Origin of the sequence: Blautia sp. HCP3S3_C12, assembly GCF_052064155.1 — a bacterium.
Lineage (GTDB): Bacteria > Bacillota > Clostridia > Lachnospirales > Lachnospiraceae > Blautia_A.
The window spans coordinates 346,030-403,700 of the sequence record NZ_JBQHWC010000002.1 but is presented as its reverse complement, the minus strand read 5'-3'; the positions used below and the strand labels follow the sequence as shown (position 1 = coordinate 403,700).

Here is a 57,671-nt window from a genome sequence, read left to right as displayed (position 1 = left end):
GCAACGCCCACGAGGAAATCCGGCGTCGCAGAGCAAAGGAAGTGTCGTTTTCCGACCTTGCCTTGCATGAGGAACGACAGCTTTATACGCTTGATAAGTATTTTCAAGACGAAGAAGCCGAGCCGAGCTATCAGCAGGCAGGAAAGAAAATCACGCCGAAGCTGCTGCTTGAAGCAATCCGCACTTTGCCGGAAGAAAAAAGGAAAGCTATCATGCTGTACTATTTCGAGGGCATGACCGACGTGGAGATTGGAAAGTTATTCAATACGTCGCGCAGCACGATACAGTACAGACGGACAAGCTCTTTTGAAATCTTGAAGAAATATTTGGAGGAACACGCTGATGAATGGGACGAATGGTAAACAATCTGACTTCCCGGACGTTGCCCTTGTTCCCTATCCTGTCATTGTGGCAGCGACAAAGGGCGACCCGGACGCTATGAAAATTGTCTTGCAGCATTTTAGTGGTTACATAGCGAGCCTTTCCATGCGGAAGCTCTGCGACGAGCGCGGAAACGTCTATTTTGGCGTTGACGAGGATATTCGCCAACGGCTGCAAGCAAGACTAATGAGGGCAATCCTCACATTTAGGGTTGAATAACTGCACCGATACCGAAACGTCTTAACCCCTTTTCCGTTTCGTATCAATCCGCAGCAGCCCCGTATGTTCCTTGACAAAGAAAGCGACGCAAGATAACGGCGACGCAGTATAGGGCAAACCGGGTACGTCCTTTTTGCGCCGAGCCATACGGAGGGTGCGCCATGACGCTATTCCTCTATCGGGAAAAGCCGAGCGAGAAACACCGCGACGGGAAGCAAGTTAGCAGCTTGCGGGCGACAACACGCATTGAGGGGAGATAAGCCTTTACAGCCACAGTCCGAGCGTTCAGAGCGTCGCAGGCAATGGGTAAAGCTGCCTTAAATGAGCAGGGGTGCAATTCCCGCGAGGTTGTGCTAACAGCCGCCCGGTTAAAGCCCACTTTTTGTAACTTGACTTTTTAGCCATTTATGAAAGGGGGTATTTTCCTATGGCAAAAAAGGAAACAGCAAGCCCCGCTATCCCTGTATTCCCTATGTTAAAGACCGTTGAGCAAATGAGCAAGATTAGCGGTATCGGGGAAAATAAACTGCGCGAGCTTATGGATAGTGGCGAGCTTGAATATATACAAAATGGAAACCGTCGTTTGATAGCTGACGCTGCAATCTGGGACTGGTACCACAGGGCAAAGACGACAGCGAAGCCCCCGGCACGACAGGGAGGTTAAGCTATGGCTATATCAACAAGGCAGGTTAAGAATAAACGCGACAGCAACGGCGTACTGACCGGGCGGCCGGGTACAGTTTACGACGTGAATATAAAGTACACCGCCCCGAATGGGGAAAAGAAAACCTATTCAAAAAAGGGCTTTCCAACAAAAAAGGAAGCAACGCAGCATGAAGCAGAGATGAAAGCAAAGCTCCATAATCCGGGACAGATTGCGTCTATCGCTTCACAGCGGAAACAGACCGTTGCAAGCTATCTGAATGAATGGGTAGAAAGCTATGCAAGAGTGAACTTGCGCCCCTCTACTTACGACGGGTACAAAAGAACGATTGCAAACTACATCACGCCATATATCGGCGGCGTTGCCCTTAATCAGCTTACCCCCGCTATGGTAGACAAAATGTTTCAGCAGATTATTGACAAAGGCTTGAAACCGTCCACCGCAGCCGGGGCAAAGCGTGTTTTGAGCGTGGCGTTGAGCCATGCCCGGAAATACCGCTATATCGAAACAAACGCAGCAAAGGACACGCTTACGAAGTTTGGAAAGAGCGACAAGACCCCCGACCCGTACACGCCGGAACAGGTAAAAGCCCTTATGCAGCGCGTCGAGGGTACCGTTTGGGAAATGCCCGTTATCTTAGGCGGGCTTTACGGTATGCGCCGTTCTGAAATCCTGGGCTTGCGTTGGCGCAATGTGGATTTGGAAAACAACACCTTTGACGTTTCCGAGCAGCTACCCTTTAAGGTACCGCCAAAAACAAAAGTCATTGAGGAAATGGCACCGCCGAAATCCAACGGGCGAAAGCTGCCTATCACAGAGCTTGCCCGCCCGTTCTTTCTCAAACAGTTTGCTATGCAGGAAGCGCAGCGCGAACAGGCAGAAAAGGACGGAAAGCCTTACTATGACAATGACCTTGTTGTAGCGAAGCCGGACGGTTCCCCTATCTCCGCGTCGTGGGTATCTTCCCAGTTTGGAAAGCTGCTTGAAGATTTGGATATGCCGCATATCCGCTTTCACGATTTGCGCCATACAGCAGCTACAAATATGCACCAACTGACAGGCGACTTCTACACCGTAGGCGAAGTGTTAGGACATACACTTGCGGGTATCGGCGTATCGCTTGGGCTGTCTATGAACTTTGAAGCTGTTACCGCCCGTTATGTGGACGTGCGGCTTGAACGCAAAAAAGAAGTCTTAGACGCTTATCATGGGGCGGTCAAACAGGCAGACCCGGCAAAGGCAGAGAAAGCCGAGCCGAAGAAAGCAAAGAGCGCGGCAAAGAAAAAGAGCAGCGATTTAGAGCTTTAACCGCTGTATCTCTTTACCGCTTCTTATACCGTTTTATAGCCCCTCGTGGGATTTGGGCACCATTTGGGCACCATTTACCGAAAAAGCACCACTAACACAGGCGATAAAAGAAACGCCGAGAACGCGCAAAAACATAGAGTTTATGCGGGTTTCCGGCGTTTTCTAATCCCTCAACCGACCTAAAATCATCTTGCGGCAGAGAGAAAAATTCTACTATTTTTTATTTCACAATAAAGGATTTCCTCTTACTAACAACATCAAAGATAACTGCTGCCAGCAGAACCAGACCTTTAACAACCTTCTGCAGGTTCTGGTCAATACCCATAATACTCATACCTAAGTTCAGAACACCCATCAGTAACGCACCAATGATAACCCCCGGAACTGTACCGGTTCCGCCATAAGCAGAAGCACCACCAATGAAACAAGCACCGATCGCATCCATCTCAAAGTTTGTACCAGCCTGAGGATTGGAAGAATTCAGACGAGCCATAGTAACCATACCTGCAATAGCAGCCAGAAGACCCATATTTAAATAAGCAAGGAAATAAACCTTATTTGTATTAATACCGGAAAGCTTTGTAGCCTTCTCATTACCACCAACTGCATAGAAATAACGTCCTGTAGTTGTCTTAGAAGCAATATATGTATAAATTGCAATGATCACAGCTACCCAGATCAGAGAATTAGGAATACCCTTATACTGAGCCAGACGGAACATAAAAGCAAGAATAACTACACAAATCAGGATCATCTTAATTGCAACACCGCCAAAAGGATCTACACTGTATCCTTTCTTCACACGGTCCGCACGGTTCTTCAGAACAAGTAACACATATGCAACACAGACAATAATACCAACTACAAAACAGATAAGATTAAATCCCTCTTTCCCAAATGGATCCGGAATATAATTGTTAAACAGTGCCAGGTAAGAATCCGGCATTGGTGCCAGTGTCTGTCCCTGTAAAACTACGTTTGAAAGGCCACGGAATGCAAGCATACCAGCCAGAGTTACAATAAACGGAGGAATTCTCACATATGCAATCCAGAATCCCTGCCATGCACCGATGGCAATACCTGTAATTAACATAACCAGCATTGTAAGATATGGGTTCATGCTGTTAAGAACCATCATCTTACCACCAACAGCTGCCACAAAGCATACAACAGAACCAACAGAAAGGTCGATGTTACCACCTGTCAGAATACAGAACAGCATACCTGTTGCAAGGATAAATACATATGCATTCTGAGCCACAAGGTTATTCACATTCTGCGGAAGAAGCATAACACCCTTTGTGTTTACTGCAAACATGATGACTACCAGAACAAGAACGATCACCATGGTATATTTCTTTAATATCTCTGAAAAACTAATCTTTTTTTCCATCTTCTTTACGCTCCTTTTCCTGATTTTACGATTTTGGACATAATCAGCTCAGAGGTAGCCTCTTCTTTGCTGACTTCGCCTACGAACCTGCCCTCATTCATAATATAGATTCTGTCTGACATTCCAAGTACTTCCGGAAGTTCAGAAGAAATCATGATAACAGATTTTCCTGCTGCCACCAGATCGTTAATAATACAGTAAATTTCGTATTTCGCACCTACGTCAATACCTCGGGTAGGCTCATCCAGGATCAGAATATCCGGTTCTGCAAACATCCATTTTGCAAGAAGGACCTTCTGCTGGTTACCACCACTTAAGTTGCCTACATTCTGCTCCACAGACGGACATTTCGTTTTCAGTTTCTTTCTGTATTCCTCTGCTACCGCATACTCTTTATCTGCGTCAATAACCTTTCCGTTAGTGATTCCCCTCATATTTGCAAGGGAAGTATTCATCTTAATAGATTTGGAAAGGATCAGACCATTTCCTTTTCTGTCTTCTGTAACATAAGCAAGTTTATTATCAATTGCTTCCTGTACAGTATTCAGCTTCACTTCTTTTCCGTTCATGAATACCTGACCGGAAATCTTTGTTCCATAGCTCTTTCCGAAAATACTCATGGCAAGCTCTGTACGTCCTGCACCCATAAGTCCGGAAATACCTACAACCTCTCCCTTATGCACCTTAAAGGATACATTATCCACTACTTTACGTTCTGAATACAGAGGATGATAAACATTCCAGTTTTTCACTTCCATGGAAACATCTCCGATCTTTACATCCGGACGTTTCGGGAAACGATCAGTCATCTCACGGCCAACCATACCCTGAATAATACGCTGCTCGGAAAAATCATCCTTTTTCTTATCCAGAGTCTCAATGGTAGAACCATCACGGATAACAGTAATCTTATCCGCAACATAAGAAATTTCATTTAATTTATGGGAAATGATAATAGAAGTCATTCCCTGGGCTTTAAACTTCAGCAGCAGATCCAGCAGTGCCTTGGAATCATCCTCATTTAAGGATGCAGTGGGCTCATCCAGGATCAGAAGCTTTGCATTCTTTGCCAGTGCTTTTGCAATCTCTACCAGCTGCTGTTTACCTACACCAATATCCTTGATCAAAGTTCTGGAGGATTCCTCCAGTCCTACTATTTTCAAATACTTGTCTGCTTCTCCATAAGTTTCATTCCAGTTAATGGAGAAGGATTTTCCTCTTTCATTACCCAGGTACATATTTTCACCGATCGTCATATATGGAATCAGCGCCAGTTCCTGGTGGATAATTACAATTCCTTTTTCTTCACTGTCTTTAATTGTATTAAATTTACAGATTTCACCGTTATAAATAATGTTGCCTTCATAAGTTCCATACGGATAAATACCACTTAATACATTCATCAGAGTAGATTTACCTGCTCCGTTCTCGCCTACCAGAGCGTGGATCTCGCCTTCTTCTACCTGAAGATTGACGTTGTCCAATGCCTTTACACCTGGGAAAGTTTTGGTGATATTTTTCATTTCCAGAAGTATCTTAGCCAATTCTGTTTCCCTCCCTTTTCATGAAAGAATCCTGATAACAGGATTCCAAGATTGATACAGGCGGGAATTCCCCGCCTGTATCTGAAACGGATAATTTCATCCGTTTTACTGCATAATTTGTATTATTTGATCTGATCTTCTGTATAGTATCCGGAGTCGATCAGCATTTCTTTGTAGTTGTCAACAGTTACAACAACCGGGTCACAAAGATATGTTGGGATGATTCCTGTGCCGTTGTCATAGGATTCTGTATCGTTCACTTCCGGTTCTTCACCCTTCATGATAGAATCAACCATTTTAACAACTGCAGATGCAAGAGCACGTGTATCCTTGAATACGGACATAGCCTGTTTTCCTGCTACAAGGTTCTTAACGTTTGGTGTGTCACAGTCCTGACCTGTAATAATCGGATATTCTCCTGTGTAGGAAGCTGCAAGAGCATTTTCTACACCAAGTGCTGTAGAGTCATTGGAGCAGAGAACTGCGTCAAGGTTTGTTCCGTCAGAGTAGTTACCGGCAATAATAGTATCCATTCTGTCCTGAGCTTTTGCGCTGTCCCAGTTAGCAGTTGCAACCTGCTCGAATTCTGTCTGTCCGGATTTTACTACCAGTTTACCTTCGTCGATGTATTTCTGAAGTACATCCATTGCTCCGCCAAAGAAGAAGTTACAGTTATTATCACCAGGATCACCTGTGAACAGCTCAATATTAAACGGTCCGTCCTGATTGTCAAGATCAAGTGCATCTACTAAGTATTCGCCCTGTTTCTGGCCTACTTTGTAGTTATCGAATGTTGCATAGTATGTAACTGCATCTGAGTTCATAAGCAGACGGTCATAAGAGATAACCGGGATTCCTGCTTCTTTTGCCTGTTTCAGTGGCTCGCCAAGGCTGCTTCCGTCGATAGATGCTACAACCAGAAGGTCACATCCGTTAGCTACCTGGTTCTCAAGCTGTGAAACCTGTGTGCTTACGTCATTAGATGCATACTGAAGGTCTACTTCGTAGCCTGCTGCTTCCAGCTCTTTCTTCATGTTCTCGCCGTCCTGATTCCATCTCTGAAGGTCTTTGGTAGGCATTGTAACACCGATCAGCTTCTTGTCATCCGCTTTAACAGCCACACCCGGGATGACTACCATTCCAGCTACCATTGATGCGCAAAGGATTGCAGATACCAGTTTCTTTTTCATTGTAAAAACCTCCGTTTCTTTTTATACGTTTGATACGTTTTCTTTGATGATGTTACTATAACACAGAGACATCTGGACATGGTTGGCAAACAACAAGACATTTTTTTGAAAATAAAAAATGTCCTGTATCATACAAGACATTTTTGTCACTAAAATGTGCTATATCGTTTTCGAAATACCAGTCTAATTATAATCTGCATTCAGATATACTTCATCCCTTCTGTGGAAACCTCCGTCAATAATCACTTCATCAATATTGTCCCTGGTCACTGCTATAGGAGTCAGGATCACTGCCGGCACATTATAGGTTCCGTCATTGATGGTATCCGTCACGTCGGGCATACTGGATACCTCCGTTCCTTTTCCCATTTCAACTGCATATTGAGCAGCTTCCCTGGCCAGATCCTCAATGGATTTAAACGCAGTCATATACTGGGTTCCCTCTACAATCCGCTGGCAGGCAGCCAGGTCACAGTCCTGTCCTGCCACAACCACTTTTCCGGCCAGCTGATTCTCTGCCAGCACCTGTACCACCTGGCTGGCAATATCATCATTTCCACACATAATTCCCTGAACATGAGGATACTTTTCCAGTGCCTCCTCCACATAGCCCACAGCAAGCTCCGCTGTCCAGGCATCACAATTCGCTTCATAAACCACTTTCAGATTACTGTTTTTCAGAACCTTGTCAAAGCCCTTCCTGACCATAGTAACATTATTATCTGCAGCTGAGCCCTGGATCATAAAAATATCTCCCCCCTGAGGAATAGCATCTATCAGGGACTGGGCCATAATCTCCCCTACCTTTCCATTATCAAAGGAAATATACAGATCCGCGTCTGCATTGTGGATCAGTCTGTCATAGGAAATCACCTTAATTCCCGCATTATGCGCTTTCTGGATCACCTCACTGAGTGCTCCGCAGTCTCTGGCGATCACTACGATCACATCCATCTGTTTACTGATAAAATATTCAATCTGGCTGATCTGTTCTTTGGAATCAGCCCCTGCATCCTGCACATTTACCTCAGCTCCCAGTTCTCTGGCTGTAGCTACAAAAGCATCCCTGTCCCGGATCCATCTCTCGATCACAAAAGAGTCCACAGTCAGTCCGATCTGGACTTTATCGTTTTTCTCAGTCTGCACTTCCTCTCCGGAATCTGCTTTCTTCTGATCTGCTTCTGTTTTTCCGGAAGTACCGCAGCCTGTGAGAAGTAAAATTCCCAGGCATAACACGATCCATAAGATCCCAGTCACAAATTTTCTTTTTTTCCTGCTGTTTTCGACCTGCCATTTCATCTTTTTTCTTACCTTATCCTCTTCCTGAACAATTCTCCGCTGTCTGTTTTCTGCCTGATCTTCCCACCATCGCAGCCATCTATCTCCGATGTTCTCTGAATTCACTGGGTGTCACACCTTCATACTTTTTGAATATCCTGCTGAAATAATTAGGATCACTGTAACCGGACTGCGCACAGATCTCCTTGATGGAATACTGTGAATTCTGTAAAAGCTCTCTGGCACTGCGAAGACGGATCTCCGTAAGATATTCAATAAAATTCTTACCTGTCTCCTGTTTGAACAGCTTACTGAAATAATAGGGACTGATATCCACTTCCCTGGAAACATCATCCAGGGAAATGTCCCTGCGGAAGTTCTCATTAATATAACTTCGTGCCTTCTCAATAATACTCAGTTCTTCTTTCTCCCTGGAGTCCTCCATTCTGGCACAGATATCCCTGGTCTTATCCAGAAACCAGTTTTTCAGTCCATTCATGTCAGCACAGGACTGCAGTTCACGGATGTAGCTTCTCCTGTAGTTTACATTATATTTCATAGTACCTGCCAAAAAGGCACGGCGTTCTGCATCCATCACAAGTTCCAGGATCTTGATTTCCACATCTTCTCTGGAAACAGATGGCTGTCCCATCATCCAGGTAAAAAATCCCTCTACGCAATTCAGGGCACCAGCAGCATCCTTGTCAAGGATCCTCCGCACATACCTGGATTCCAGATCTCTAGGATATTCACCGTCATACTTCTGGGCTACCGGTACATCCTCAATGTGCACCACATGGCTGACACTCTCCCTGAGAGCTACCACAGCCTCCTGAAAGGATTCCTTCACACTTCCAAGCTCCTTCACCCTTCCAATACCACAGCGGAACATACTGTCAATACGGTTTTCCAGCTTGTGTACCATGTTTCTGGCTCTGGTAACGATTGCCACACGTTCTTCATAATCCTCTGTATTCTCCTCATAGGGCACCAGCAGCACAATTCTGTTTCCCATAATAGGCCCCACCAGACATTCAAAGAAATCCTGGGCAATCTCCCGGAAAGTAGAATAAAAACGGTTCGCTCTCACACCGGCTCCCACAGCATTACTCAAAACTCCATTTTCCATGGAATCTCCAAACTCTACCACTACCATATATCCATATTTCTGATGAATATTCAGAAGCTCTGTATAATTATCCTGGTAGGTAACAAAATCATCCTGAAGCAGGATATTATTGATATATCCACTCTCGATCATAGGTACCACGGTTTCCAGTTTTTCCCTGATTTTCAAATCATCACTGCGTTTCTGCCTGGTCTGGTCTACCTTTTCCATAGCCTTCATACAGGCTTCCAGAATCACCTTTTTATTGACCGGTTTGGTGAGAAATTCCATTACCCCCAGATTTACTGCTTCCTTGGCATAATTAAATTTATCATAAGCAGTAATAATCACAAAAACCACTGAGCTGTTAAACTTCTGGATTTCCCTGATAGCCTGGATTCCACTGATCCCCGGCATCTGAATATCCATAAAACAGATATCCGGCGGATAAGCCTGCGCCTGTTCCACCACCACTCTGCCTGATTTGGCAGTGTGGATCTCACATTCATTTCCAAAATTAGATTCTATGATTTTCTTTAATGATTCCAGCATGATACCTTCATCATCTGCAAGCAAAATTCTGTACATGTCACTCTTACCTTATGAGAGGTATGTGAATCACTACCTCTGTTCCCTTTCCTGCACCTTCACTGTAAATTTCCAGCAGATCCGGCTGCTCATAATAAAGCTCCAGACGGCTGATCACGTTATTCATGCCGATTCCAGTAGAATCTCCCTCCTGGGTACTGTGTTCCTTATTTCCGGAAAGCACATTTTGAATCTCTTCTTCACTCATACCCTTGCCATTATCACAGATACTGATACAGATTCCCCTTGGATCCCTGGTCACCGTAAGATGAATCTGACCTTCCCAGTCAATATCCCTGATTCCATGGTTCACTGCATTCTCCACTACCGGTTGAAGGATCATACTTGGCACACGGACATTCTCCACAGATTCATCCACGTCACTGCTAAAATGAATATCCCCTGCAAACCGCACATTCAAAATATAAATATAGTTGTCTACTGCCTCCAGCTCCTCTCCCAGAGTAGCATCCTCCTGTCCCTTCTTTACATTATACCGGAAAAAGTCTGCCATCTTTTCCACAAAGATTCCGGTTTTCTCCGCATCCTCCATCATGGCCAGCTGCGCGCCTGCATTCAGGGAATTAAAAAGGAAATGAGGATTGATCTGAGACTGAAGATATTTTAGCTGAGCCTCCTTCAGATGATTCTCCATCAGGAGTTCTCTTTCCATCATCTGCTGCTCCTTCTCCATACTTTCCTTTGTCTTCGCCATATAGACATCCAGATTCTCCACCATAGTGTTAAAAGCCCTGGTTACCTCCCCCAGCTCATCCTGAGAATCAGTATCCGGCATTTTCATATGGAAATTTCCCTGTCCCACCAGCTGGGCAGTCTCTGCCATACTGGTCAGCGAACGGAACATTCCTCTGGTTGCCATGATCAGCAGGAGCATTCCCACTGCCACGATCACAAGCATAAAAATTATATTACTGGTCTCCAGATACCGCATCATCTGACGTAATACAGAATAGCTGCTGGTATTCTCCTTAAAAAGCTGATTATTTAATTCATCAATGGCTGTCTGAATATAACTGTAGAGTCTGATGGAATCCTCATATTTCCGCTTATATTTTTCTACATTCCTGCCTCTCTTGGCTGCGACTGTCTCAGCAGTACAGTCCAGATAGGTCTCAGACATTTTCCGGATATTACGCTCCAGAAGCTTTACCGAATCATTGATATTTTTGTCATTGAGCTTCTCCAGTTCATTTCTGTACCTGGCTTCATTCTGGTAATAATCCATCAGGGACTGAGAACTTTTTACTTTCAGATATTCATACATATTGTCCTGTACCTGCTCAAATACCTGAGACAAATCTGTCAGCTGGGCATTGCTGGCATATACATTATCCATTTTCTGCATGGAAATATTGATCCGCACATAGAATAACAGGTTCATCGTAAAAAGCAGTCCTGCGATCAGTCCCACCTCTATGACAATTTTACTTACAAGGGAAAAATCTTTCCAGCGGATTCGCTTCATTCCGACAATCCCTCCCTTCGTAATGACCTGGCTGCATCCTTATCCAGGAAATTAATATCTACATTATAATAGGAATTGGATCTGCCATCTTTCTGAAATTCTGTCAGTGCCTCTATACTGTATTTTCCCATCTGTTCTGTATCCACATCACAGGTCAGGGCAAGTACTCCTTTTTCCACAGCTGTAAGGATATCCGGAGAGGTATAATAGCCGATGATGATTACTTTTCCCGCCAGATTAAAGTCCAGCACTGCCTGGCGGGCACACTCTGTAGTGTCTGCATCCATACATACCAGAATATCCGGCACTTTATTTCTCTGCTGAAAGATATCCGTAACCGCTTCCTCTGTCCCAAAGGTACCGGAAGAAAGGAGATTTTTCACACTTACAGTTACCGGCTGTCCGGCTCCTGTTTTTGCCTGGGCAGCATTGCTGATCTGCGTGTATATCTGACTCTGATTCATATCATCAATGTTTCTTTTCAATAAAATCAGAATATTCTTCGTATCCCGGGTAACATAATCTGCCACCTTTTCGCCATAGGCACTTCCAAGCTGATAATCACTTACCCCTACAAAGGTCTGGCGCTTGCTGTGAACAGCATCATTCATCAAAGTCACCACCGGGATTCCATCTGCAACAGCCTCATCAATCTTATCTTCCAGGCCATCCTCCCCACTGTACTGAAGGATAATTCCATCTGCCCTGGATGCAATACTTACATTCATATAATCCAATTTGGTATATTGAGACTCCTCATCTGTTCCCTTAAGCTCCAGAAGACTGTCGTTCTCCCTGGCCCACTTTTCTGCACTTGCATACACAGCCTGCCAAAAAGACGACTCCGGATTATCCACGATCATATCATATTTATACATATATTCCTTTGTATCTGCCTGCATCTGCCGGTTTGAACCTGCCAGACCATTTAAATAAGACTCTCCTGTCATATACAGCAAAATCAGAATCCCCGCTCCTGACAGGAGCAGCCCGAGAGTCATCCCTTTCTTTTTCATAATTGTCATTCCTTTTGTTTGATAAATTTCATTATACAATAAATCTGCATCATTTGCTTTCTTTTTTTATATATATAATTAAATAATAATTTGCCAGGTTACTGGACACAGCGTAAACAGTAGCTTTGCCGCGGAAAATAGAATATGAAAATTCACAGATTCCTGTTTTGGATCATTCCGGTTTTTCTCTGTATTTTTCTGTTGTTCTGCCATTTTTATACAACCACTGAAAATTCTCTCAACCAAACTGCCGGCAGAACATCTGTTACAAAAGTAGAAGCTCCACGGGTTGCCCTGACCTTTGACGATGGCCCCAATGCCAAATACACTCCACTTCTGCTGGAGGGCTTACGCAAAAGAAACATACATGCCACCTTTTTTCTCCTGGGCGAAAATATCCTGAAAAATAAAGAGCTGCTTCTCCGGATGCAGAAGGACGGTCACCTAATCGGCTGCCACACCTGGAGTCATGTACAGCTGGACAAAATTTCTCCTTCCAGAGCCAGCAGGGAAATTCTAAAGACAAACAGCCTGATCTACCATATTACCGGAACCTACCCTACCTGTCTCAGACCACCTTACGGAGCCTGGAAAAAGGATCTGGAGCTTCCTGTCACCATGCTTCCCGTATTCTGGGATGTGGATACTCTGGACTGGCAAAGTCAGAATCCCGAAAGTATTCTGGATATTGTGCGCAAAAATGTGCAGGATGGTTCCATCATCCTCATGCATGACAGCTATGACAGCTCTGTCAGGGCAGCACTTGCCATCGCTGATGAGCTTACAGAAAAAGGCTATGATTTTGTCACTGCTGACCAGCTTCTTGATCCATAAAAAAATTTGCTTTTTCCAGTGTGATTGGTTATACTTATAGGTAAACCCAATACAAACTTATTATACGAGGAGTTATTAAAATGGATAAACTTTTTAATATGGACAACAAATTTTTCAGCTTTATGGGAAGGGCTGCAGATCTGTTTATGCTGAATGTGGTTTTTGTCATCTGCTGTCTCCCGGTTGTTACTATCGGAGCTTCCCTGACAGCCCTTCACTATGTCACCCTGAAAATGGCACGAAATGAGGAATCCTACATTATCAGAAGCTTTTTCAAGTCCTTTAAGCAGAACTTCAAGCAGTCAACCATTATCAATCTTATCATGCTCCTTATAGCCGGAGTATTATATTTTGATACGAATATCGTCATACAGATGGGCGGTTCCATGTCCAAAGTATTATATATCATCTTTATCGCCTTAGGTATTATTTATCTGGCAGTATTCCTGTACATTTATCCGGTACTGGCAAAGTTTTACAACTCTGTAAAAAATACTTTCCGGAATGCTTTTTTGATGTCCATCATGCATCTGCCCTATACCATCCTTATGGCTCTGATCACCATTGCACCTGCCTCCATTTTCTTTATTCCGGACTTCCGGGTACAGTCCGTGGCCATTCTGCTTTTTATATTGGTGGGCTTTGCCCTGCTTGCTTTTATCAACGGGCATTTCCTGGTAAAGATTTTCGATAATTATATCATTCCCGAAAAGGACGAAATCTCAGAAGAAGGTTCTGAGGAAACTCCTGATGATACTTCACGGAATACACCGGCTGTATGATGAAATGGGGAGAAAAGCCTTACCACTCTCTGGACTATATGCTCAGGGAACGGTTCGGAGAAAAAGTTTATAAAGTAACACTAAACGGTGGGATGTCCTGTCCCAACCGGGACGGAAAGCTTGGAACCAGAGGCTGCATTTTCTGCAGTGCAGGAGGAAGCGGAGATTTCGCCGCAGACAGCAGTCTGTCCATCACCGAACAGATTGACAGACAGATTTCCATCCTTTCGGCCAAAAGACCCATACATAAATATATCGCTTATTTCCAGGCATTTACCAATACTTATGCACCTGTGGAATATCTGGAAAAAATATTTACAGAAGCCCTGTCACATCCGGGTATTGCAGCATTATCCATAGGCACCAGACCTGACTGTCTGGGGAAGGATGTGGTAACACTTCTCTCCAGGCTGAACCGGCAGAAGCCTGTGTGGGTAGAACTGGGACTGCAGACCATTCACGAAAAAACTGCGGCCTACATACGCAGGGGCTATCCCCTGTCTTGCTTTGAAGATGCAGTCAGGCGCTTACGCAGTGAAGACATAGAAGTAATCGTTCACACCATTCTCGGTCTTCCCGGAGAAAGTACCCAGGATATCCTGAACACTATGGAGTATCTGAATCACCAGGACATCCAGGGGATCAAGCTACAGCTGCTCCATGTACTCCGGGGAACTGATCTGGCCTCTGATTATGAAAAGGGCCTGTTTTGCACTTATGAACGGGACGAATATATTTCTCTGGTAATCAGCTGTCTGGAACACCTCAGACCGGATATGGTGATCCACCGAATCACCGGTGACGGTCCCAAGGATCTCCTCATAGCCCCATTGTGGGCCAGCAGGAAGCGGGAGGTACTGAATCTTTTACACCATCAGATGAAAGAAAGCCATAATTATCAGGGCAGACAAACAAATTGGCAGATCAATTGAAAGGGAGGGATTCCAATTGGCAACACCTTATACTATTTATAAACTCATCGTATTATACATGCTTCAGAACGCAGATGATACACTGACTAATTCCCAGATTTCCGAATTTATCCTTGATCGGGGATACACCAATTATTTTCATCTCCAGCAGGCTCTTTCAGAGCTTGTAGAAGCAGAGCTTGTAAATAAGGATACCCGCTCTAACACCTCACATTACCGGATTACAGAAGATGGGTGCAAAACCCTCTCCTTTTTCCAGCAGGATTTGTCTTCCGAAATCAAGCAGGAAGTAAAGGAATATCTGAACTCTGCAGGATTTAAGGCAGAGGACAGAATTGTCACCTCTGCTGATTACTATATTACCAAACAGGGAGATTATTCTGTGCGATGTCAGCTTATAGAGAAAGGGAATTCTCTCATTGACCTGAACATCGCTGCCCCCAATCTGGAAGCTGCCAAATCCATGTGCCAGAAATGGCCTGCCCACAGCCAGGAAATATACGGTAAAATAATGGAGGAGCTTTTATAGCTCACACATTTTCTTTATTATATTATTATGGAGAAATACTATGGATTTATTTGAATATGCAAAATCAAAAACCCTTGACCGTGAATCCCCATTAGCATCCAGGCTGCGCCCTGCTACTCTGGACGAAGTGGTAGGCCAGCAGCATATCATTGGAAAGGATACCTTATTATACAGAGCTATCAAAGCAGACAAACTGACCTCTGTTATCTTCTACGGTCCTCCAGGAACAGGAAAAACCACTCTGGCAAAGGTTATTGCCAACACCACAAGCGCAGAATTTACTCAGATCAATGCCACTGTAGCAGGAAAAAAAGATATGGAAGCCGTAGTAAAAGAAGCACAGCAGAATCTGGGCATGTACGGAAAGAAAACCATCCTCTTCATTGATGAGATCCACCGCTTCAATAAAGGCCAGCAGGACTATCTCCTTCCTTTCGTGGAAGATGGAACTATTATTCTCATCGGCGCTACAACCGAAAATCCTTATTTTGAAGTCAATGCCGCTTTGATCTCCCGTTCTATCATCTTTGAGCTGAAATCCCTTGAAATTTCCGAAGTCAAAGAACTCATCCTTCGTGCAATCAATGATAAGACAAAAGGAATGGGAAACTACAAAGCTCAAATAGATACTGATGCTCTGGACTTCCTTGCAGACATGGCCGGGGGAGATGCCAGAAATGCCCTCAACGCCATTGAGCTTGGCATCCTTACCACTCCCAGAAGCGAAGACGGATTCATCCATATCACTCTTGATGTGGCATCCCAATGCATCCAGAAACGGGTCGTACGCTACGACAAAAACGGAGATAACCACTACGACATCATCTCCGCCTTTATCAAAAGTATGCGAGGCTCTGATCCCGATGCAGCCGTATACTACCTGGCCAAAATGCTCTACGCCGGAGAAGACGTTAAATTCATCGCCCGCAGGATTATGATCCTGGCCTCCGAGGATATCGGGAATGCAGACCCTCAGGCCCTCTGCGTAGCCGTCGCAGCAGCCCAGGCAGTAGAGAGGGTAGGAATGCCCGAATCCCAGATCATCCTCTCCCAGGCAGTCACCTACATGGCCTGCGCTCCCAAAAGCAACTCCGCAGTCAACGCCATCTTCGCAGCCATGGACTCCGTCAAACGAACCCAAACAACAGTCCCACCCCACCTCCAGGACGCCCACTACGGCGGCCACGAAAAACTCGGCCACGGCATCGGCTACAAATACGCCCACGACTACCCCAACCACTACGTAGACCAGCAATACCTCCCCAATGAGATTGCAAACGATCACTTCTACGAACTAAGCGACATAGGCTACGAAAAAACCCTAAAAGACTACCAGAAAAAAATCAAGTCCCCCTCATGATTTACCTTGTACCTTCCGTATAAAGTAATAAAACAGCCGAGCAATCATATTTGATTTTCAGTGCATTTGCAGGCGTCTTAGTAAATCTTAGTATAAAAAAAGCTGCGTTGTTCATAAAAAATCCAACTGTCTGAGCCGTAAGGCGAGTTTTGGATTTTTTATGAACGCATTTAGCAGCTTTTTTTATACCTAGATTTACTTAGACACCGAAACCGCACAGAAAAAATCAAATATGATTGCTCGGCGTCCCTCTTTACTTTATCTTACTTCCCTATTCCCATCACTTCCATCTGTGCCAGAATAGCCTCCACACACTTCTCAAATCCCAGTTTCCCGGCATTCAGACACAGATCATAATTCGTGGCATCACTCCAGTCCCCGCCTGCGAATCTCCTGTAATATTCCTGTTTCCGCTTATCATCCTTACGCAGAAACTTCTCAATTTCCTCATCACCGCCGCTGATCTTTCCTCTGGATTTCTCTACACGGAAATCCCAGGGAGCATGAACAAACACACGAAGAGTATTCGGCCGGTCCTTAAACACATAATTTACACACCGTCCAACGATTACGCATGACTCCTTATCAGCCAAATCTGTTACAACCTTTGCCTGATAATTAAACAGATTTTCATCTGAAATAAATCCCTTATCTGTAGGTGGAATCAAATCCCCCTTATACAGACCACTCTTATTAAACAGAGAAGGCTTCACACTCATACCTCCCTCTACCTGTCCAAAGAGCTTTACATCAATGCCACTCTCATCAGATGCCATCTGAATAATCTGCTTGTCATAAAAAGGCACTGCCAGCTTCTCTGCCAGCATTTTTCCAACAGTACGTCCGCCACTTCCATACTGCCTTGCAATGGTAATTGCAAAATTTTCCATAAAAACCCCTCCTGTTCCATTCTATTATTATGTGGTATCACTCACCCAGATAAGCCTTCTGCACAGACTCATTGTTCAGCAGGTCACTGGCTTTTCCCTCCAGGGTGATACTGCCTGTTTCCAGTACATAAGCTCTGTCAGCGATGGACAATGCCTTCTTTGCATTCTGTTCCACCAACAGAACTGTAGTTCCACTGTCACTTACCTCTTTAATGATATTAAAGATTTCATTTACAAAAATGGGGGAAAGTCCCATAGACGGCTCATCCATAAGAATAATCCTTGGTTTGCTCATCAGTGCCCGTCCCATGGCAAGCATCTGCTGTTCACCGCCTGAAAGAGTTCCGGCTCTCTGGCCTTTACGTTCTTCCAGTCTTGGGAATCTTTTATATACACTTTTCAGACTGTCCTCTATTTCCGCCTTATTTTTTCTGGTATAAGCACCCATAAGCAGATTCTCATATACACTCATATCTGCAAATACACGACGTCCCTCCGGAACGTGGGCCATTCCCATCTCTACGATCTTATGGGCAGGCGTTCTAGTCAGATCCTTGCCTTCAAATACAATACTTCCGGATTTTGGGGAAAGAATTCCTGTGAGAGTCTGCAGAGTAGTGGTCTTGCCGGCACCATTGGCACCGATCAGTGCAATAACCTCACCCTGGTTAACCTCAAAAGAAATCCCCTTCAATGCCTGGATCACGCCATAATACACCTGGAGATCCTTTACTTCCAACATTGCCATTGATTTGTTCCTCCTATTCTCCCAGATATGCAGTGATAACCGCAGGATCCTTCAGCACTGAAGCAGTCTCTCCCTGAGTCAGAACCTGACCAAAGTTCAGGACTGTCAGCTTCTCACAGATACCGCCAACCAGTTTCATATCATGCTCAATGAGAAGAATCGTCATATCAAAATGCTCACGCACAAAACGGATGGTATCCATCAGTTCCTGAGTTTCATTGGGATTCATACCTGCAGCCGGCTCATCCAGAAGCAAAAGCTTGGGATCTGTGGCCAGTGCCCTGGCAATCTCCAGCTTACGCTGCTTACCATAAGGCAGATTGCCGGCCAGGGTCTCTGCCTCCCTGTCCAGATCAAAAACCTTCAGGATTTCCATGGCACGTTCATTCATTTCCTTTTCTACCTTATAATATTTCGGCAATCTCAGAATACCGGTAAGAGTAGAGTATGTATGATGATTATGAAGCCCTACTTTAACATTATCCAACACGGAAAGCTCTTTGAAAAGACGGATGTTCTGGAAGGTTCGGGCAATTCCGGCCTTGTTAATCTCAATAGTGCTTTTTCCGGTAATGTCCTCGCCATCCAGACGGATAATTCCCTCTGTTGGTTTGTACACACCTGTAAGGAGGTTAAATACGGTAGTCTTTCCTGCACCGTTAGGTCCGATCAGACCATAGAGCTGACCTTTTTCAATGGTCATATTAAATCCGTCTACTGCGCGGAGACCGCCAAACTGAATAGACAGATGATTTACTTCCAGCATTGCCATGATCAGGCCACCTCCCTTTTATTTTTTGATCCACGAACTTTCTCCATCACCCTTGCTCTCCAGTTTCTGGCAGCAGGTGCCCAGTTAAAGAGCATCATGGCGATCAGCACGATGGCATAAATCAGCATACGATAATTTGCAAATCCACGGAGAAGCTCCGGTAAAGCATAAAGAATGATGGTTGCAATAATAGATCCGCGGATATTTCCGATTCCACCCAGAACTACATAAACCAGAACCAGAATGGACATATTATAATCAAATACAGAAACCTTCAGCAGGGAAAGGTTGTGGGCATAAAGCACACCTGCCACACCTGCCAGGGCTGCTGAAATGGTGAACGCCAGCAGCTTATATTTTGTAATATTGATTCCCACAGACTCTGCTGCAATACGATTGTCCCTGGTAGACATGATTGCACGTCCACTTCTGGAATGAACCAGATTCTGTACAATGAAAAGAGTGATCAGAAGCAGGATCACACCGATAATAAAGAAGGAACTCTTAATATCCTTGTAAAGCGCACCTGTACCGGAAATTCCTAATGCACCTTTGAGAATCTGCTTTCCGCCTGCCTCCAGATGAAGTCCTGCTGAGCTTGTTGCCACATGAAGTCCATTGTCATCAACCCCTATATACAGGACATTGATCAGATTTTTAATGATCTCACCAAAGGCCAGGGTTACAATAGCCAGATAGTCTCCCCTGAGACGAAGTACAGGGATACCAATGATCAGACCAAATACAGCTGCTACAGCTGCACCTACCAAGATTGCCAGGATAAATCTGGGAATCTGGGGAATATCTGACATTGCATGGGAAAATAAAGCACTGGAAAAAGCACCTACGCACATAAATCCTGCATGTCCCAGACTCAGCTCTCCGGAAAATCCTACCACAAGATTCAGGGAAACCGCTGCAATCGTATAGACACAAATGGGAACCAGAAGTCCTGTGAGAAGTCTGGACAGGTTGCCTGTAGAACTCAAAACCTGTACGATCACAAATAACAGGATTACAATCCCATAATTGATCATATTATTCTGTGTTGTTTTATTTTTTACTTTTTTCATACCGTCCACCTTACACTTTCTCCTGGATGTTCTTGCCGAACAAACCGGTAGGCTTCACAAGGAGCACGACGATCAGCACTGCAAACACAATTGCATCTGCAACCTGAGAAGAAATATAGGCCTTGCCGAAAATCTCCAGGATACCCAAAAGGATTCCACCCACCATAGCTCCCGGTATCGAACCGATTCCGCCGAATACCGCTGCCACAAAGGCCTTGATACCAGGCATAGCTCCTGTATAAGGAGTAAGGGTAGGATATGTCTGACACAGAAGAAGACCTGCAATTGCTGCCAGTCCGGAACCAATAGCAAAGGTCAGGGAAATAGTAGCATTTACATTGACACCCATCAGCTGTGCTGCATCTCTGTCCTCAGATACTGCCTGCATGGCACGACCGGGCTTGGTCTTTTTTACAAAAAGGGAAAGTCCTACCATGATAACAATACATGCAAGAATTGTCACAATAGTAATTCCCTTGATCACCAGCTGTCCTCCAAACAGAGAAACAGACGGAACTTTCACTACCGACACGAAGCTCTTGGCATCTGCTCCGAAGATCAGAAGAGCCAGGTTCTGGAGCAGATAGCTGACACCGATAGCAGTGATCAGTACTGCCAGGTTGGAAGAAGCCTTTCGCAGCGGACTGTAGGCAACCTTTTCAATTACAACACCAAGAACAGTACAGACTACAACGGAAAGAATCACTGCAAGAACCGGTGACATTCCCCCACGTGTAATGCAGGTCAGAATCACATAAGCACCTACCATGATAACATCACCATGAGCAAAGTTCAGCATTTTTGCAATACCGTAAACCATGGTGTATCCCAGTGCAATGATCGCATAAATACTGCCAAGACTGATGCCGTCTTTCAGATAAGATATAAAACTCATAACGCACCTCTTAAATAAATAAGTAAATCAGACAGAACAGAGAAGGGAGACGGTCTCCATACCGGAAACCGTCCCCCGACCCCCAATGTCTTCTGATATTAATGTTATAGATCCACTGTCTGGATTATTTCATCTCAATATACTCACCGTTTTTGATCTCGAATGCTTTTGGTTCTTTATCACATTCTCCATCCTCGGTCCATTTTGCCTTACCTGTGATACCATCCAGTTCAATGTTCAGCATAGATGCTGCCATTGCTGCACTGATATCCTCGTTGCTCATATCCGGTGTAATTCCTGCATCTGTTGCTGCAAGCTGCATTGCATAAACAACGTCATATGCATCTGCTGCGAACTGGTTCGGTACCTCGCCGTTATGGGCATCACCGTAAGCTTTTACAAAATTCTGGCTCTTTTCATCTGTTGCTGTAGCAGAGAATGGTGTCAGAAGCATAACTCCTTCTGCAAGAGAAGTATCAAAGTTCTCTACATTCAGAATACCATCCATACCATCTACACCGAAGAATTTAATATCTGTCATACCAGCTTCAGATGCCTGCTGAAGGATCAGGGCATTGTCTGAATAATAGTTCGGAAGGAACAGAAGCTCTGCGCCGCTGTCTTTGATCTTGGAAAGCTGTACAGAATAATCTGTATTGCTGTCTGTTGTATAAGCTTCATCTGCAACAACCTCAAGTCCGCCCTCAGCTGCTGCTTCTACAAAAGCATCATGAACACCTGAATTATAATCTGCAGCTGAATCGTAAAGAACAGCTACCTTTGTAGCAATCTTATGTTCGGAAATAAACTGTGCAGATTTGGTTCCCTGAGCCGGATCAGTAAAGCACATACGGAATTCATTGCTTCCGGATGTGATGCTGTCCAGTGCAGTTGCGGATGGTGTGAAAAGGAAAGTACTCTCAGCAGCTTCAGCACCTACAGCAATACAGGAACCGGAAGTTACTGTTCCGCAAAGCATCTGCATTCCCTTGTCAAGAAGGTCATTATATGCATTAACTGCTTTCTCCGGATCTCCCTGGTCATCGCCTGCATCCAGAACCTCTACCTGATAACCGTTGAATCCACCGTTTGCATTGATCTCATCTACTGCAATCTTGGTAGCATTATATACGTTTGTACCATACTGTGCATAATCACCTGTCATAGGTCCGATTACGCCGATTTTGAATGTCTCGTCCTCTGCAAATACAGATACCGGAGCCATTGTTGCCATGACCATTGCTGCAGCTGCAGTAAGGCTTACTGCTTTTTTCCAGTTTTTCATAATAATTCCTCCTTGATTATCTCTGTCAGGGGTCTGCCGGACATCTTTACCCTCTTTACTAATGGCATATAAGCAAAAAGCCAGCCGGTATGCTTCAGCCGGCTTTGGCTTCCCTGACATCCTTATTTATAATGTAAGAATTATAACATCTTATATTTCCCTGTGCAAGGGAAATTTGTGAAATTCCAATATTTTTTTCCGTCATATAGGGACATTTGACCGTCTATGGCAATATTTCAATACCTGCTTTTGTTGCATTTTTACCATTTTTTCCAAAACCTTTTCCTGCAAACCGGGAAAAGAATCCGGTTAACATAAAAAAAGACATATGGAAAGACACATCTGTGTTTCTCCATACATCTTTAATTACTACAAAATTCTTATGATAAATTAAAAATTAAGCGATTGCTTTCTTAGCGATCTCAGCAAGTGCTGCAAATCCCTCTGCATCATTTACTGCAAGCTCTGCAAGCATCTTTCTGTTGATATCTACATTAGCAACTTTCAGACCATGCATCATTTTGCTGTAGGATAAACCGTTCATTCTTGCAGCTGCATTGATACGAGCGATCCAGAGCTGTCTGAACTGACGTTTTTTCTGCTTTCTTCCTGCATAAGAGCTTGTAAGGGCTCTCATTACAGACTGTTTTGCTACTCTATACTGTTTGGAGCGGGCTCCTCTGTAACCTTTAGCCAGCTTTAATGTACGATTATGTCTTTTCTTTGCGTTTAATCCGCCTTTAATTCTTGCCATTTCTCAAATTTCCTCCTGTTCGTCTTCTTCTATTAGATCTTATAAATATGGTAATGCTTTCTTCATGCTCTTAACATTAGTAGAATCAACAACAGTAGATTTTCTTAAATTTCTCTTTCTCTTCTGAGATTTCTTTGTTAAGATATGGCTCTTATAAGCTTTATTTCTTACTAACTTTCCTGTACCTGTTTTTTTGAAACGCTTTGCTGCTGCTCTACAAGTTTTAATTTTTGGCATTGTAATTTCCTCCTTAATCTGTATCTCTATTATATTTAACGCTTTTCCGTTAAAAACATAGTCATGCTTCTGCCTTCAACCTTAGGTGCCTTTTCCACTGTTGCCACATCAGCAAGAAGTTCAGCAAAATCATCCAGCACATGTCTGCTGTTTGCCATATGTGCCATCTCTCTTCCGCGGAAACGTAAGGTTACTTTTACTCTGTCACCCTTGGAAAGAAACTTTCTGGCGGCGTTGACTTTCGTATTAAGGTCATTGGTATCAATGTTCGGTGAAAGTCGCACTTCTTTGACATCGATGGTCTTCTGCTTTTTCTTTGCTTCCTTCTCTTTTCTCGCAAGCTCATAACGGTATTTACCATAATCAATGATCTTGCATACCGGTGGTTTTGCCTGAGGGGCAATTTTTACCAGGTCAAGTCCTGCTGCCTGGGCTTTAAACATCGCTTCCTTAGCGGACATGATGCCAAGCTGTTCTCCGTCCGATCCGATCAAGCGTACCTCTTTGTCTCTGATCTGTTCATTAATCATTAAATTGCTAATTGTAGTGCACCTCCATACCTTAGATAGACTTTCATAACTTATCGTCGCCCTCATTGTCATCTACGCAGAAAAAAAGCGTGGACAAAATCCACACTCTGTTATCACACCCACTGACAGAATCTGCCCCTGGTCACTGTGTAATATAAACCCAAGCCGCAGCCATAATGCGCTAAGGTGAGAGTGGAACTCTGCTTTGTTTTCTTACGTACTCATATAAACTATCACGTTTCACCCTGTAAGTCAAGTACTTTTTTGTTTTTCCGAATATTTTTCTGTATACATATTTTTATTTTTTCCGGGCATCCTTATTCTGTAGAAGGTCAGGAGCAGAAATCTGTTCTGGCCCAATAATAATACCAACCAAAGGAGGATATCAAAATTATGACTATTCTGAAATGTTCAGCAGCAAACTGTATTTACAACAAGGACCAGCTCTGTTCCAGAGGTAATATTGACATCAATGGTAAAAATGCAGCTTCCCCCAATGAAACCAACTGCGACAGTTTCCAGGAACGTTCCGGCAGTTCTGTGACTGACCGCTACAGCTGCGGCTGTGGCTGTGAGAAAATTCAGATTGACTGTCAGGCCCACAATTGCACCTATAACAGTGACTGTAAATGTACAGCCTCTTCTATTCAGGTAGAGGGTTCCGGTGCCCACAGCTCTGCTGATACAAAATGCAGCACTTTCCAGTACCTCTGATTTTTTCCGAAAAAATACAAAAAGGCATGTCCCATCAGACATGCCTTTGCATTTCTCATATGATTATCTGTTTTTCAGGAAATCCGGAATCTGAATATCCTTTTTCTGAACTGTGCTGGAAGGTGTCTTCGTTGTTCCGAATGGTGTTGCATTCATAGTCGGAAGACTGAAGCTCGGCATATTCAGAGTAGATGCAGCAGTTGTTGAAGCAGCTGTACTGCTAGCTCCTAATGGCTGGGAAGAAGGTCTTCTTGCACCAAAGGAAGAAGCTGTGTTTCTTTTTCCGAAAGGGGCTGCCTGAAGATTCTCATCATTCAGACCTGTGGCAATTACTGTAATTCTGCAGTAATCAGCAACAGTGTCATCATACATAGCACCAAAGATAATATTTGCATCCTCTCCGGTAAGCTCCTGTACATAGCTTGCTGCATCATTTGCATCCATAAGAGAGATGTCTCCGGAGATATTAATGATTACATGAGTAGCACCCTTGATGGTAGTTTCCAGAAGAGGTGAGGATACAGCCTGCTGAACAGCCTCCATAGCCTTGTCATCTCCTCTTGACTCACCGATACCGATGTGGGCAATTCCCTTATCTGTCATAACTGTCTGAACATCAGCAAAGTCAAGGTTAATCAGTGCCGGCAGGTTGATCAGGTCTGTAATACCCTGTACAGCCTGCTGAAGAACCTCATCAGCTTTCTTCAGAGCCTCCGGCATGGTTGTCCGGCGGTCTACAACTTCCAGTAATTTATCGTTTGGAATAACGATGAGTGTGTCAACTGCTTTCTTCAGATTCTCAATACCTGCAAGGGCATTATTCATACGTGTTCTTGCCTCAAAACGGAAAGGCTTGGTAACTACGCCGACTGTCAGGATACCCATTTCCTTCGCTGCAGCAGCGATTACAGGTGCAGCACCTGTTCCGGTTCCGCCACCCATACCACAGGTAACGAACACCATGTCTGCGCCCTCCATTAACTGTTTCACTTCTTCAATGCTCTCTTCTGCAGCTTTCTGCCCAACCTCAGGCTGTGCTCCTGCACCAAGTCCCTTAGTTATCTTTTCGCCAATCTGAAGTACAGTTGGAGCTTTGCAGAGAGTTAAAGCCTGTTTATCAGTATTTACACCTACAAACTCTACTCCCCCGATGGATTCCTCCACCATTCTGTTTACTGCATTATTTCCGGCTCCACCTACGCCAATTACAATAATCTTTGCAGATGATTCAGCCTCATTTGACATAATCTCTAACAATGTACTTCCTCCTTTATTTCTATCTGATATCCTTCTCAGTAATTTATGTCATAGCTACATATAGATATATCATATATTTTTTTCGGAAATTAATCAACCATTAATTTCGTTTTTTTCTACTTTTTTTCGGGAAACTTCTCTCTTTTATGCTGCGGGAGCCTGTTTTTCCGGGTTTACAGGAGACTCTCAATACTCACTGTCATAGCTGTCATTGTACCCACTGTCATAATCGCCGCTGTAATCTTCATTATCTTCATCGTAATCTCCGCTGTCATCCCCGTTATAATCACTTTCATTTTCACTCTGGCTTTCTTCCCCTGAACTTTCCTCATCTGCGGAAGTGCCATCAGATTCGTTTTCCTGAGCATCCAGTGACTCCTGGGTTGGCTTTGGTCCTACATAATTGCCATCGGCATCATATTCGCCTTCTCCTGTATAATCTCCCTCTTCGTCATATCCACCATTCCAGTTTTCTATGGCTTCATCCAGGGCAGTCCGGGGTCTGGCACCTACATAATTACCATTTTCATCATATTCACCGTCCCCAGTATAATTTCCCTGCTCATCATATCCGCCATTCCAGTTTTCTGCTGTCACAGGCTCCTTCTCTTCCTCAAAGGTATTGGTATCTGTAGAAACACTTTCCATATGAAGGATTCCTTTCTTACCCGTGAGCTTAGGCAGAATCGCAATCACCCGGTTCATCTTTTCCTCCAAATCTTCATCCTTGCCCAGCTGTACCGTAATGTCACCGTAAATCAGACTGATGGAATAACTGCTGTCAAACTGGATGTGATCCGGTATCATTTCATTTTTCTGGAAAATAGTGGACAGCGCAACTGCTGTATTCAGTACAGAGTCTCCTTTGATATCCAGCTTCTCATCCATAACAACACTGTTTACCTGAATCCCGTCAAAATAAGGTACAGACTCATCCCTGGTTTTGGAGCCCTCCACAAAAATACCATTTCTGTCAAAAAAAACATAACTGTCCAGATAATGAATACACCCCACAGGCTTTTTCTCTTTTACACTGATACAGATTGTATTCCGGTTGATCTGGGTCACCTTGAATGCATCTACAAAAGCAACATCATCTGTATCTGTTGTGCTGTATATCATCGGTGCAAGCACAGAGTTAGAGGCCAGCGGTCCCCGCAGCACCATCTTTTTTACTTCTTCATCTGAATAATGAGTGGTTCCTCTGACCTGCACAGAATCTACTTTATAATAAGTAAATAAAACAACTGCTGCTGCCAGGAGGCCCAAGCCAACAATATATGCTGTTATTTTTTTTGTTTTTTTATTCATATTCCTTCTTTCTGGTACCGGACTGCCATATCCTGCAGCCCAAAGCTTTCAGATCTTCACAGATATGTTCATATCCCCGTCCGATCAGCTCAGCACCACGGATACAGGTCTCTCCTTCTGCCATCAGTGCGGCCAGTACAAGTGCTGCCCCGCCTCTCAGATCTCCTGCTTCCACTTCTGTTCCTCTTAGCGGAAATCCTCCGGTGATCCTGGCCCGGTTTCCTGTTATCTCAATATGTGCACCCATTTTTCTCATCTGACAGGCGCTGCCGAATCTGTCCTCAAAAATCTGCTCCTGTATGACACTCTCTCCAGGATTTCCTGTGAGAACAGCCATAAGCGGTGCCTGCAGATCTGTGGGAAATCCGGGATAGATTTCTGTCTGCACAAATGGCACAGGACGACACGCCTCTCTTCCATTGATTTTTAGTGTACCACTTTTCCCGTAATATTGTCCACCTATTTTCTGATATACTTCCAGGAAGGCCTTCATTTCCTCCACTGGTACCCGCGAAAGAGTAATCTCACTTCTTGCTGCTGCAGCTGCACAGATATAGGTTCCGGCTACGATTCTGTCCGGCGGTATCACAAAATTCCCGGATTCCAGCCTGTTTACTCCACATATTCGGATCTGTTTTGTTCCCTCTCCCTTTATATTGGCACCCATGGATTTCAGGAAACGGCAAAGCCAGACCACCTCCGGTTCTTTGGCACAATTTTCCAGGACAGTATCTCCCTCAGCCAGAACAGAAGCCATCACCGCCTGTTGTGTAGCCCCCACACTTACTCTGGGAAAGCAGATGTATCCACCTGTGAATCCGATGCATTTCCCCTTAAGTCCGGATTTTTCCTCCCGGATAACAGCTCCCAGCTTCTTTAATACCATCAGGTGAATATCTATAGGTCTTTTTCCGATGACGCAGCCTCCCGGGTACCCCATTCTGCAGCTGTGGTTTCGTGCCAGTATTGCTGACAGGAGAATAACGGAAGAACGCATTCTTCTGGTAAATTCCCCTGGTATCTCTGTTTTGTCCGCATTGGTACAATCCAGATACAGGTCATGATTCTCCCACCAGGTAACAGCCCCCAGATTTTCCAGTATCTCTTCCATGCAGAATACATCAGAAATCTTTGGGCATCCTTTCAGTATACTGAGTCCCCTGTGCATCAGTGCTGCAGCCATCATAGGCAATGCTGCATTTTTTGATCCCTGTATGGAAATATTTCCTGCCAGTGACTTTCCACCTACCACATGTATTTCCGTCAAATTTTTCACCCCTAAAGGGCCTCTTACTTCCTATTATATGTATAAACTCCTTTTCTGTGACTGCTCACTCCCAGTGCCAGCCCCATTTCACCCAGGAGAAAAACCACAGAGGTGCCTCCATAACTGACAAAGGGCAACGTTATTCCCGTGTTTGGTATGGTATTGGTAACTACCGCTATATTCAAAATCACCTGCATAGCCAGATGCCCCATAATCCCTCCGCAGAGCAAAGCACCCTGAAGATCCGGGGCATGCATAATACTCACACAAAGTCTCCACAAGAGCAATACAAACAAGAGGATCAGTACTACGCCTCCTGCAAGCCCCAGTTCCTCACAGATTACAGAAAATATCATATCGTTCTGGGCTTCCGGGACAAAGCCCAGCTTCTGCAGACTGTTTCCCAGTCCTCTTCCAAAAATCCCCCCACTGCCAATGGCATATAAACCCTGAATTGTCTGAAATCCTTTTTCATACTTTTCCGGATTTCGCCAGATTGCCAGCCGTTCCAGGCGATAGCTTTCTGCAGCCAGAAAAATAACAGCAAAACCGATTCCCAGTACTCCTACTCCTATAAAAGGCAGATATCTGGAATTTGAAACAAAAATAAGCGCCACACCAATTCCCAGAATAATAAGGGCAGTACTCAGATTGTTGGATCCCACAATCCCCACAATAGGAAGCAGTGTAAGCATGGTTCTGAACATAAACCACAGACTGTCTGTTTTCTTTTTCCATCTGTCTATCTGCCAGGTCAGAAAAAGAATAACTGCTACCTTTGCAAACTCTGAAGGCTGAAAGGATAAGGGGCCCAGATTCAGCCATCTTCTGGAACCGTTGATCTCCTGTCCAACAAAAAGAACAGCAACAGACAACACGACAGAAACCAGATATGCCATCGGAGCCAGCTTTACAAAAAAATGATAGTCCAGGTTCATGATCAGATACATGATTCCCAGTCCCAGAGCTGCTGCAAACAGCTGTTTCTTAAAATAGTAGGCAGAGTCGCCGAAGCGCACTCTGCCGTTATATTCACTGGCAGAAAGCAGCATTGCAAGACCAAACACAGTCAGCACTACCACCAGCACCAGCATTACAATATCTGTTTTTTCAAAATCTGTCCGTCTCTCTGACACCATCACAGTCTCCTCAAGAGGGCCTTATCTAATCATATTCTACAGATTTCTCACATATTCCTTAAACATATCTCCACGCTGCTCATAATTATCAAACTGTCCCCAGCTTGCGCAGGCAGGAGAAAGAAGTACCGCGTCTCCGGGATTTGCTTTCCGGGCACATACATTGACAGCCTCTTTCAGATCTTCGCAGAGAATAATATGATGAAAACCATGTTTCTCTGCTGCTTCTTTAATCTTCTCCTTTGTCTGCCCGATCAGTACCAGGTATCGCACTTTTCCATCAAAAGCTTCTATCCATTCATCATAACCGGATTCTTTATCATAACCTCCGCCAATAAGCAGTGTGGGGCGATTCATAGCCTGGATTCCCTTGATCGCAGCATCCGGATTGGTTCCCTTGGAGTCATTGTAATAAACTACCCCGTTCTTCTCTGTCACATACTCAATTCTGTGAGCCACTGCAGTAAATTCGCAGATACTCTTACGGATACTTTCCATACTGACCCCATCATAATAAGCCATGGCTACTGCAGCCATTACATTTTCAAAATTATGCTTACCAAGGAGCTTCAGTTCTTCTGTTCTCACCACTTCTATGGTTTCTTTTCCATCTTTCAGAATAATCTTATCACCATCCAGATAGATACCCTGTTCCAGTTCTCTCTCACTGGAGAAATATACCACTCTCGGCACCAGATTTTTACCAAATTCACGCAGAACCTCATCCTCATAGTTCAGGACACAGATATCCTCAGTTCCCTGATTTTTGGTGATCAGTTCTTTTACCCGGATGTATTCCTCCATAGTATGATGACGATTCAGATGATCCTCTGTAATATTCAAAATCGCAGAAACCTTCGGTGCAAACAGATCAATGGTCTCTAACTGAAAACTGCTGATTTCTGCCACTGTTACAGAATAAGGTTTCATCTCCAGCGCTTTGGAAGTATAAGGGGTTCCGATATTTCCTACCACAAATACAGATTCCCTTGCATCCTGCATGATCTTTCCAAGAAGCGCAGTGGTAGTTGTCTTACCGTTTGTACCGGTGATGGCCAGTACTTCGCCTGCCCCTACCCGGAAAGCAAGTTCTACCTCTCCCCAGACCGGAATCCCCTTTGAATAAAAGTTCTTTACAACCGGAATATCTGTAGGTACACCAGGACTTAAAACCACCAAATCCAGACTGTCAATTACTTCTTCCGAAAGATTTCCTGCATAAATCTCTAATGGATAGGTTCCGTTGGTTTTATGTACTACTGCCTCTTTATCAATATCTGCATTTCCGTCATAAATAACAGGAACAGCACCTACCTTTGCCAGAAGATCAGATGCTCCGATCCCGCTTTTGCCGGATCCAAACACCAGAACCTTTTTTCCCTGTAATTCCATAATAATTTCCTCCTTATAAAGCCAGCAGAGCGATCATACACATCACAGCCGTCACCACAGAAAAGACTGCGACCACTCTGGTCTCAGACCATCCGCACAGTTCAAAATGATGATGGATCGGTGCCATCTTAAAAATACGTTTTCCGTGAGTTGCCTTGAAATATGTTACCTGGATCATAACAGAAAGCACCTCGATCAGATAAATCAGACCTACCAACAGGATAAATAAAGGCATCTGCATCACATAGGCTGTACCAGCCACAAAGCCTCCCAGGGCAAGGGAACCGGTATCACCCATGAACACCTTCGCCGGATAAACATTGAATAAAAGGAATCCCATAAGACTACCTACTACTGCACAGGTGATCGGCTCAATGCCTGATTTCAGTCCAATAGATACCACAGAAAAGAACACTGCTACAATGAGAGTCACACTGGAAGCAAGACCATCCAGTCCATCTGTAAAGTTCACTCCGTTTACAGTACCGATCACTGCAAAAAACAGTATCGGATAGGCAAGCCATCCCAGATTCAGAAAATGTCCGCTCCAGAACGGAATCCGCATAGTCAGAGAAATATCTGTATATCTGACAATATAAAATACAAAAATTGCAGTCAGCACAACCTGAAGAGAAAACTTCTGTGCAGGCATCAGACCATCCGAACGTTTCAGAACAACCTTCAGATAATCATCAAGAAAGCCGATGATTCCAAATCCAAGTGTCAGAAACAATACAGGAATGATCTTTGGATAATCCTTTACATAAAACAGAGCAGTCACAGCTGTGGCAATCAGAAAAATCACACCGCCCATAGTAGGAGTTCCCGTCTTTTTCAGATGAGACTGTACACCCTCTGTTCTCTCCGTCTGTCCCATCTTCAGTTTCCTGAGAAAAGGAATGATGACCGGTCCTAATATAACGCTGATGGCAAATGCGATCAGTACAGGGATTACAACTTGAAATTCCATCTCACACCTCATTCATTCTTTCGTTTTTTGATTTTAAAGCAATTCTTAGTATAAGTCTTTTCTCTATATTTATCAACCCTCTGAGCTGTTTTCCCCCGTTTTTTCGATTCCCAGATAGGGAAGTATATTTTCAAAAATACTACGGATCACCGGTGCTGCAACGGTCCCCCCGTAATAAACTCCTTTTGGATCATGAATAATACACAGGCCCAGCACCTGAGGATTTTCTGCAGGCGCAAATCCCAGGAAGGAGGAAATATATCGGCAGGAACTTCTGGGCAGTGTCTGGGATGTTGCTGTTTTTCCGCCAATGTGATATCCCTGGATCCCGGCATTTTTTCCTGATCCCAGAGAAACAACTTTTTCAAGAATTTCTCTTATTTGTCCGGAGGTTTCGGAAGAAACAATTCCTTCCTTCACAGGATAAACCAGTTCTTCTGCTTTTGTCTGTTCTCTGTCAGATACTGCAGTTCCAAAGTGCGGTGTCACACGCCGTCCTCCATTGATCAGAGAACTGACAGTAACAGCCAGCTGAATGGGCGTGATCTGAAAGGACTGTCCAAAGGAAACCGTAGCCAGCTCTACCTCTCCCATATTTTTTTCCTGGTGCATGATCGTCCTGGCTTCTCCCGGCAGATCCACACCAGTTTTGGTAAGTAGCCCGAATTTTCGGAAGTATCTGTAATATCTGTCCACTCCCAGCCGAAGACCTACCTGGATAAACACCGGATTACAGGAATTCTGTGCTCCCTCTACAAAATTCTGGGGACCATGGCCGGTTCTTTTGGCGCAGTGGATCCGGCGATCCTTTACCAGGATATATCCCGGGCAGTAAAACCTGTCATCCACAGATACTACCCCTTCTTCCAGCCCTGCAGCCATTGTTATGATCTTGAAGGTAGATCCCGGTTCATAGGTATCATTCAGGCAGGGATTTCTCCACATCTGATTCAGACGTTCCTGCTTTTGCTCCTCTGTCATTTCGGCTGTATCCCTTGGGGTATTCAGAGTAAAAGGATCATTCAGATCAAATTCAGGTACATTAACACAGGCATAAATTTCTCCATTCTGAGGATTCATGATCAGAATAGAAACTCTTTCTGCCTGTTTTTCCTCCATTACCTTCAACGCCTCCTGCTGAGCATATTTCTGAATATTAATATCCAGACTTAACCACAGGCTTTTCCCTTCCTCCGGCTCCTTTCTCCGCTCACCCAGGCTGTCCAGTTCTATGCCTCTGGCATCTGTGGTAGTAAGGATCTTTCCCGGTTTTCCTTTCAATATTTCATCATATTTTACTTCCAGCCCGATAATTCCCTGATTATCACCTCCTGTAAATCCCAGAACCCTGGAAGCCAGACTTCCATATGGGTAGTATCGTTTATAATCCTCATCCACCTTTACCCCGTCCAGTCTGCATTCCCGGATAGCATCTCCTGTACTTTTATCTACATTGGTCTTTATCCTCTCTATGGAAGAAATCTTTTCTACTCTTTTCCTTACATCCTCTTCTTTCATTCCCAGCTTTTCTGCCAAAATCCGGATGATCTTCTCTGGATCCCTGATCTGGCTGTGAATAACAGAAACTGTACAGACTGTCCGGTTAGAAGCCAATACTTTCCCCCTGGCATCCAGGATAAGCCCCCTGGCCGCCTTAATGTCCCGTTCTCTTTCATGAAGCTCTTCTGCCCTGTCATAATAGCGTTCAGGACAAAAACACATAAGATAAGCCAGCCTTCCTATAAGTCCTGCCATGATCAGAACACAGCAGAGAAAAACAGTCCAGCTTTTTTTCTTATGAAATGTCATCAGTTTTTTCATCAAAAATCCCCTGAAGAGAAAAGTCATAGTAATATATGATTTTTCTCCCCAGGGGTATCACTTTACTTGTTATTTACAGAATATTTATTTAAAAAATATTTTATTCCAGTCCTGCTTCCTCATTGGTAATTCCTTCAGATTCTGCATTGTTATCCTCAGTGGTATCTGATTCATCCCCCTCAGGGGGTGCAGGTGCATCCAGGTTGGAAACACCGTCCTCTGCTGATTCCGTGGCTGTTCCATTCTGAGAAGAAGCTTCCGGCAGATTTTCAGACAATTTGTAATTGCCCTGTTCGTCCAGCAGATGTTCACCATTGCTGTCCAGAAGATATCCATTTTCATCTATACGGTTACCATCCCAGTCGATCAGATTTCCCTGGGCATCTACCAGTCTGCCATTCTCATCCAGGTTACTTCCTGTAGTACTCTTCAGATGTCCGGAAAATCCTTCCCACAGTTCTGTCTCAGGAATGGTTCCGTCCTCGGATTCATCCGGCTTTACATTCAGATAGGGAAGAAGCTCTGAGAGGATACCCTGGGCAATGTACTGCGGATAAGTACTGTTTGCCTGTTCCTCTGTATTGGGCTCATCCACAACCACATAAATTACCACTGCCGGATCATCCACCGGCGCAAATCCGATAAAGGATACCAGATATTTATTATTTCCACGGGGATATTTCTCTGCAGTACCTGTTTTACCGCCTGAGCTGTAGCCCTGTACCTTGGAGTGACGGCTGGTACCCTGCTGTACACTCAAAGCCATATAGCTTCTGATGTCGCTGGAAATCCCTGAGGAGATCGTCTGCTTCAAAAGAGTCGGTGTCATGGTTTTGACTGTACTTCCCGCACTGTCAAGAATCCTTGTCACCAGATGAGGCTGATAATAATAGCCCCCATTAATAACAGAACACATGGCATTGATTTCCTGGATCATAGTACAGGTAAATCCCTGTCCAAAAGCTGAGCAGGCCAGCTCTGTCTCACCCATGGACTCCTCTGTATGGATAATGCCGGCACCTTCATTAGGAAGATCGATGCCGGTTCTTGTTCCAAAATTAAACAGGCTCTGGGCTTTTACAAACTGCTTGGCTCCCATTTTTGCACCGATCTGCATCATGGCATCATTACAGGAATTGGCGATTACCTCTCCCAGGGTTTCTGTCCCATGGGCATTTGGCCATACCGCACATTTGATCAGAGTATCTCCAAAGGTCTGGGATCCGTCACACACAAAGGTGTCAGACTCCTGAATGGCTCCCTTTTCCAATGCAGAAGCCATAACAATCGGTTTTACAACAGAGCCGGGTTCATAGGCATCTGTGACACAGAAATTACTCCACATGCCATTTAGTGCTTCTACTGTCTCATCATCATTCATTGCTTTGATCTGGTCTTCTGAATATATGACGGAAAGATCTCTGGGATTATTCAGATCATAGCGGTCTCCTCCATCCATGGCAATGATCTCACCTGTAGATGGGTCTTCCACGATCACACCAATATTCTTGGCACCCATTGCTTCCTTGAAACCATTTACATATTTCTCTACAATCTGCTGCGCCCCAATGTCAATACTGGTCTGGATACTCTTTCCATTGGTGGCTGGAATGATGGTCTGTTCCACATCTGAATCATTATTGATATATCCATATTGTCTGCCATCCACGCCTGTGAGAGTACTGTTATAATATCCCTCAAGACCGCTGTCTGCCACATCACGGTCCAGAGTAAAGCCAATCGTATCGCAGGCTGCTTCATTAAACGGATAGGTTCTCAGATAATCCTCTTCAAACCAGACACCCTTGATATTGGCTCTTTCCTTTGTCTGGGACGCACTCAGACCGGAATCCTCGTCTGCTTCCTCATAAGCCTCAAATTCCTTCTTCTTGTCCATGGAAAGCTGCTTGGTCACAATCTGATACTGACTCTGACTGGTATCGGAATCAGACAGCAGTGAACGGATTTTCTCCTCCTCCAGTCCAAGTACCTCCGTAAGAGCCTTGATGGTAGGCTCCACATAATCTTCATCGGAATTCACCGTCTTACAGTCCAGGATCACATTGTAAACCTTATTGCTGGTTGCGAGAATATTTCCGTTCTTATCATAAATATCTCCTCGCTTGGCAGGCAGCGTCTGGCTTTCATATTTCTGCTGGGCCTGGCTGAGAACCTGCTTTTTATACTTACTTCCACTGGTAGCATTAATATAGGTAATTCTTAGTGTTAATGCTACTAAAGCCAGCAATACTAAAGAAAATAGTATCACCAGCTTCTTTTTCATGTTATAGTTTATTTTCTTTACGGGCTTTCCCCGCTGTTTTTTCCCCATATTACTCAATCACTCACCTACTTTATATCCGGTATATCCTGATACTGTCTGACATAGCTGTTTCCAGAGGATGAATAGGTTACAGTCTGATCTTCAGAAGGATACTTCATTCCCAGACTTCCCATTGCTTTTTTCTTGATCAGATTCAGATCCACATTGGAAGTTACCTGACTGTAATATGCATCATTGTCCTCCCTGAGCTGCAAAAGCTCCTCCTCCAGTGCAGCAACCCTACTCATCTTCGCTGTGATCTCTGACTTGTATCTGAGATAATTTACTGAGCAAAAAAGTATGGCTACACATACAACAGCCAGAAACGCTACAAAAGCCCAGTTCATACCCAGAGCCCTCTGTCTGTTCTGCTGTGCCTGTTTACTCAGCTGATGCTGTGTTTGAGGGACAGGCTGAGGCTGTACCCTGCGGTTTCTGCCTGCCTCCTGCCTTCTCTCCGGGATTTCATTGAGCCGTCTGACTGTATTTCCATCCACATATGCTCCCCTGTTTACCGGGGTCTGATATCTATTTCTTCTTGCCGTTTCAGCCCTAGTCGTTCTCCCCATTTTATGCCTCTTTCCAATTAATATACCCTTTCAAAAATCCTGAGCTTCGCGCTTTTGGAACGCGGATTTTCTTCCATTTCCTGCTCCCCCGGAAGAATTGGTTTTCTGGTTATTACCCGACCCTTTGATTTTTTTCCACATACACAAACAGGAAAATCAGAAGGACAGGTACATGGATTTTCATTCTTACGGAAAATCGTTTTAACAATCCGATCCTCCAGAGAATGAAAAGTAATAATACAAAGCCGGCCTCCGTCATCCAGAAGATCGATCATTCCATCCAACGAATCTCTCAGTACATCCAGTTCCCTGTTCAGTTCAATACGAATTGCCTGGAATGTTCTCTTGGCCGGATGTCCTGATTTGACCTGCATCTTCATCGGGATGGACTGTCTGATGATCTCAGTCAACTCTCCGGTTGTAGTGATCGGCTTTGTCTGCCTTGCTGTAACAATATGTCTGGCAATATTTTTTGCAAATTTATCTTCACCGTAATCACGGATGATACGGTACAGTTCTCTTTCTTCATAGCCATTGACAATGTCACTGGCTGTCAGCGTCTGGCGCTGATCCATTCTCATATCAAGAGGCGCATCCACACGATAGGTGAAGCCACGCTCCTCATTATCTAACTGGTAGGAAGATACTCCCAAGTCCAGAAGAATCCCATTGACCTTATGAATCCCCCTTGCTGCCAGTTCCGGTACCATGTAACAATAATTGCTGCGAATGATCGTCGCCTGTTTATAGGCGGCTAACCTCTCACTCGCAGCAATTATCGCATCCTGGTCCTGATCTATACCAATAAATCTCCCCTTGGCAGAAAGCTTCTTACATACCTCCATGGCATGCCCGGCACCACCCAAGGTGCCATCCACGTAGATTCCGTCGGCCTTTACGTTCAAGCCGTCAATGGTTTCCTCCAGCAATACAGATTTGTGTTTAAATTCCATCTCCGTCTCCTGTCTGGATTTCCCCGCGGGATATCACTTGTGAACAATAACATCTCAAACACCCTTATATGACAATTCCCATTTCCTGCATGCTCTCTGCAATACTGTCCATGTCGTCATAATTACAGTTCTCACTCCACTTCTCTTTGCTCCAGATTTCAATCCTGTTCAGATTTCCGGTCAGGACTACATCCTTATCCAAGCCTGCAAATTCACGTAATGTCTGAGGCACAAGGATTCGTCCCTGCTTGTCCAGTTCACACATAGCTGCACCGGCAACAAAGAATCGTGAGAAAGTTCTGGCGTTCTTATTTGTAAGTGGTAAAGCTCTGAGTTTCATTTCAAAGGCCTCCCACTCATCCATCGGATAAATGGAAAGACAACCATCAAGTCCCTTGGTCAGGACAAACTCTTCCCCTAAGAGCTCCCTGAATCTGGAAGGGATGATCAGACGCCCCTTAGCATCTATTGTATGATTGTACTCGCCCATGAACATATTACTCACCTACTCTCGTGAAGTCTGAATCTCCCCTTCAGGCTTCCGGATGGTAATGGTTTCATCTGCCACTGTTCCCCCATTTGCCACCACTAATCACCACTTTCTACCACTTATGTAACAATAATAAACTATTTATGTGGAAAAAACAAGAGCTAAACCAATATTTTTTATTCTGTTTCTATCCACAAAAAAAAGCTCTTTTCAGAGCTTTTTCCACATATATATTGATCTGTATTCTATTCTTCCTGCTTTTCAGATGCCTTATCAGAAGACTTTCTCCACTGACTGGGAATATGGGCATATTCCAGGTTCTCCCAATTGTCTGTTTCTCCCTGGATTTTATCCTCCTGAATAGTTTCTTCCTCCTGGACAGGTGGTTTTTCTGATGGTTTTTCTACTGGCTCTTCCGTTTTCTTATCCACTGGCTTATGTTCCCTTCTGGATTCCTCTTCTTCCCGGAAAACCCTTTCTCTGCGGATCTTGCGGATATCTGCACGTTTCTTGACCATAACACGCCGCACTGTCACAATCGGAACAAAAACAACCACCAGTACTCCGGAAATCAACAGTGAAATATCCACTGATGTTCCGGGAATATACAGTTTATCTGTTCTCAGCCATTCACAGACAAAACGTCCCAGTCCATATCCTGCAAGATACCACATAAACAGCTCTCCCTGATATCTCTTCTTTCTCCGAAGTGCCAGAAGTACCAGGAGCAGTAACAGGCACCAGAGACTCTCATAGAGAAACACCGGCTGGACCTGGATAAAGGACACTCCATCGATTGTCAGAAGGTTATCACGCATAGCTCCCGACACTTCTCCGGAACGAACCGCAGATATAGGAAGCTGCATGGTCAGAACTCCATCTGTATATTCCCCAAAGGATTCCCTGTTAAAAAAATTACCCCAGCGTCCCACAACCTGCCCCAGAAGTACCCCCAGGCTGACTGTATCTGCCATCTGCCAGAAAGGCAGCTTTGCCAGTCTGCAGAACAGTGTCGCAGCAAAGACACCGCCAAGTAATCCACCATAAAAAGCATATCCGCCATTTCTCACATCAAAAATTGTCCGGAGATTTCCCTGATACAACTCCCAGGAAAAAATAACATAAAACAGTCTTGAACCCACCACGGAAGCAGCCAGGGAAAGTATCATCATATCCAGATATTTATTCTGGTCTTCATGATTCCTTCCTGCCTCCAGTACCACAAGTCCCATTCCCAAAAGGGCACCTGCCGCAATAAGCATCCCATAAATTGTAAATTCCATTCCGAAAATCTGAAATGCCCTGGGCACATAATCCAATACCAGATTTATTCCCGGAAAACGAATTGACATATCCATATATCACCTTTTTATTATACGTTAAAGCGGAATAAGATCACATCTCCATCCTGCACAACGTATTCCTTACCTTCCATTCGCACAAGCCCTTTTTCTCTGGCACCGGCATAGGAGCCACAGTCCAGCAGATCCTGATAATTCACAACCTCTGCCTTAATAAATCCACGTTCAAAATCTGTATGGATCTTACCTGCTGCCTGAGGAGCTTTGGTACCGATCTTAATAGTCCATGCTCTGGTCTCATCTTCCCCTGATGTAAGGAAGCTCATCAGTCCCAGAAGATGGTAGCTTGCTTTTACCAGTTTCTCAAGTCCTGATTCTGTCAGTCCCAGATCCTCCAGAAACATTTTTTTCTCATCATCATCCAGTTCTGAAATCTCTTCTTCAATTTCTGCACAAATAACGAAAATCTCACTGTTCTGCTCTGCCGCATATTTGCGCACTGCCTGTACATGGCTGTTGCTTTCACCGTCATCAGCCAGATCTCCCTCTGCTACGTTTGCAGCATAGATCACAGGCTTCCAGGTAAGCAGATTATAAGTTGCCATCCATGCTTCCTCGTCCTCATTTTCCAGTTCCATCGTAATGGCCATCTTGCCGTCTTCCAGATGTGTTTTTACCTTCTGAAGGAAATCCAGTTCTTTGGCAGCTTCCTTATCCATACGTGCAGTCTTTGTCACTTTTGCAATTCTTCTCTCAAGAATTTCAAGGTCTGAGAAGATCAATTCCAGGTTGATGGTCTCAATGTCACGAAGAGGATCGATGCTTCCATCTACATGGATCACATTGGAATCTTCAAAGCAGCGGACTACATGAACGATTGCATCTACCTCACGGATATTTGCAAGGAACTGGTTTCCAAGACCTTCGCCTTTGGATGCTCCCTTTACAAGGCCTGCAATATCTACGAATTCAATTACAGCAGGTGTCACTTTTTTAGAATGATAAAAATCTCCAAGAAGCTTCAGTCTCTCATCCGGCACTGTAACAACACCTACATTAGGGTCGATGGTACAGAACGGATAGTTTGCTGATTCTGCTCCTGCCTTTGTCAATGAATTAAATAATGTACTTTTTCCAACATTGGGTAATCCGACGATTCCTAATTTCATTTTTCTCTATATCTCCTTTAAATGTATTGATTGTACGGTCTTTTTTCAGCATGAATTATATCATATCAAAACTCTTTTGTATACCTCTTGTGTACTTATCCCCTTTGTTCTCAGCAATACGCTTTCCGGTGCACAGGAAAAGTCCGAAAACTATAATCCGAATTTCTCCCTGACAGCAGCAAAATCACGGACAGGCAGCATATTTTCCTGTGTAACACCAATCTGCTTATCCATATAAACAAGGGTATACCATCTGTGAAATTTATATCCGCAGTCTTTCAGTTCTCCCGCATATCTATATCCCATTTTTTCATGGAACTGAATACTATTATAATCAGAATACTCATCTTCCGGTTTCACGATCAGCGAAATTGCCCGTACGACTCCCTGCTCTCTCAGAACTTCTTCCATCAGAGCATACAGCTGTCGTCCCACGCCCGCTCTCCGTACCTTCTGGTTAAGATAAACGGTCATCTCTACATCCCATCCAAAAGCAGCTCTGGGATGAAATCTTCCTGCATAGGAATACCCTATGATCTCCCCCTTATTTTCTGCAACAAAGTAGGGATAATGTTCCAGGATATGGCTGATCCGCTCACGGAATTCTTCCACAGACGGAACCTCATATTCAAAAGTTACTGCTGTGTTTTTTATATAATATGCATAAATTTCCAACAATTGTTCTGCGTCTTCAACTGCGGCTGTCCGAATTTTGATGTCCATGATATTTTTCCTTCTTCCGTTTCTTCATCTTTTGCCAGCTACCTGTCTCTGGACTGGATCATCAACAGGGTTCCTGACTCATATGTAACCCTGGCCTGCTCTTCCTGTATTTCATTACTTACAGTCAGTCCACAATCCAACAGACTCAGATCATAACCATCTAATAAGTATTTAAAACCTTCCAGGCAAAGTCCCTTCACAGCTCCTCCTATGGCAAAAAAAGATACATATTTGCCGAACTGACTGGATTTCTCCAGCACCTTTCCATTCTCTGCCAGCGTCATATAATTATACTGATCCACTAATGCCAGAGAAACCCTTTTCTGACCTGCAAGAATAAGAAGACCCAGATTTGCAATCAGGTGATCCACCCTCCGGCCTGTTGCTCCCAGAATTTCTATTCTCTTTGTTCCCCGCCGGATAGCCAGATTCACAGCACACTGGGTATCCGAATCATCCTTTTCAGGCTTGAGACGTATCACTTCCACCGTACTTAAGTCTTTCAGAAACTCCTCACCCTGAGGAGACAGACTGTCAAAATCACCTACAGCCACATCCGGCAGAAGATGATTTTCCATAAAAAATTCCAACCCTCTGTCTGCAGCAATCAGGCAAAGCTTTTCCCGCCCTGTTCTTTCTATTCTGTTTCTTAAAAAATCGAGGGCAAAATCTCTCTGGATATCGCCCCCGCTTACAATAACCGTATCTTTCATACTGTTCCTCAGTCAATCTCTCTGATTACTTCATTCATTCGCTTCTTTGCATGGCGTACTCCGGAAACCAGATTATCTTTAAAAACATAGGAACCTGCCACCACAAGGTTTGCCCCTGCCTTTAATACAGTTTCCATTGTTTCATCATTGATTCCTCCATCCACCTGAATGTCTACATTCAGATCTTCATCCCGGATCAGGTCACGAAGCTCCTGAATCTTCTCTGTACACTCCTCCAGATATTTCTGACCTCCGAATCCCGGCTGTACAGTCATAACCAGAACCATATCCACATCCTCAAGCATATGGCTGATATCATTTACCGGAGTAGCAGGCTTAATGGATACACCCACCTTTACTCCTGCTTCACGGATCTGTTCTATGGTACGTTCCAGATCTTCACAGGCTTCTGCATGTACAGTGATAGAATCCGCGCCACAATCAACAAAATCTCTGATATACCGTTCCGGTTCTGTCACCATCAGATGCACATCAAAAAATAATTTTGATTCTTTTCGGATTGATTTGATCACTGGCATTCCAAATGAGATGCTGGGTACAAAATCACCGTCCATCACATCAATATGAAGCCATTCAATCCCTTCTTCTTCCAAAATTTTAATCTGTTCGCCTAAACGGTTAAAATCCGCTGATAAAATAGACGGACATAACTGATACATAATCAGAATCTCCTTTTCTCTTTTAATTCTTCATAAAGTCCCAGATAATCTTCATATCTAAGGCTACTGATCTCATGGTTATCCAGTGCTTCCTTTACTGCACAGCCCGGCTCATGGATATGTCTGCATCCCTGAAACCTGCACTGCCCTTCATATTTCCGGAATTCCGGAAAATAATCCTTAAGTTCCTGCTCCTCCATATCTGAAAGATACAGACAGGAAAAACCAGGAGTATCCACCAGATAGGTATCCTTTCCCGCCGGAATAACCTGGGAATGACGGGTAGTATGTTTTCCCCGTTTCAGTTTTTTGCTGATCTCACCGGTCTCCATCTGTACATTTCCCTGAAGGGCATTGGTAATCGAAGATTTTCCCACACCGGAAGGACCAGCAACCACTGTAGTCTTTCCCTGGAGTATTTTTTTTATCTCCTCCATACCATCTCCCTGATAGGTACTGGACAGGATTACCTTATATCCGCAGCTCTGATAGGTCTCATATAAGAAGTCCAGTTCTTCCCTGGTTCCCAGATCTTTTTTGTTAAAGCAGATGGTAACCGGAATATCTGCCTGCTCCATCATGATCAGAAAACGATCCAGCAGCATGAAATTAGGTTTTGGGTTTTCCATTGCAAAAATCACAAAAGCCTGATCCACATTGGCAACTGCCGGGCGGATCAGGGAATTTTTCCGGGGAAGGATAGCAGTAACACTGCCCTCCTTCTCCTTCTCATCCAGCACCTCTATTTCCACATTATCACCTACCAGAGGTTTCCGGTTATCTTTTCTGAAAATTCCTTTGGCCTTGCATTCATATACTTCATTATCCTCAGCATGAATGTAATAAAATCCTGCAATTCCCTTAATAATTTTTCCCTGCATGTACTACTCAGCCTTAGCAAATGTGATGGAGTATTCTCCAAGCTTTTGATAGGTTCCGTTAATTTTCTCAGAAAGATATAAAGTACCCTGGCTGACTCCCGGTGCACCAGTAATATCCAGTGTATACGGGAACTGCAGTGTCTGTCCCTCCAGGATCACAGATGCAGATGGGTTACCATTTACATTCTGTATCAGTTCCAGGCGGATAGGTCCTCCTGAATATCCGATCGGTGTATTCAATGCCTGTGTACATTTCCAGACCTCACCGTTTGCAACAGCTGCACTCTGCTGTGCCAGATCTGCTGCGGAAGTATCTGTGCCGGCTGCACTATCTGTACTGCTGCTTTGTGTATTTGAATCGGAAGTCTGTGCAGAAGATGGATCCTGATCTCCGGAGCTTACAGTAAGTACTACATTCACAGTATCCGGATCATCCCAGTCACCTGCTTCCGGTTCCTGGGCAATTACCTCTCCTGCCGGTGCATCTGTGCTCTTCTGCTCTTTAACTTCAATATTCAGAAATTTGCCAAAGGTTGTAATCGCATCATTCTTCGTCATACCAACAACACTTGGTACTTCCACACTGTCACCATAATCAACACCACGGCTGACAACCAACGTAACACTTGTTCCGGAAGCCACCTGATTTCCTGCAGCAGGAGTGGTAGAATATGCATATCCCGGATCCACAAGGGGATATCCGTCATCATTTAACTCACTGTATTCCTTCTGAACATTTACAGTAAGTCCCATATCCTCCAGTGTCTGCTGGGCATCTACGCCTGTCTGTCCATCCACATCCGGAATGGTGATCTGCTGAGTTCCCTTGCTGATATAATACTTAATAGTTGTATATTGCTCAACCTTGCTTCCCTGCGGAATATCCTGAGAAGAAATCGTTCCTTTTGCCATGTCAGAAGCTTCCTCACCCATAGGCTGGATTCCCAGCTTCATATCCTTAGTGATCGTCTTAGCCTCTTCCTCTGTTTTTCCACGAAGATCCGGGACAGTGACCATTTCATCATCCTCTGCTTTCTCGGTCTGAACCTGCTGTTTATTTTCCGTTTTAGCTCCTCCGATCAGACCAGAAGCTTTTCCTGCGATCAAAATGATTGCAATCAGGATCAACACACCCATCAGAAGCATGATAATGGTCATCACTTGACCATTGCCTTTCTTGTGTTTTTTATCCTTTTTGCTTTCCCGCCTCTTCCGTGATGTATCCTCAGGCTCATCATCATAATCCGTCTCATTGATTTCTGCTTCCAGAGCCTCCGGATCAGCCTTTGAAATCTGCTTTGGTGTATGCTTGATCTCACCCAGTTCCGCATCAGAAATCACTACTGTTTTGGCATCGTTATCTACTGATGTGAGCTTTACAAAATCACCCTGGGGATCAATAAGAGAATGCTTCAGATCCCCGATCACATCCTCCATATTCTGGTATCGTCTGTCAACACTTTTCTGTGTACATTTCAATATGATCTGCTCCAGGCTGTGAGGCAGCTCCGGTGCATATACACTTGGCGGTACCATCTCTTCCTGAAGGTGCTTGATGGCAATGGCAACTGTAGTATCTCCGTCAAAAGGAACCCTGCCTGTCACCATCTCATAAAGCGTGATACCCAGAGAATAGATATCACTCTTCTCATCACTGTATCCTCCACGCACCTGCTCCGGAGAACTGTAATGAACAGATCCCATTACATTGGAGCTGATGGTATTGGATGACGCTGCTCTGGCAATTCCAAAGTCTGTTACTTTTACCTTTCCATCCATGGAAATAATAATATTCTGGGGCTTTACATCACGATGTACAATCCCGTGGCTGTGTGCGGCCTCCAGTCCCATGGAAACCTGAATGGCAATGCTGGTAGCTTCCTTTACAGAGAGTCTGCCCTTCTTGGAAATATATTCCTTCAGTGTGATTCCCTCGATCAGTTCCATAACAATGTAATAAACTCCATTGTCATCTCCAACATCAAATACATTAACAATATTTGGATGTGTCAGAACTGCAGCAGCCTGTGCCTCACTTCTGAATTTCTGTATAAAAGTTGTATCTTCCCGAAACTCCGGCTTCAGCACCTTGACAGCGACAAAACGATTCAACTTGTGATCCTTTGCCTTGTATACGTCCGCCATTCCGCCGGTACCTATTTTGCCTAATATTTCATAGCGCTCTGCTATGATCATTCCTGTTTTTAACATTCTTCCACCTCATTTGCGAATGGTTCTATCAATACAATTGCAATATTGTCTTTACCGCCGTTACGGTTTGCCTCACCGATAAGGGTCCTGCCTCTTTCATCCAGGGCCTCATCCCTTCTGGAAAGTATCTCTTTTATCCGGCTGTCCTCGACCATGTTGCTCAATCCATCTGAACACATTAAAATCACACTTTCCGGTTCCAGTTTCAGATCAAAAAAATCTACATCCACTGTCCTTTCCGCACCCAGCGCTCTTGTGATGATATTTTTGTCCGGATGGTTTCTAGCCTCTTCGGCACTGATTTCTCCCATCCTGACCATCTCCTGCACCAATGAGTGGTCTCTTGTTATCTGCTGAAGTTCTCTGTCCGCCACATAGAGACGGCTGTCCCCCACATTGGCCACATATGCATACTGCCCAACGATAGTGGAAACTACCATAGTGGTGCCCATTCCCTTCAGTTTCTCATCCTTCTGTGCCTGCTCAATGATCTCTATGTTCGCACTTTCAATGGCATGACGGATCACCTTAACCGGATTGAAATCCTGATCCTGTCGAATCTCCTCTACCACAACACTGACAGCATGGGAGGATGCATAATCACCAGCATTATGTCCGCCCATTCCATCCGCAACAACAAACAGATTCGGAAGATTCCCAATCGGGTCGGAAGAGGCGAACACATAATCCTGATTCATCTTCCGCTTCTGACCCACATCAGTAGCTGAATATATCCTCATGTCACTTCTCGCTTTCTGTTTTTTCCATATAGCTTTTTCTTAACTGTCCACAGGCACCGTCTATATCACTGCCCATTTCCCTTCTAATAGTAACATTTATTCCACATTTTTCAAGTTTTATTTTAAAATTCTCAACAGCCTGTCGTGTAGAACGTTCAAAAGAGCGTTCCTTAATCGGGTTTACGGGAATCAGATTTACATGACAATTGATATCCCGGATTCTTCCGGAAAGCTCTCTTGCATCCTCATCACTGTCATTCACCCCGGCCACAAGGCTATATTCAAATGTGATCCTTCTGCCTGTCATATCAAAATAGTGGCGGCATGCTTCCAGAACTTCATCCATACTGTATTTTCTGGCAATCGGCATAAGTTCCTGTCTTTTCTCATCATTCGGCGCATGAAGAGAAAGTGCAAGTGTCATCTGCAGCTTTTCTTCAGCCAGTTCATAGATTTTGGGTACCAGTCCGCAGGTAGATACTGTCAGATTTCTCTGGCTGATATGAAGTCCTCCATCCTCTGTGAGAATGTGTATAAACCGCAAAAGATTGTCATAATTATCCAGTGGCTCACCGGTTCCCATCACTACTACATTGGACACTCTCTCACCGGTCAGAGTCTGAATACGATAAATCTGGTCCAGCATTTCTGAGGGAAGCAGACATCTGGTAAGTCCTCCGATCGTAGAAGCGCAGAAACGACATCCCATGCGGCATCCCACCTGTGAAGAAATACATACGGAATTTCCATGTTTGTACCGCATAAGCACACTTTCGATCACATTTCCGTCACTGAGACGAAAAAGATATTTCTGCGTTCCATCCAGTCTGGAAGTCTGTACATCTACCACCTCCAGGGCAGTAACAGGGTATTCCTTCAGCTTCTCTCTGAGCCCCCTGGATAAATTGGTCATCTCATCCCAGGAAGTAACCAGGTGCTCATGAAGCCAGCTGTATATCTGCTTTGCCCTGAAAGGCTTATCCCCCAGAGCAGTAACCAGCTCTTTTAATTCATCAACTGTCATTGACTTGATATCTGTCATTACTTATTTTCTCCTGAATTTTGCAATAAAGAAACCATCTGTTTTGTGCACTCCCGGCAATAACTGAAGATACCCCAGAGCAGTGGTTTCAGAATGAAGTTCCTGAGGAAGGAAAGGATCCAGGCTCTCCAGTTTAAAAGGATGATTATTCATAAACCACATCATATTTTCCTCATTCTCTTCTTTTGCAATGGTGCAGGTACTGAAAACCAATACTCCACCTGGCTTCACATACTCTGCTGCCCGATCCAGGATCGTTCTCTGCAGGATTACAATTTCTTCCTGCTTCTGAGGTGTCACTCTGTACTTTATTTCCGGCTTCTTGCCGATCACCCCATAACCTGAGCAGGGTACATCTGCCAGAACAATATCTGCTTTCAATTCCGAATCCACGTCAAAAACAGTGGCATCCATCACTCTTGCCTGCACATTGATAGAATCCAGACGATTGATATTTTCCTCAATAAGGTCCACCTTTTGCTGGCTCACATCTCTGGCATCTACAGTACCATAATCTCCCATCTTATCTCCTACATGAAGGCTTTTTCCTCCGGGAGCAGCACACATATCAATAATATAATCTCCCTTCTTTGGATCTGCAACCTCAGCTACCAGCATGGAACTTACATCCTGTACCTGAATTTTCCCCTGAATAAAAGCATCCAGGGCAAGAATATGATTATAATCAGAAATTTCATATGCATAGGAAAGATAGGGAGCAGGAGTTACCTTTACTCCCTGCTCTGTCAGGCTCCTGTAAATCTCTTCCTGTGGATATTTATGGATCCGGCAGCGCACAGTAACCGGCTTCTCCTTCAGAAACTCTGCCAGAATCATTTCTGTCTTTTCTTCACCGTAAGCTTCCAGCCAGCGATTGACCAGATTTTCAGGCATGGAGTACTTAACAGAAAGAAATCTCACCAGATCCTGCTCTCTGGATGGAAGCTCCAGATTTTTATATTCCCTGGCTATGGTCCGCAAAACTCCGTTCACAAACGGCTTCAGATTATAAAAGCCCTTTCTCTGAGCCAGCTTCACCGCTTCATTGCACACTGCACTGTCCGGTACACTGTCCATGAATTTAATCTGATATACCCCGCTGCGCAGGATTTCTCTGATTGCAGGCTTCATTTTATCCACTGTCACCTTAGAATAAGAATCAATGATATAGTCGATCAGAATTCTGTATTCCAGAGTTCCCTCACATACCCGGGTAATAAATGCCCGTTCCTGTCTGGGAAGGAACTGATACTTAGAAAGGGCATTGCGAATGGCAATATGGCTGTGCTTTCCCTCTTCTTCAATTTCAAGTAGTATTTCCAATATTAATTCTCTGGTATTAATTCCATTAGTCACGGTCTCTTCCTCCGGCCAGTATGATTAGTCTGAGAAGCTGCAGAACAGATGCTGCAAGGGCTGCCACATAAGTCAGAGCAGCTGCCACCAGAACCTTCTGTGCTCCCTTTACCTCCTCTTGGGCGATCAGTCGGTTGTTACCCAGCATTTTCAAAGCTCTGGCTGATGCATTAAACTCCACCGGCAAGGTCACCAGCTGAAAAAGGACAGCCAGAGAAAATAAAAGAATTCCCACAGTCAGCAGCGGACGAATGGAGAAAACAAGCCCTGCCAGAAACAACGGCCAGGAGAGAGTAGAGCCAATATTGGCAGCCGGTACAATAGCAGTTCTGATATTCAGAGGAGCATAGTTTACCGCATCCTGGATTGCATGTCCGCATTCATGAGCTGCTACTCCAATGGCTGCTACTGATGTTTTTCCATATACATCCTGGGAAAGAGCAACCTGTCTGGTTCTGGGATCATAGTGATCTGTCAGACTTCCTGCAACAGCCACCACAGAAACATCTGTGATTCCTGCCATGTGCAGAATCTGCTGTGCAGCCTCCGCTCCTGTAAGACCGGAAGTACTGTGGACTTTGCTGTACTTCGCAAAAGTCCCCTTTACTTTGGCTGATGCAGCCAGAGACAGTACCATTCCTATGACCAGCAAAATATAAGTGGGATCAAAATAATATCCGTACATACAATCACTCCTTATGATCTGTAAATCTGCTTCCTGCTTCTATATGGTATCCCCGCAGAAAAGCTTCTGCATCCATCCGTTTTTTACCTTCCAGCTGTACCTCTGTCAGAATCAGTGTTCCATCCTTGCAGGCAACATGAATTCCTTCTTTATCTGTAAGAATAACTGTTCCGGGTGTCTCACCGGAGCATTTTTCATCTGCCCGGCATTTCCATACCTTAAGAGTCTTTCCATTTACAAAGGTATAAGCACTTGGCCATGGATTCAGTCCACGTACCAGTCTTTCCAGTTCCACAGCAGACTTATGAAAGTCCATAAGCCCCATCTTTTTGTTGATCATTGCCGCATAAGGAGTCGGACTCTCCTCCGGCTGCTTTTCCCATACTGCAGTTCCCTGTTCAATAGACGGCAGCGTTTTGATCAGAAGTTCTGCACCGGCCTGGGCAAGCTTTGCAAAAAGACTTCCTCCGGTTTCCTCCTTTTCCAGAGGGATCACAATCTTTGAGATCATATCTCCGGTATCCAGCCCCTCTCCCATCTGCATGATGGTAACACCGGATTCTTTTTCTCCATCGATCACAGCCTGCTGGATGGGGGCAGCTCCTCTGTATTTCGGTAAAAGTGATGCATGAATATTAATGCAGCCATATTTCGGCAATTCCAGCACATCCCTGGGAATGATCTGTCCAAAGGCTGCCACAACAATCACATCCGGAGCAATTTCACGGAGTGTGTCCAGAAATTCCCTGTTATTTTTGACACGCTGGGGCTGATAAACAGGAATTTCATGCAAAAGAGCCTCTTCCTTTACAGGTGTAGGAAGTAAGGATTTCCCTCTTCCTTTTGGTTTATCCGGCTGAGTAACCACTGCTGCCACATCATATCCGGCTTCCACCAGTGCCTTTAAGGACGGCACAGCAAAATCAGGTGTTCCCATAAAAACTATTTTCATATTCTAATCTTATCCTCTCAGTCTTCTTCATCGTAGCTGACCCGGTGAAGCTCTCCCTCCACCAGCTCTGTATACATATGTCCATCCAGATGATCCAGCTCATGGCAAAAAGCACGGGCCAGAAGTCCCTCTCCTTCATATACCACTTCTTCCATATCCTCATTCAAAGCTTTCACCTTTACATGGTCAGGGCGGGTTACCTGTCCTGACATCCCCGGAACACTAAGGCAGCCTTCATCTCCGGTCTGCTCTCCGGACTTCTCAATAATCTCCGGATTGATTAAAATAATCGGTCCGTCACCTACATCAATTACCACAATACGCTTCAGGATACCCACCTGCGGTGCAGCCAGTCCAACACCCATTGCCTCATACATGGTATCCAGCATATCTGTGATCAGGTCCTGGATACGCGGTGTCATTTTATCTACCGGTCTGCTGATTTTTGTAAGTACAGGATCCCCCTCTACTCTGATTGTTCTAAGTGCCATTTTCTAATCTCCTTTTCTCAACTGAAATCAAACTGTATATATATTTTCCGGAAACCGGAATTTATTTCAATGTATTTTTCCATCTGATCCTTGATCCGGACCAGTGTTTTATATTCTTTATGCTTTAAATAAATAACCTGCCTGTAAATATCCTTCACCTTACCTATGGCTGCATAAGCAGGACCTATTACATGCAGATCTTTTTCCCTGTAGATCCTGTGGATATACAGTTCCAGATAATGCATAGCCTGAGTCAGTACTTCCTCATTCTCCCCTGATCCAAGAATTGCCAGCATGTGAGATGCAGGCGGATAATCCAACAGCATACGGTAGCTCATCTCTTCCTCATAAAAGGTCTGATAGTCCTGGGCAGCCGATGCCTGAATACTGTAATGCTCAGGGTGATAGGTCTGAATCACTGCCTCACCTGCTTTCATTCCTCTTCCGCAGCGTCCCACTGCCTGACACAGCAGTTGAAAAGTACGCTCTCCGCAGCGGTAATCCTCTGCATTGAGGGAAAGGTCTGCAGCAATCACTCCTACCAGTGTTACATCCGGAAAATCATGCCCTTTCACGATCATCTGGGTTCCCACCAGTACATCTGCTTCATGAGAAGCAAAGGCTGCCAGAATCTGTTCATAGCTTCCTTTATTTCTGGTAGTATCAAAATCCATGCGCAAGGTTCTGACTCCAGGAAAAGTATCCCTTACAACCTTCTCAATCTGCTGGGTGCCGGCCTTAAAGCCACCAATATAAGGAGAGCCACACTGAGGACATACCTGCGGCTTTCTGGTCTCATATCCACAGTAATGGCACAGCAGTCTGCCATTATTATGCTCTGACAGTGATACATCACAGTGTGGACATTTCACCACAAAACCACAGGAACGGCAGGATACAAAGCCTGCATAGCCTCTGCGGTTCAAAAACAGCATGATCTGTTCTTTTTTCTCCAGCCGTTCTTTCATTTTCTCCTGCAGGGATCTGCTCAAAACCGAGCGGTTTCCCCCTCTCAACTCTTCCCTGAGGTCAATAACTGATACCTGCGGCATTGGTCTGTCCCCATATCTGGCAGTCAGTTTCACCAGACCATATTCACCGCTCTGTGCTCTGCTGTATGCTTCCAGAGAAGGAGTGGCTGATCCCAGAACAACTCTGGCATGTTCAATCCCTGCTCTGGCAATGGCGGTCTCCCTTGCGTGGTATCTGGGAGAACTTTCACTTTTATAGCTTGGCTCATGTTCCTCATCTATTATGATCAGCCCCAGATCCGGAAAGGGGGTAAACAATGCAGAACGGGGACCCACCATTACCTGGACTCCCCCTCCCCTTGCACGCTTAAACTGATCATAGCGTTCTCCCTGGGACTGTCTGGAATTAATGACAGAAACCTTCTCTCCAAACCTGGCATAGAACCGCCTCACAGTCTGATAAGTCAATGCAATCTCAGGGATCAGCACAACAGCCTGCTGGCCCTTTGCAAGTATTTCCTCGATCAGCCGCATATATACCTGGGTCTTACCGCTTCCGGTCACTCCCTGAAGCAGTACCGGCCGTGGCTCAGGCCTTTCCCATTCCTGCAGTATTTTCTCTGCTGCCTGCTCCTGCTCCCGGTTCAGAGTCAGAGCCGGTTCTCTGGGAATGTCCTTTCCATCTATAGAATTACGAAAAATTTCATCATACTCTATACGCAAGACTCCCTGCTCTTTCATTTTTCCCACAACAGCAGAAGTAGCTCCAAGCTCTTTTGCTGCCAGAGTATACTCCAGCCGTTTTTTGTCCAGAAGCTCCCTCAGGAGCCTTGTTCTCGCTTTAAACCTGGTTTTTTCCAATCCTTCCAGAATTTTTCTTCCCTCTTCCTCTGAAACGTTCAGACAGAGATATCTCTTCTCCTTTGCCCGTATCTTCTCCTGTATGGGAAGAACCGTCTTCAATGCCTGGATCATGGTAGAACCATAATTTTCCCTCATCCAGGCCGCCAGAATGATCAGTCTGGATTCTGTTGTCTCCTGTCCGCTGCTGCACTGAGAAATCGCCTTTATCCTGTCAGGATCTACCTTTGGCTTATCCGTCAGGCCTATCACATATCCCTTACGGATCTTATTTCCGTTTCCAAAAGGGATGGATACCACCATCCCTACCTTTATTTCCTGCTCCAGTTCTTCCGGCACCCTGTACTGAAAGGTTTTATCCAGCTTTTCACTGGAAATATCTATTATTATATCAGCATAAATCATAATTAGTCATTATTTGCCTGCAAGGATATCAGCAATCAGTACTCTCTCATCCATTGGATATTTCTTGCCTTTGATCTCCTGATAATCCTCATGTCCCTTACCGGCCAGAACAATAATATCTCCCGGTTCTCCGTGGTGGATCGCATAGGCGATCGCTTCCTTACGGTCTATGATCTCCACATATTTACCGTTAGTCCTGGCCATTCCTGTTTTTATATCATCAATAATAGCCTGGGGCTCCTCATCCCTTGGGTTATCCGAGGTAATGATCGTCAAATCTGCCAGCTTTCCTGCCACCTCTCCCATTTCATAACGGCGAAGCCTGGAGCGGTTTCCTCCACATCCGAACAGGCATACCAGTCTGTGTGGATGATATTCCCGCAGTGTGGTCAGAAGGCTTTCCAGTGCCATTGCATTATGTGCGTAATCGATCATCAGTGTAAAGTCCTCAGACACCTTCACCATTTCAATACGTCCCTTTACCCTTGCCACTTTCAGAGCCTTCAGGATATTCTCCTCTGATACTTTAAAATGGCGGCAGATGGCAATGGCAGTTAAAGAATTATAGATGCTGAATTTACCCGGAATATCGATTTCTACCGGAAAGTCAAGCAGTCCTCTCAAATGATAGGAAATTCCCAGATATCCCTTACCTCCCACCAGCTTTGCATCCTCAGCCCGAAGATCTGCCTCCGGTGAAAATCCATAAGTCTCAAGCTCACAGGTATGTCCCTGTATGATTTTCTCAAAATGCTCATCATCTCTGTTTACAATCCCTGTTTTGCACTGTTTCAGCAGCAGCGATTTACATCTGAGATAATCATCGAAATCCTTATGCTCGTTTGGCCCGATATGATCCGGCTCAATATTGGTAAAAATACCAAAATCAAAGACAAAGCCCTGTGTTCTGTGAAGCATAAGTCCCTGGGAAGAAACCTCCATTACCACACAGTCACAGCCTGCTTCAACCATATCATGGAAATATTTCTGAACCATATAAGATTCCGGTGTGGTATTGCTTGCAGGAATCACCTTATCACCGATGATGGCCTCAATAGTTCCGATGAGTCCCACCTTATATCCGGCATTTTCAAGAATGGATTTTACCATATAGGTAGTTGTGGTTTTTCCCTTTGTTCCTGTAATACCGATCGTTTTCAATTTTTCTGCCGGATATCCGAAATATGCGGCAGAAATAAATGCCATGGCATAGCGGCTGTCCTCCACAAGAATAACAGTCACATCTGCAGGAGCCTCAACTTTCTCCTCCACTACCAGAACTTTCGCACCTTTTGCGATCACATCCGGCACAAATTTATGTCCGTCCACAACCGCCCCGCGGATGCAGATAAAAAGAGAACCCTCTTCTACCTTTCGGGAATCATATACAACGTTTTTAACTTCCTGGTCTGTGCTTCCCTGAATACAGGTATACTCCAGACGCTCTAATAAGGATATTAACTTCATTGATGTCCTCCATATTTTTATATACTCTATATTAGAATAGCACACCTCCATTCTCGTTTCAACGTTGTTTTTTGGCAGCTGCCGCTCCTACAATAACTGCGCACACACATAAGGCAAGAAAAAATGTTCCTTTTGTATCATCTCCTGTGCTGGGCTTGGAGGCTGTCTCATAGGCGCTCCCTGATTTCGAACCTGACCCATAGGACTGATAAGAAGAATAGGTCTGTGTGATCTGTGGTGTTACCGTCACCTCCGCAGACTTCACAGTCACCTCTGACCGAGATTTCATATTCGTTGTCCCGGTCTCATCAGAAATAACAGTTACCTCATTTACCAGCTCCTGACTCTCAAAATATTGAGGAATCGTTACAACCGCATAAAGCCCCAAAGCCTCTCCCGGTGCAATGCTGGAAATCAGCGCCTGTGTTCTTGTACTGTTTAAGGTTACTCCCTCCTTTGGCATAAACTGAGCCTGAATATTTGCATTTAGAAATCTCTCTGTGCTCAGAACAGAATGAAGTGTTTTTTCTCCTGTATTACGGATACATATCTGATAGGTAATCGTATCGCCCGGAAAGGCTTCCGTTCTGTCCGCTGTTTTTTCCACTTCAAAAGAGGCCTTCAGTCCTTCTACTTTAATCTGGCATGAAGCCTGACAGCCAATCAGTTCTTCTCGTCCCGGATGTTTTGTTTTTACAGTTACCGTGTGAAACAAATCTCCCTCCTTATTTTCATCCGGCAGAAGCGTCATCCGAAGTCTTCTGCTCTCTCCTGGGTTTAATGCAGCCAGAACTGCTTCTTTGCCATCTACATAAAAATCTAATTCAGACTCCCACACTGCCCGGATATCTTCCATGGAAAAACTGCTTGAAAACTGAATGTCTGTTAAAGGAAGCTGGCCTGTATTGGTCACATCCAGAATATAATTTACCGGCTGTCCGGCTTTTGTTTTCTCCACATCTGCCCTAAGAACTGCTTCGATTCCTGTTTTTGCCGCGTTTACCAACAACTCAGGGGAAGGATTGGAAACCAGGGTCTGAAGTTCTTCTCCTTTTTTTTCCTGTAAAAATGTACCCAAGCCCGTCTGGTCCTTTTGTAAGGGTTCATCCTGTACCACCGGATAAGTTCTTTTCTCCCAGGAAAGCTGATATTCCGGACGCAGTGTTACCGGAACAGTCAGTGCATAATAGTCCTCTGTGATTTTTTCCATCTGCAGATGTTCCGTAAGGCGAAGTATTTCCGTATCTTCTCCCTTCTGGTTCTTTATGGAAACAGTTTCTGCTGTAATTTCTTCCGGAAGAGAAGCTGTATCCAGAAAGAAATATTCAGATATGTATGTAGTCAGAATATATTCCTTCTTTTCTTCCGGCATTGCGGGATTTTCAGTTTCGTTCACAGGATTGTCAACTTTACCAGAAACCTCTTCTGTCTTTGCGTCTTCGCCAGTCTCCACACTTTCTCTGACTTCTGTCTCCTCTGCAGCTTCAGCTTTCTCCGCTGCTCCACCTTCCCCAAAGTCTTCTTCCGCCTTCTCCCCCGCATCTTCTGTAAAGCTTTCTGTCTCCATTTCCGCCTGGATTTTCTCCTGTTCCTGATCCACTTTACTGACATCTTTCAGAGTATTCAGTCCGCTAAGCCGCAGGGTCAGCTCTGCCTTATAGTTTTCCTCATCTGTCCATTTTGCGCTTTGTTCTATATTCAGAACCGGCGCCACCAGTTCTGCCCCTGATACCTGCATTTCCTGAAATGGTACACAGATGCCTGAAAGAATAGCTGCCATGGCAAGTACTGCTGCTTTCGTCTGATTCCATATTCTATTTTTCATATTATCGTCTCCTAATAATTTATTTCATGAAAATTTCGCAATCTGCGATCTTTTACTGTCGTTTCTCATGCCGCATTCCTACTGCCGGCTCTTTTTCATCTCAGCCTACAGGTCTGCATCTTATCCAGGAGTACAGAACAATCATACAGACATAAGCATCCCCCCTCCTTGCCAGACAGATCATCAATCTCCGTCTTCCATTTAATGATGTTTTGTGAAATAATGCACCGAAACAGTGCCTGAAAATCATCTCTGCAGAATGCAGAAACAGATGAGGGTTACCTCAGATCCGGTAACTCTGTCTTTACTTTAGCATGTCCCTTTTCGGAAAGCAAGCAATTGGAGTAAATATATACTTACTTTAATTTTTGTTTATAATTCTTTTATATTTTTTCTGTTTCTTTCAGATTATTGACATACTTTGCACATATTTTTCTCCTATAATAGGTTTTGGATAGATGAAAACCACTCTCTATCTCCCCCCTCAAAAAATGGACAGCTCCTGCAGCAATGCGGGAGCTGTTTATTTTATTATTATTTTATTATTATTTTTATTCGTTTTTAATTGCCGTTCGGAGAAGAATCTATTGCATTTCCCCGGACAGTCTTTTATAATATAGTGTATCATTATGATTATCTCGGGAGGCTTGAACCACAGCCACCTGTGTACAACAAAATAAAGAAACGAGGTATTTCCCATGAGCGAAAAAATCACAGTAGTTGCATTGGGCCACAGAGCATTAGGTACAACTCTGCCAGAGCAGAAAATTGCCACAAAAAAAGCTGCCAAAGCTATTGCAGACCTTGTAGAAGCAGGAAACCGTGTAGTAATTTCACACAGTAACGGACCACAGGTCGGAATGATCCATACTGCTATGAACGAATTCGGTAAGGCACATCCAGATTATACATTTGCACCTATGTCCGTATGTTCTGCCATGAGCCAGGGTTACATCGGTTATGACCTTCAGACTGCCATCCGTGCAGAGCTGCTTTCCAGAGGTATTTACAAACCGGTTGCCACTGTATTGACTCAGGTTGTGATCGATCCTTATGATGACGCTTTCGCAGAGCCAGAGAAGATCATCGGCCGTGTACTGACCAAGGAAGAAGCAGAAGCAGAGGAACATAAGGGTAATTTTGTCACAGAACTTGCAGACGGTACCTACAAAAGAATCCTTGCTGCACCAAAGCCG

At 44.5% G+C, this 57,671-nt stretch carries 54 protein-coding genes (2 of these 54 only partly in view); 11 read left to right on the top strand and 43 right to left on the bottom strand.

Annotated elements, in window-relative coordinates:
• The 4 genes from ACTNDS_RS04025 to ACTNDS_RS04010 form a co-directional block, all read left to right on the top strand.
• Nucleotides 1-362 carry the 3' portion of an RNA polymerase sigma factor gene (locus tag ACTNDS_RS04025; RefSeq protein ID WP_033120017.1) on the top strand. Its footprint begins 79 nt before the window's first position, so only the last 362 of its 441 coding nucleotides appear in the window; the start codon falls outside the window, past its left edge; the stop codon is at nucleotides 360-362.
• A complete protein-coding gene (locus ACTNDS_RS04020; RefSeq protein WP_033120016.1) occupies nucleotides 343-600 on the top strand; it encodes a helix-turn-helix domain-containing protein in 258 nt (85 codons plus the stop codon). Before ACTNDS_RS04025 ends, ACTNDS_RS04020 begins: the two co-directional genes overlap by 20 nt.
• Before the next feature lie 427 nt (nucleotides 601-1,027).
• Entirely contained in the window at nucleotides 1,028-1,264 is a 237-nt protein-coding gene (locus tag ACTNDS_RS04015; protein WP_033120015.1) for a helix-turn-helix domain-containing protein, read from the top strand.
• 3 nt (nucleotides 1,265-1,267) lie between these two features.
• Nucleotides 1,268-2,572, top strand: coding sequence for a tyrosine-type recombinase/integrase (locus tag ACTNDS_RS04010; protein WP_033120014.1), 1,305 nt, complete (start codon nucleotides 1,268-1,270; stop codon nucleotides 2,570-2,572).
• 220 nt (nucleotides 2,573-2,792) lie between these two features.
• Here the strand turns inward: ACTNDS_RS04010 and mmsB are convergent, their stop codons facing one another.
• The 7 genes from mmsB to ACTNDS_RS03975 form a co-directional block, all read right to left on the bottom strand.
• A complete protein-coding gene (gene mmsB, locus ACTNDS_RS04005) occupies nucleotides 2,793-3,965 on the bottom strand; it encodes a multiple monosaccharide ABC transporter permease (protein WP_441033838.1) in 1,173 nt (390 codons plus the stop codon).
• A 5-nt stretch (nucleotides 3,966-3,970) separates the two neighbouring features.
• Nucleotides 3,971-5,509, bottom strand: a complete 1,539-nt coding sequence (gene mmsA, locus ACTNDS_RS04000; protein WP_173742229.1) for a multiple monosaccharide ABC transporter ATP-binding protein — start codon at nucleotides 5,507-5,509, stop codon at nucleotides 3,971-3,973.
• 122 nt (nucleotides 5,510-5,631) lie between these two features.
• Nucleotides 5,632-6,660 (bottom strand): multiple monosaccharide ABC transporter substrate-binding protein, encoded by a 1,029-nt coding sequence (chvE, locus tag ACTNDS_RS03995; protein WP_441033873.1) that lies wholly within the window; start codon nucleotides 6,658-6,660, stop codon nucleotides 5,632-5,634.
• Nucleotides 6,661-6,882: 222 nt separating this feature from the next.
• Nucleotides 6,883-7,998, bottom strand: a complete 1,116-nt coding sequence (locus ACTNDS_RS03990; RefSeq protein ID WP_441033871.1) for a sugar ABC transporter substrate-binding protein — start codon at nucleotides 7,996-7,998, stop codon at nucleotides 6,883-6,885.
• 79 nt (nucleotides 7,999-8,077) lie between these two features.
• Nucleotides 8,078-9,673: a response regulator gene (locus ACTNDS_RS03985; RefSeq protein WP_441033836.1), complete on the bottom strand. Its 1,596-nt coding sequence runs from the start codon at nucleotides 9,671-9,673 to the stop codon at nucleotides 8,078-8,080.
• A gap of 7 nt (nucleotides 9,674-9,680) precedes the next feature.
• The gene (locus ACTNDS_RS03980) at nucleotides 9,681-11,159 is read right to left on the bottom strand and encodes a sensor histidine kinase (RefSeq protein WP_173742233.1); all 1,479 of its coding nucleotides are present in this window, start codon (nucleotides 11,157-11,159) and stop codon (nucleotides 9,681-9,683) included.
• Complete coding sequence (locus ACTNDS_RS03975) at nucleotides 11,156-12,175, bottom strand: substrate-binding domain-containing protein (RefSeq protein ID WP_441033834.1); 1,020 nt, start codon at nucleotides 12,173-12,175, stop codon at nucleotides 11,156-11,158. Before ACTNDS_RS03975 ends, ACTNDS_RS03980 begins: the two co-directional genes overlap by 4 nt.
• Before the next feature lie 144 nt (nucleotides 12,176-12,319).
• On the opposite strand from ACTNDS_RS03975, the gene ACTNDS_RS03970 reads away from it, so the two are divergent.
• The 5 genes from ACTNDS_RS03970 (at nucleotide 12,320) to ACTNDS_RS03950 (ending at nucleotide 16,612) form a co-directional block, all read left to right on the top strand.
• Nucleotides 12,320-13,009 carry a polysaccharide deacetylase family protein gene (locus ACTNDS_RS03970; RefSeq protein WP_441033832.1) on the top strand — a complete coding sequence of 230 codons (690 nt, stop codon included), beginning with the start codon at nucleotides 12,320-12,322 and terminating at the stop codon, nucleotides 13,007-13,009.
• Nucleotides 13,010-13,089: 80 nt separating this feature from the next.
• Nucleotides 13,090-13,791, top strand: coding sequence for a YesL family protein (locus tag ACTNDS_RS03965; protein ID WP_441033830.1), 702 nt, complete (start codon nucleotides 13,090-13,092; stop codon nucleotides 13,789-13,791).
• Nucleotides 13,788-14,723, top strand: a complete 936-nt coding sequence (locus ACTNDS_RS03960; RefSeq protein ID WP_441033828.1) for a TIGR01212 family radical SAM protein — start codon at nucleotides 13,788-13,790, stop codon at nucleotides 14,721-14,723. Before ACTNDS_RS03965 ends, ACTNDS_RS03960 begins: the two co-directional genes overlap by 4 nt.
• Nucleotides 14,724-14,739: 16 nt before the next feature.
• Nucleotides 14,740-15,252 (top strand): DUF4364 family protein, encoded by a 513-nt coding sequence (locus ACTNDS_RS03955; RefSeq protein ID WP_303241851.1) that lies wholly within the window; start codon nucleotides 14,740-14,742, stop codon nucleotides 15,250-15,252.
• Nucleotides 15,253-15,292: 40 nt separating this feature from the next.
• The gene (locus tag ACTNDS_RS03950) at nucleotides 15,293-16,612 is read left to right on the top strand and encodes a replication-associated recombination protein A (protein WP_441033826.1); all 1,320 of its coding nucleotides are present in this window, start codon (nucleotides 15,293-15,295) and stop codon (nucleotides 16,610-16,612) included.
• A gap of 263 nt (nucleotides 16,613-16,875) precedes the next feature.
• Here the strand turns inward: ACTNDS_RS03950 and ACTNDS_RS03945 are convergent, their stop codons facing one another.
• From ACTNDS_RS03945 to infC, 9 genes are all read right to left on the bottom strand, one after another.
• A complete protein-coding gene (locus tag ACTNDS_RS03945) occupies nucleotides 16,876-17,502 on the bottom strand; it encodes an AAA family ATPase (RefSeq protein ID WP_303241849.1) in 627 nt (208 codons plus the stop codon).
• Nucleotides 17,503-17,539: 37 nt separating this feature from the next.
• Entirely contained in the window at nucleotides 17,540-18,250 is a 711-nt protein-coding gene (locus ACTNDS_RS03940; RefSeq protein WP_019162764.1) for an ABC transporter ATP-binding protein, read from the bottom strand.
• Between the two features lie 13 nt (nucleotides 18,251-18,263).
• Nucleotides 18,264-19,022, bottom strand: a complete 759-nt coding sequence (locus ACTNDS_RS03935; RefSeq protein WP_173742242.1) for an ABC transporter ATP-binding protein — start codon at nucleotides 19,020-19,022, stop codon at nucleotides 18,264-18,266.
• 2 nt (nucleotides 19,023-19,024) lie between these two features.
• Nucleotides 19,025-20,095: a branched-chain amino acid ABC transporter permease gene (locus ACTNDS_RS03930; RefSeq protein ID WP_441033823.1), complete on the bottom strand. Its 1,071-nt coding sequence runs from the start codon at nucleotides 20,093-20,095 to the stop codon at nucleotides 19,025-19,027.
• A 10-nt stretch (nucleotides 20,096-20,105) separates the two neighbouring features.
• The gene (locus ACTNDS_RS03925) at nucleotides 20,106-20,990 is read right to left on the bottom strand and encodes a branched-chain amino acid ABC transporter permease (protein WP_303241846.1); all 885 of its coding nucleotides are present in this window, start codon (nucleotides 20,988-20,990) and stop codon (nucleotides 20,106-20,108) included.
• Nucleotides 20,991-21,114: 124 nt separating this feature from the next.
• Nucleotides 21,115-22,275 carry an ABC transporter substrate-binding protein gene (locus ACTNDS_RS03920; protein ID WP_441033821.1) on the bottom strand — a complete coding sequence of 387 codons (1,161 nt, stop codon included), beginning with the start codon at nucleotides 22,273-22,275 and terminating at the stop codon, nucleotides 21,115-21,117.
• 397 nt (nucleotides 22,276-22,672) lie between these two features.
• Nucleotides 22,673-23,029, bottom strand: a complete 357-nt coding sequence (rplT, locus tag ACTNDS_RS03915; RefSeq protein WP_019162769.1) for a 50S ribosomal protein L20 — start codon at nucleotides 23,027-23,029, stop codon at nucleotides 22,673-22,675.
• Between the two features lie 39 nt (nucleotides 23,030-23,068).
• Nucleotides 23,069-23,266, bottom strand: a complete 198-nt coding sequence (gene rpmI, locus ACTNDS_RS03910; protein WP_019162770.1) for a 50S ribosomal protein L35 — start codon at nucleotides 23,264-23,266, stop codon at nucleotides 23,069-23,071.
• A gap of 35 nt (nucleotides 23,267-23,301) precedes the next feature.
• Nucleotides 23,302-23,796: a translation initiation factor IF-3 gene (gene infC / locus ACTNDS_RS03905; protein ID WP_019162771.1), complete on the bottom strand. Its 495-nt coding sequence runs from the start codon at nucleotides 23,794-23,796 to the stop codon at nucleotides 23,302-23,304.
• 393 nt (nucleotides 23,797-24,189) lie between these two features.
• On the opposite strand from infC, the gene ACTNDS_RS03900 reads away from it, so the two are divergent.
• Entirely contained in the window at nucleotides 24,190-24,510 is a 321-nt protein-coding gene (locus ACTNDS_RS03900; RefSeq protein WP_019162772.1) for a DUF1540 domain-containing protein, read from the top strand.
• Nucleotides 24,511-24,573: 63 nt separating this feature from the next.
• Here the strand turns inward: ACTNDS_RS03900 and ftsZ are convergent, their stop codons facing one another.
• The 27 genes from ftsZ to ACTNDS_RS03765 form a co-directional block, all read right to left on the bottom strand.
• A complete protein-coding gene (ftsZ, locus tag ACTNDS_RS03895) occupies nucleotides 24,574-25,755 on the bottom strand; it encodes a cell division protein FtsZ (protein WP_441033869.1) in 1,182 nt (393 codons plus the stop codon).
• Between the two features lie 198 nt (nucleotides 25,756-25,953).
• Nucleotides 25,954-27,078 carry a cell division protein FtsQ/DivIB gene (locus tag ACTNDS_RS03890; protein WP_441033817.1) on the bottom strand — a complete coding sequence of 375 codons (1,125 nt, stop codon included), beginning with the start codon at nucleotides 27,076-27,078 and terminating at the stop codon, nucleotides 25,954-25,956.
• Nucleotides 27,071-28,354 (bottom strand): UDP-N-acetylglucosamine 1-carboxyvinyltransferase, encoded by a 1,284-nt coding sequence (gene murA / locus ACTNDS_RS03885; RefSeq protein WP_441033815.1) that lies wholly within the window; start codon nucleotides 28,352-28,354, stop codon nucleotides 27,071-27,073. The genes ACTNDS_RS03890 and murA overlap by 8 nt, the downstream gene beginning before the upstream one ends.
• Nucleotides 28,355-28,368: 14 nt before the next feature.
• Nucleotides 28,369-29,484: an FtsW/RodA/SpoVE family cell cycle protein gene (locus tag ACTNDS_RS03880; protein WP_441033813.1), complete on the bottom strand. Its 1,116-nt coding sequence runs from the start codon at nucleotides 29,482-29,484 to the stop codon at nucleotides 28,369-28,371.
• Nucleotides 29,485-29,520: 36 nt separating this feature from the next.
• Nucleotides 29,521-30,876 carry a UDP-N-acetylmuramoyl-L-alanine--D-glutamate ligase gene (gene murD / locus ACTNDS_RS03875; RefSeq protein WP_441033811.1) on the bottom strand — a complete coding sequence of 452 codons (1,356 nt, stop codon included), beginning with the start codon at nucleotides 30,874-30,876 and terminating at the stop codon, nucleotides 29,521-29,523.
• A 13-nt stretch (nucleotides 30,877-30,889) separates the two neighbouring features.
• Nucleotides 30,890-31,846 (bottom strand): phospho-N-acetylmuramoyl-pentapeptide-transferase, encoded by a 957-nt coding sequence (mraY, locus tag ACTNDS_RS03870; protein WP_441033809.1) that lies wholly within the window; start codon nucleotides 31,844-31,846, stop codon nucleotides 30,890-30,892.
• A gap of 72 nt (nucleotides 31,847-31,918) precedes the next feature.
• On the bottom strand, nucleotides 31,919-33,667 hold the full coding sequence (locus ACTNDS_RS03865) for a peptidoglycan D,D-transpeptidase FtsI family protein (RefSeq protein ID WP_441033807.1): 1,749 nt from the start codon (nucleotides 33,665-33,667) through the stop codon (nucleotides 31,919-31,921).
• 100 nt (nucleotides 33,668-33,767) lie between these two features.
• Complete coding sequence (locus ACTNDS_RS03860; protein ID WP_441033805.1) at nucleotides 33,768-35,999, bottom strand: peptidoglycan D,D-transpeptidase FtsI family protein; 2,232 nt, start codon at nucleotides 35,997-35,999, stop codon at nucleotides 33,768-33,770.
• A gap of 17 nt (nucleotides 36,000-36,016) precedes the next feature.
• Entirely contained in the window at nucleotides 36,017-36,559 is a 543-nt protein-coding gene (locus ACTNDS_RS03855; protein WP_441033803.1) for a hypothetical protein, read from the bottom strand.
• Nucleotides 36,560-36,576: 17 nt separating this feature from the next.
• The gene (rsmH, locus tag ACTNDS_RS03850; protein WP_173742252.1) at nucleotides 36,577-37,512 is read right to left on the bottom strand and encodes a 16S rRNA (cytosine(1402)-N(4))-methyltransferase RsmH; all 936 of its coding nucleotides are present in this window, start codon (nucleotides 37,510-37,512) and stop codon (nucleotides 36,577-36,579) included.
• A 64-nt stretch (nucleotides 37,513-37,576) separates the two neighbouring features.
• Nucleotides 37,577-38,008 carry a division/cell wall cluster transcriptional repressor MraZ gene (gene mraZ / locus ACTNDS_RS03845; protein ID WP_019162783.1) on the bottom strand — a complete coding sequence of 144 codons (432 nt, stop codon included), beginning with the start codon at nucleotides 38,006-38,008 and terminating at the stop codon, nucleotides 37,577-37,579.
• Nucleotides 38,009-38,247: 239 nt separating this feature from the next.
• On the bottom strand, nucleotides 38,248-39,360 hold the full coding sequence (gene lgt, locus ACTNDS_RS03840) for a prolipoprotein diacylglyceryl transferase (RefSeq protein WP_441033801.1): 1,113 nt from the start codon (nucleotides 39,358-39,360) through the stop codon (nucleotides 38,248-38,250).
• 14 nt (nucleotides 39,361-39,374) lie between these two features.
• Nucleotides 39,375-40,472, bottom strand: coding sequence for a redox-regulated ATPase YchF (gene ychF, locus ACTNDS_RS03835; protein ID WP_173742254.1), 1,098 nt, complete (start codon nucleotides 40,470-40,472; stop codon nucleotides 39,375-39,377).
• Nucleotides 40,473-40,622: 150 nt separating this feature from the next.
• Complete coding sequence (locus ACTNDS_RS03830) at nucleotides 40,623-41,195, bottom strand: N-acetyltransferase family protein (RefSeq protein ID WP_441033798.1); 573 nt, start codon at nucleotides 41,193-41,195, stop codon at nucleotides 40,623-40,625.
• 38 nt (nucleotides 41,196-41,233) lie between these two features.
• Nucleotides 41,234-41,908: a thiamine diphosphokinase gene (locus ACTNDS_RS03825; RefSeq protein ID WP_441033796.1), complete on the bottom strand. Its 675-nt coding sequence runs from the start codon at nucleotides 41,906-41,908 to the stop codon at nucleotides 41,234-41,236.
• An 8-nt stretch (nucleotides 41,909-41,916) separates the two neighbouring features.
• On the bottom strand, nucleotides 41,917-42,591 hold the full coding sequence (gene rpe, locus ACTNDS_RS03820; RefSeq protein WP_433845472.1) for a ribulose-phosphate 3-epimerase: 675 nt from the start codon (nucleotides 42,589-42,591) through the stop codon (nucleotides 41,917-41,919).
• The gene (gene rsgA, locus ACTNDS_RS03815; protein WP_173742258.1) at nucleotides 42,591-43,469 is read right to left on the bottom strand and encodes a ribosome small subunit-dependent GTPase A; all 879 of its coding nucleotides are present in this window, start codon (nucleotides 43,467-43,469) and stop codon (nucleotides 42,591-42,593) included. The genes rpe and rsgA overlap by 1 nt, the downstream gene beginning before the upstream one ends.
• Before the next feature lie 3 nt (nucleotides 43,470-43,472).
• On the bottom strand, nucleotides 43,473-45,680 hold the full coding sequence (gene pknB, locus ACTNDS_RS03810) for a Stk1 family PASTA domain-containing Ser/Thr kinase (protein WP_441033794.1): 2,208 nt from the start codon (nucleotides 45,678-45,680) through the stop codon (nucleotides 43,473-43,475).
• A complete protein-coding gene (locus tag ACTNDS_RS03805) occupies nucleotides 45,674-46,420 on the bottom strand; it encodes a Stp1/IreP family PP2C-type Ser/Thr phosphatase (RefSeq protein WP_441033792.1) in 747 nt (248 codons plus the stop codon). The genes pknB and ACTNDS_RS03805 overlap by 7 nt, the downstream gene beginning before the upstream one ends.
• A 1-nt stretch (nucleotide 46,421) precedes the next feature.
• Nucleotides 46,422-47,462 carry a 23S rRNA (adenine(2503)-C(2))-methyltransferase RlmN gene (rlmN, locus tag ACTNDS_RS03800; RefSeq protein WP_303241832.1) on the bottom strand — a complete coding sequence of 347 codons (1,041 nt, stop codon included), beginning with the start codon at nucleotides 47,460-47,462 and terminating at the stop codon, nucleotides 46,422-46,424.
• Between the two features lie 3 nt (nucleotides 47,463-47,465).
• On the bottom strand, nucleotides 47,466-48,818 hold the full coding sequence (gene rsmB / locus ACTNDS_RS03795) for a 16S rRNA (cytosine(967)-C(5))-methyltransferase RsmB (protein ID WP_441033789.1): 1,353 nt from the start codon (nucleotides 48,816-48,818) through the stop codon (nucleotides 47,466-47,468).
• Nucleotides 48,811-49,503 carry a zinc metallopeptidase gene (locus tag ACTNDS_RS03790; protein ID WP_303241830.1) on the bottom strand — a complete coding sequence of 231 codons (693 nt, stop codon included), beginning with the start codon at nucleotides 49,501-49,503 and terminating at the stop codon, nucleotides 48,811-48,813. The genes rsmB and ACTNDS_RS03790 overlap by 8 nt, the downstream gene beginning before the upstream one ends.
• A 4-nt stretch (nucleotides 49,504-49,507) precedes the next feature.
• Nucleotides 49,508-50,455 (bottom strand): methionyl-tRNA formyltransferase, encoded by a 948-nt coding sequence (gene fmt, locus ACTNDS_RS03785; RefSeq protein ID WP_173742264.1) that lies wholly within the window; start codon nucleotides 50,453-50,455, stop codon nucleotides 49,508-49,510.
• A gap of 17 nt (nucleotides 50,456-50,472) precedes the next feature.
• The gene (gene def / locus ACTNDS_RS03780) at nucleotides 50,473-50,946 is read right to left on the bottom strand and encodes a peptide deformylase (RefSeq protein WP_173742265.1); all 474 of its coding nucleotides are present in this window, start codon (nucleotides 50,944-50,946) and stop codon (nucleotides 50,473-50,475) included.
• Between the two features lie 17 nt (nucleotides 50,947-50,963).
• Nucleotides 50,964-53,183 carry a replication restart helicase PriA gene (gene priA, locus ACTNDS_RS03775; RefSeq protein WP_441033786.1) on the bottom strand — a complete coding sequence of 740 codons (2,220 nt, stop codon included), beginning with the start codon at nucleotides 53,181-53,183 and terminating at the stop codon, nucleotides 50,964-50,966.
• 9 nt (nucleotides 53,184-53,192) lie between these two features.
• Nucleotides 53,193-54,650 (bottom strand): UDP-N-acetylmuramoyl-L-alanyl-D-glutamate--2,6-diaminopimelate ligase, encoded by a 1,458-nt coding sequence (locus ACTNDS_RS03770; RefSeq protein WP_173742267.1) that lies wholly within the window; start codon nucleotides 54,648-54,650, stop codon nucleotides 53,193-53,195.
• 58 nt (nucleotides 54,651-54,708) lie between these two features.
• Nucleotides 54,709-56,475, bottom strand: coding sequence for a DUF7507 domain-containing protein (locus ACTNDS_RS03765; RefSeq protein ID WP_441033784.1), 1,767 nt, complete (start codon nucleotides 56,473-56,475; stop codon nucleotides 54,709-54,711).
• 698 nt (nucleotides 56,476-57,173) lie between these two features.
• Here ACTNDS_RS03765 and arcC point away from each other — a divergent pair.
• A protein-coding gene (gene arcC, locus ACTNDS_RS03760) for a carbamate kinase (RefSeq protein ID WP_433845468.1) crosses the window boundary here: on the top strand, nucleotides 57,174-57,671 show its 5' portion. It continues 435 nt past the right edge of the window; only the first 498 of its 933 coding nucleotides appear in the window; its start codon is at nucleotides 57,174-57,176; the stop codon falls past the right edge of the window.

Excerpts from the sequence above, each read along its gene's own strand:
- ACTNDS_RS03990 (WP_441033871.1), bottom strand. The coding sequence starts at position 7,998 with ATGAAATGGCAGGTCGAAAACAGCAGGAAAAAAAGAAAATTTGTGACT.
- ACTNDS_RS03855 (WP_441033803.1), bottom strand. The coding sequence starts at position 36,559 with ATGGGGAGAACGACTAGGGCTGAAACGGCAAGAAGAAATAGATATCAG.
- mmsB (WP_441033838.1), bottom strand. The coding sequence starts at position 3,965 with ATGGAAAAAAAGATTAGTTTTTCAGAGATATTAAAGAAATATACCATG.
- ACTNDS_RS03830 (WP_441033798.1), bottom strand. The coding sequence starts at position 41,195 with ATGGACATCAAAATTCGGACAGCCGCAGTTGAAGACGCAGAACAATTG.
- ACTNDS_RS03860 (WP_441033805.1), bottom strand. The coding sequence starts at position 35,999 with ATGGGGAAAAAACAGCGGGGAAAGCCCGTAAAGAAAATAAACTATAAC.
- rsgA (WP_173742258.1), bottom strand. The coding sequence starts at position 43,469 with ATGCAGGGAAAAATTATTAAGGGAATTGCAGGATTTTATTACATTCAT.
- ychF (WP_173742254.1), bottom strand. The coding sequence starts at position 40,472 with ATGAAATTAGGAATCGTCGGATTACCCAATGTTGGAAAAAGTACATTA.
- ACTNDS_RS03985 (WP_441033836.1), bottom strand. The coding sequence starts at position 9,673 with ATGTACAGAATTTTGCTTGCAGATGATGAAGGTATCATGCTGGAATCA.
- chvE (WP_441033873.1), bottom strand. The coding sequence starts at position 6,660 with ATGGTAGCTGGAATGGTAGTCATCCCGGGTGTGGCTGTTAAAGCGGAT.
- ACTNDS_RS03900 (WP_019162772.1), top strand. The coding sequence starts at position 24,190 with ATGACTATTCTGAAATGTTCAGCAGCAAACTGTATTTACAACAAGGAC.
- priA (WP_441033786.1), bottom strand. The coding sequence starts at position 53,183 with ATGATTTATGCTGATATAATAATAGATATTTCCAGTGAAAAGCTGGAT.
- pknB (WP_441033794.1), bottom strand. The coding sequence starts at position 45,680 with ATGTTAAAAACAGGAATGATCATAGCAGAGCGCTATGAAATATTAGGC.
- ACTNDS_RS03935 (WP_173742242.1), bottom strand. The coding sequence starts at position 19,022 with ATGGCAATGCTGGAAGTAAATCATCTGTCTATTCAGTTTGGCGGTCTC.
- fmt (WP_173742264.1), bottom strand. The coding sequence starts at position 50,455 with ATGAAAATAGTTTTTATGGGAACACCTGATTTTGCTGTGCCGTCCTTA.
- ACTNDS_RS03950 (WP_441033826.1), top strand. The coding sequence starts at position 15,293 with ATGGATTTATTTGAATATGCAAAATCAAAAACCCTTGACCGTGAATCC.
- def (WP_173742265.1), bottom strand. The coding sequence starts at position 50,946 with ATGGCACTTAGAACAATCAGAGTAGAGGGGGATCCTGTACTTACAAAA.
- mraZ (WP_019162783.1), bottom strand. The coding sequence starts at position 38,008 with ATGTTCATGGGCGAGTACAATCATACAATAGATGCTAAGGGGCGTCTG.
- ACTNDS_RS03970 (WP_441033832.1), top strand. The coding sequence starts at position 12,320 with ATGAAAATTCACAGATTCCTGTTTTGGATCATTCCGGTTTTTCTCTGT.
- ACTNDS_RS03865 (WP_441033807.1), bottom strand. The coding sequence starts at position 33,667 with ATGAAAAAACTGATGACATTTCATAAGAAAAAAAGCTGGACTGTTTTT.
- ACTNDS_RS03930 (WP_441033823.1), bottom strand. The coding sequence starts at position 20,095 with ATGAAAAAAGTAAAAAATAAAACAACACAGAATAATATGATCAATTAT.
- mraY (WP_441033809.1), bottom strand. The coding sequence starts at position 31,846 with ATGGAATTTCAAGTTGTAATCCCTGTACTGATCGCATTTGCCATCAGC.
- ACTNDS_RS03770 (WP_173742267.1), bottom strand. The coding sequence starts at position 54,650 with ATGAAGTTAATATCCTTATTAGAGCGTCTGGAGTATACCTGTATTCAG.
- ACTNDS_RS03980 (WP_173742233.1), bottom strand. The coding sequence starts at position 11,159 with ATGAAGCGAATCCGCTGGAAAGATTTTTCCCTTGTAAGTAAAATTGTC.
- ftsZ (WP_441033869.1), bottom strand. The coding sequence starts at position 25,755 with ATGTCAAATGAGGCTGAATCATCTGCAAAGATTATTGTAATTGGCGTA.
- lgt (WP_441033801.1), bottom strand. The coding sequence starts at position 39,360 with ATGGATATGTCAATTCGTTTTCCGGGAATAAATCTGGTATTGGATTAT.
- ACTNDS_RS03925 (WP_303241846.1), bottom strand. The coding sequence starts at position 20,990 with ATGAGTTTTATATCTTATCTGAAAGACGGCATCAGTCTTGGCAGTATT.
- ACTNDS_RS03790 (WP_303241830.1), bottom strand. The coding sequence starts at position 49,503 with ATGTACGGATATTATTTTGATCCCACTTATATTTTGCTGGTCATAGGA.
- ACTNDS_RS03805 (WP_441033792.1), bottom strand. The coding sequence starts at position 46,420 with ATGAGGATATATTCAGCTACTGATGTGGGTCAGAAGCGGAAGATGAAT.
- ACTNDS_RS03765 (WP_441033784.1), bottom strand. The coding sequence starts at position 56,475 with ATGAAAAATAGAATATGGAATCAGACGAAAGCAGCAGTACTTGCCATG.
- ACTNDS_RS03920 (WP_441033821.1), bottom strand. The coding sequence starts at position 22,275 with ATGAAAAACTGGAAAAAAGCAGTAAGCCTTACTGCAGCTGCAGCAATG.
- ACTNDS_RS03975 (WP_441033834.1), bottom strand. The coding sequence starts at position 12,175 with ATGAAAAAGAAAGGGATGACTCTCGGGCTGCTCCTGTCAGGAGCGGGG.
- ACTNDS_RS04010 (WP_033120014.1), top strand. The coding sequence starts at position 1,268 with ATGGCTATATCAACAAGGCAGGTTAAGAATAAACGCGACAGCAACGGC.
- rplT (WP_019162769.1), bottom strand. The coding sequence starts at position 23,029 with ATGGCAAGAATTAAAGGCGGATTAAACGCAAAGAAAAGACATAATCGT.
- murD (WP_441033811.1), bottom strand. The coding sequence starts at position 30,876 with ATGGAATTACAGGGAAAAAAGGTTCTGGTGTTTGGATCCGGCAAAAGC.
- rsmH (WP_173742252.1), bottom strand. The coding sequence starts at position 37,512 with ATGGAATTTAAACACAAATCTGTATTGCTGGAGGAAACCATTGACGGC.
- ACTNDS_RS03960 (WP_441033828.1), top strand. The coding sequence starts at position 13,788 with ATGATGAAATGGGGAGAAAAGCCTTACCACTCTCTGGACTATATGCTC.
- infC (WP_019162771.1), bottom strand. The coding sequence starts at position 23,796 with ATGATTAATGAACAGATCAGAGACAAAGAGGTACGCTTGATCGGATCG.
- ACTNDS_RS03890 (WP_441033817.1), bottom strand. The coding sequence starts at position 27,078 with ATGAATAAAAAAACAAAAAAAATAACAGCATATATTGTTGGCTTGGGC.
- ACTNDS_RS03880 (WP_441033813.1), bottom strand. The coding sequence starts at position 29,484 with ATGGTGTCAGAGAGACGGACAGATTTTGAAAAAACAGATATTGTAATG.
- rlmN (WP_303241832.1), bottom strand. The coding sequence starts at position 47,462 with ATGACAGATATCAAGTCAATGACAGTTGATGAATTAAAAGAGCTGGTT.
- ACTNDS_RS04015 (WP_033120015.1), top strand. The coding sequence starts at position 1,028 with ATGGCAAAAAAGGAAACAGCAAGCCCCGCTATCCCTGTATTCCCTATG.
- rpmI (WP_019162770.1), bottom strand. The coding sequence starts at position 23,266 with ATGCCAAAAATTAAAACTTGTAGAGCAGCAGCAAAGCGTTTCAAAAAA.
- ACTNDS_RS03825 (WP_441033796.1), bottom strand. The coding sequence starts at position 41,908 with ATGAAAGATACGGTTATTGTAAGCGGGGGCGATATCCAGAGAGATTTT.
- ACTNDS_RS03965 (WP_441033830.1), top strand. The coding sequence starts at position 13,090 with ATGGATAAACTTTTTAATATGGACAACAAATTTTTCAGCTTTATGGGA.
- ACTNDS_RS04020 (WP_033120016.1), top strand. The coding sequence starts at position 343 with ATGAATGGGACGAATGGTAAACAATCTGACTTCCCGGACGTTGCCCTT.
- ACTNDS_RS03945 (WP_303241849.1), bottom strand. The coding sequence starts at position 17,502 with ATGGAAAATTTTGCAATTACCATTGCAAGGCAGTATGGAAGTGGCGGA.
- ACTNDS_RS03940 (WP_019162764.1), bottom strand. The coding sequence starts at position 18,250 with ATGGCAATGTTGGAAGTAAAGGATCTCCAGGTGTATTATGGCGTGATC.